Genomic DNA, 56788 nt, shown 5'->3' with positions numbered 1-56788 from the left:
AGGTCACCAGGCCCGGGTTTTCCATCGCACCGAGGTTGTATTCGGGGACGAACGCCTGGTCGTACTTGCCCCATGGGTAGGGGTAGTCGAAGAGGCGGTTGAAGAAGTCCAGGCCTTTGCCCGTGAGCCGGAACAGCTCGTCGGTGTCGAAGGAGGAGGCCATCGACGCCCGGCAGTACAGGGCCAGGGGCACCTGAAGCGCCGTCCCGTCGGAGAGGGTGCCCTGCCAGCTGCTGTCCGCGCGGAAGTAGGGGCCGGCGAGGACGCTGGTGATGTAGGTGGACACCGGCTTGGTGGGGGCGAAGTCCCAGCGGCTGGTGGCCGGGTCGCTGGTGAGCTGGGTGCGGGCGGCCTCGACGCCGTTGGAGGCGACCTGCCAGCCCGACGGCGCCATCACATGGAACGTGAACTCGGCCTTGAGGTCCGGCTGTTCGAAGTTGGCGAAGACCCGGCGGGCGTCGGCCGGCTCGTACTGGGTGTACAGGTAGCACTGGCCGTCGGCGGGGTCGAAGAAACGGTGCATGCCTTCCCCGGAGGTGCTGTACAGCGCCGTGCCGGTGACGGTCACCTGGTTCTCGGCCTGCAGGTTGTCCAGCCGGATCCGGGACCCGTCGACGACGTCGGCCACGGGCAGGCCCTTGCCGTTGAGGAACACGCTGTGCACCTCGGAGCTGATGAAGTCCAGGAAGGTGCTGGACCCGGGTTCGGCAGCGGCGAAGGTGATGACGCTGCGGCTGGGGTAGCCGGCCACCGTGGGGTCCGCGGCCTGCCGGACATCGAGGGACACGTCGTAGCTGTGCGTGGTGATCAGGGCCGAGCGGGCGGCCGCTTCTTCACGGGTCAAATTCTGGTTGGACACGCTGCTATCTAATCACGCAGGCGCCCCGCGCAGCTCAGTGCCCCGGCAGCATCAGGACCGCCGCGCCAAGGCCCAGGGCGGCGATCAGCAGCCACGCCGCGAGGGCCGCCAGCAGAGCCCGGGTGCCGGTGCGCAGCAGTTCGCGGACCCGGACGGCGGAGCCCAGCCCGAACAAAGCCATGCCCAGCAGGATGTCCTGCAACAGGGCGGCCGCCTCCAGCACGCCCGCGGGCAGCACCCCGGTGGAGCGGATGGCGGCCATCGCGACGAACCCAAGCACGAACAAGGGCACCACCGGAGGCATGGTCCCGCCGGAATCGTCGCGGAGTCGGTGGTGCAGCCCGGCGACGGCCACCATCGGGGCCAGCAGAAGCACCCGGGTCAGCTTCACGATCACCGCCACCGCCAGGGCCGCGGCGCCGGCAGTCTGCGCGGTGGCCACCACCTGGCCCACGTCGTGCACCGATGCCCCGACCCAGGCACCGAAGAGCTGCGGGCCCAGCCCCAGCGGGCCGGTGAGCAACGGCAGGACGCCGATCGCGAGGGTGCCGCAGAGCGTCACCAGGGCCACCGGCAACACCGTGTCCTGCTGCCGGATGCGGCGCACCGCGGCCATGGCCCCGATCGCGGAGGCGCCGCAGATCGCGAAGCCGGTGGCGATCAGCAGCGACACGGTCGGGGGCAGCCGGAAGAGCCGGCCGATGCCGTAGGTGCCTGCGAAGGAGACCAGGACGACGCCGGTAATCAGCAGCAGCGCGGGCCAGCCGAGGCCGAGGACGTCCACCACGCTGACCTTGAGGCCCAGGACCACGATGCCGCTGCGCATCAGGTGCTTCCCGGCGAACCCCAGACCCGCCCGGCCCGGGCCTGACGTCCAGGCGGAAATGCCCGGGAGGTTCGCGGCGAGCAGGCCGAGCACAACGGCGACCGTCATAGCGGGCAGCGCGGGCACCAGCGCGTGGACGGCCAGGGCGGCCGCGACGGCGGCGGCGCAGGCCAGCAGCCCGGGAAGCAGCGGCGGCAGGCCGCGCAGGGAAGCGGTGAGGGGGTGAAGGTCTCGGGGCACGGGTCCACTGTGCCGTATCCGGCCCGGAATCCCCATTTCGGCGGAAAAACCCTGCCTGCCATGCCGCCCGATCGGCCGCCGTCACCCGTCCCGGACCCGGCGTGAGCTGTACCACGGCACCGAGTGGGCTGCAACACGCCAAAAGGAGTGCGCCGATATGAAATCGGCACCAAAAAATGGTTGGCTAGTGGGCATGTCTGACCTTTTTCAGGATTACTCCGAGGCCGCCGGCCGCAGCGGGGCGTATGACGAGATGTTCGCGCCCGGCCAGCAGGCCCGCCCTTCCTACGGACAGGTGGCCGGGGCGCTCCGCGAACTCTCCCTCGCCGACGTCACCGCCCGCGCCGATTCGATGGCCCGCACCTTCCTGGACCGCGGCGTCACCTTCGACTTCGCGGGGGAGGAGCGGCCCTTCCCGCTGGACATCGTGCCGCGCGTCATCCCGGCGGACGAGTGGACCGTCCTGGAACGCGGCGTGGCCCAGCGGGTCAAGGCGCTCGAAGCGTTCCTGAACGACGTCTACGACAAGATGGCCGTCGTCTCCGACGGCGTCATCCCGCGGCAGCTCGTCACCACCAGCGCGCACTTCCACCGCCAGGTCCACGGCTTCGAACCCGCCGGGGGCGTCCGCGTCCACATCTCCGGCATCGACGTCATCCGTGACGAGGCCGGAACCTTCCGCGTCCTGGAGGACAACGTCCGCGTCCCCTCCGGCGTCAGCTACGTCCTGGAGAACCGTCGCGCCATGGCCAAGGGCCTGCCCGAGGCCTTCGGCCAGCAGCGCGTTCGCCCGGTCGAGGAATACCCCCGCCGGCTCCTCTCGGCCCTGCGCAAGACCGCGCCCTCCGGCGTCGACGACCCCACCGTCGTCGTCCTGACCCCGGGCGTCTTCAACAGCGCCTACTTCGAACACACCCTGCTGGCCGGCCTGATGGGCGTCGAACTGGTGGAGGGCCGCGACCTGATCTGCCGCGGCAACCGCGTCTACATGCGCACCACCGCCGGTGAACAGCGCGTGGACGTGATCTACAAGCGCATCGACGACGAGTTCCTCGACCCGCTGCAGTTCCGCTCCGACTCCATGCTCGGCTGCCCCGGCCTGGTCAACGCCGCCCGCGCCGGCGGCGTGACCATCGCCAACGCCGTGGGCAACGGCGTCGCCGACGACAAGCTCGTCTACAGCTACGTCCCGGACCTGATCCGCTACTACCTCAACGAGGAACCGGTGATCGCGAATGTGGACACCTTCCGGCTGGAGGAGAAGGAAGCCCGCGAACACGTCCTCGACCGGCTGGATGAGCTGGTGGTCAAGCCCGTGGACGGCTCAGGCGGCAAGGGCCTGGTGATCGGGCCCGACGCCTCCCGCGAGGAGCTGGACGCCCTGCGCAAGCGGATCATCAGCGACCCGCGCGGCTGGATCGCGCAGCCGGTGCTGCAGCTCTCCACCGTCCCCACCCTCAGCGGCGACAAGTTTGGTCCCCGGCACGTGGACCTGCGCCCCTTCGCGGTCAACGACGGCGACGACGTCTGGGTGCTTCCCGGCGGCCTCACCCGGGTGGCGCTGAAGGAGGGCTCACTGATCGTGAACTCCAGCCAGGGCGGCGGCTCGAAGGACACCTGGGTGCTGGCCGATTCGGCGCAGGTTCCCGTGGAAGTCATCCCGAAGCCGGCCATCGCCATCCGCGAGCGGGTCTCGGTCTGGCCGGTGGAAAGCAACTGGCGCGACAGCCAGAAGGAACAGCAACAGCAGCAGATGGCCGAAGCCCAGGAGGTACCCGAGCATGCTTAGCCGGATCGCGGAATCATTGTTCTGGATCGGCCGCTATGTGGAGCGGGCCGACGGCACCGCGCGCATTCTGGACGTCCACCTAGAGCGCCTGAACCACCTGCCGATGGAGGAACAGCGCAGCGTCGCCCGGGAACTGCTGGCCGTCATGGGTGCCCGTCCCCAGTCCGAGGACTTCGGCCTGGACGAGCTGCTGCACGACCTCGCCTACGACAAGCACAGCGCCACCTCCATCGCCGGATCCCTCGGTGCCGCCCGGGAGAACGCCCGCCGCGCGCGGGAAACCGTCTCCTCCGGCCTCTGGGAGAGCCTGAACACCACTTACTACGGGCTGAACCAGCACCGTAAGGACGTGGTGGGCACCTACCGGTTCTGCAACTGGGTGCTCGAGCGCACCGCCATGGTCAGCGGCCTCGCCGACACCACCGTCAGCCACGACGAGAGCTGGCTCTTCCTGGTCCTTGGCCGCTCGCTGGAACGCGCCGACATGACCGCGCGCATGCTCTCCACCCGCGACGTGCTCTCCGCCGGGATGTCCTGGGTGAACATGCTCCGCTGCGCCGGCGCCTACGAATCGTTCCTCCGGACCCGTCGCGCCGCTTTCGGCGACCAGCACGCGGCCGAGTTCCTGCTGCTGGACCGGCTGTTCCCTCGCTCGATCGTGTATGCGCTGCGCGACGCGGACGACTGCCTGGCCAAGCTGGACCCCTCGGCCCAGCGCGTGGGCTTCATCAACGACGCCCGCCGGATTGTGGGCCAGGCCCGCACCTTCCTGGAGTTCCACCGGACCGATGACCTGATGTCCGAGCTGCCCGAGCACATGGAGCGCGTGCAGAAGGCCGTCTCACAGGCCTCGGACGCCATTTCCCGTAAGTACTTCAATCAGGCAGACGAACTGGCCTGGGTGGGAGAAGTTTCATGACCCGGCTGAGCATCACGCACCGGACCGCGTACAAGTACAACAAGCGCGTCACCCTCTCCTACAACGAGGCCCGGATGACGCCGCTGACGGACCCCCAGCAGGTGGTCCTGGAGTCCTCCATGAAGGTCTCACCCTCGCAGGCGGCGCTGAGCAGCTACCGGGACTACTGGGGCACGCGGGTCACGGCGTTCGACATGCAGATGCCGCACGAGCACCTCGAGGTCCTCTCCACCACCACCGTGGAGGTGCACCGGGTGGAGCGGATCCCCTCCGAGGCCGACATCGTGGGCTGGGACGTGATCACCGCACCGGAGACGCTTGACCAGTTCAGCGACTGGATCCCGCAGTCGCAGCTGACCGGTCCCGGCGCCGAGGTTCTGGACATCGTCCCCGGCGTCGTCGCCGGCCGCAACCCGCACGAGGCGGCCATGGCCGTGTTCGAGTGGATGCGCGGGGAGATGACCTACATGAAGGGCTCCACCGGCGTCACCACCAACGCCGAGCAGGCCTGGAACCAGCGCCAGGGCGTCTGCCAGGACCTGGCCCACCTGGCCATCGGCGCGTTGCGCAGCTGCGGCATCCCCGCCCGCTACGTCTCGGGTTACCTGCACCCGCGCTCGACGGCGGCCATCGGCGAGACCGTCGCCGGACAGTCGCACGCATGGCTGGAGTGGTGGGACGGCGAGTGGCGCAGCTGGGACCCGACGAACCACAAGCCGGCCGGCGACTTCCACGTCACCGTGGCCCGCGGCCGGGACTACCGGGACGTGCCCCCACTGAAAGGCATCCTCTCCGGCGGCGGCGGTTCGGCGCTGTCCGTGACGGTGGAGATCACCCGCCTGGCCTGAGCCGGCGTCCGGATGCTGCCCTGCTCTCCTCCGATTCCGGCTACTCCATGCCGGAGCGGGTGGCGTCGTCCAGCGGCGTCCACCAGGTCAGCGGCGGCACGATCTTGAAGCGGCGTCCGGTCACCGAATCCGGGGTGATCCGGACGAAGTGCTCCTTCTTGCCGGCCTGCCACGGGAAGAGCAGCAGGCCCACGGTGTCCAGCACTTCCTCCTGGTTCTTCACCGGAGCGGCCTGGCCCTTGACCACCACGCTCCAGGCGACCCCGGAGTCCGCGTCGACGCCGTCGGCCTCCACCGCCACCGGCGTGTCGCCCGTCGCGGCCTGGAGTTTCGTGCCGTCCGCCGTGCGGAACACCAGGGTGCCGTGGTCCACCTTGTAGTTGATCGGGAAGATGTCGGGGTGGTCATCCACCCAGACCGCCATCCGGCCGACGCTGACGCTGCGCAGCAGCCGCCAGCACTCGTGGTTGTCCAGGTTCTCGACGGCGTGCGGCCCTGAGGCGGCGTCTTTTTGTCCACGGTGTGCCCTGTCTGCTGCGGGTCAGTGCTCATGGCGGCGAGCTTATGCCAGAACGCCCGCCGTTATCTAGGGACCAACGTCCCGACGGAGTAACGATCGCCCTTCGCCTCTGGCCCCAGGCTCCGGAGGGTGGGAGTATTCTGACAGCAAACCATCAGCGCGGATGGTGGCTGTCAGATTTTGGCACAGTTTTGGGGGCACAATGCAGTCTCTCGACAAGGGATCGGACCCTTTAGCGTCCGGAAACGCCAGGGCCGAAGACGTACTCAGGGATCTCGTCACCCGGGGCGGGGAACTCATGCAGTCAAGGGAGCGGATGGCCGGACTGCTGGAGGCGGTCGTGGCACTGGCGGAAGACCTCAGCCTCGATGCCGTGCTGGAGCGGCTGGTGCAGTCTGCCTGCAGCCTGCTGCACGCCCGCTACGGCGCCCTGGGCGTGATGGGCGAGGACAACACGTTGAACCACTTCGTCACCGTCGGCATTGATGCCGCCGCCGCCGCCCGGATCGGCCGGCAACCCACGGGCCACGGTGTCATGGGTCTGCTGGTCAGCGACCCGAAGCCGCTGCGCCTGCACGACCTCGGCAGCCATCCGGAGGCAACGGGCTTCCCGCCGAACCACCCGCCCATGGGCACGTTTCTGGGTGTGCCCATCCGCGTCCGGGACAGGGTCTTCGGCAACCTCTACCTGACCGAGAAGACCGGGGGAGAGGACTTCACTGACGAGGACGAGGCTCTGGCCGTCGCCTTGGCCGCGGCGGCCGCCGTCGCGATCGAGAACGCCAAGCTTTACGACGACGCCCGCCGCAGGGCGCGCTGGCTGGAGGCTTCCATGGACGTCGCTGGGACCATGCTCGCGGGCGACCGTGACTACCTCGACGCCGGGCTGGACCCGATCGCCGAGCGTGCCCGGCTCGAATCCGGCTCCAGGCTGGCGCTGATCGTCGCCGCAACAGATTCCGCCGCCGGCCACGTTGTAGTCGGCGCGGCGGGGGAGCAGGCCGGCGAATTCACCGGCGCCCCGCTGCTGCTCAACCATCCCGAACTGCAGGAGGTCCTCGCCGGCGGGGACCCGGTCCTCTTTCCGTCCGCCTCGACCGTCCTGGAACTGTGCGATGACCACAGCACCGGACCACTGCTGGCCGTAGGCCTCAGCGCCCGCGGCTCGCATCACGGTGTGCTGCTCCTCGCCCGGGAGCCCGATGCCGCCCCGTACGACCGGACCGACCGGGAAATGGGGGCCGTCTTCGGCTCGCACGTGGCGCTGGCCCTGGAACTGGCCCGCGTACACCGGCTCCGGGAGGAACTGCTGGTCTTCACCGACCGCGACCGGATCGCCCGCGACCTGCACGACCTCGTCATCCAACGGCTCTTCGCCGCCGGCCTCAGCGTCCAAAGCCTGGCCAGGTTCACCAAGGATGATCTGGCCACGGAACGGATCCGGAATATCACCGGCGAGCTCGACGAGGCGATCCGCAGCCTCCGGGACACCATCTACTCGCTCCGGCACAGCCAGTCCGACTCCGACCCGCTCAGCGGACGGATCCGCCGGGTGGCCAGGAACTCGGCGAAGTCACTGCCGTTCACGCCGCGGCTGACGCTCACCGGCCCGATCGACACGGTCCCGGCGGAGAAGGCCGACAATGTGGTGGCCGTGGTGTCCGAGGGGCTGAGCAACGCGATCCGGCACTCGGGTGCGGACGCGATCTCCGTCTCGGTGGCGGTGATGAAGGGAAAGGTCACGGTGGTGGTGACGGATAACGGGTCCGGATTCACCAACGCCGCCGCCCGCAATGGCCTGGCCAACCTCGAGGACCGGGCACGGATGCTCGACGGCGAGTGCGTGATCGTCTCCGCCCCGGACGAGGGCACCAGCGTGGAGTGGTCCGTTCCGCTCTAGGCCGGGCACCGGACCAGATGCAGCCCGGCGTCGTGCTCCGGCCTGAGTGCCCGGCGTCGTGTCCCGAGCGGCTCAGGCGCCGCTGGCGTGCTGCGCGGCCGGGCTGGCGATGAAGACAGCGGCCTGGGTCCGCCGCTCGAAGCCGAGCTTGGCCAGCAGCGAGGAGACGTAGTTTTTCACCGTCTTCTCGGCGAGGAACATCTCGGCGGCTATCTGCCGGTTGGTGAGTCCCTCGCCCACGAGCTCCAGCACCCGGCGTTCCTGCGGTGTCAGGGCGGCGGTCCGCGGATCGACTTCCTCGGGCTCCACCAGGCTCTCCATCACGCCCTCGGCCACGCCCTTCCCGTAGAGCGACTCGCCGGCCGCGGCCCGCCGCAGCGCCCCGATCAGGTCGGTCCCGCCGATCTCCTTGAGGATGTAGCCGGACGCGCCGGCGAGGACGGCGCCACGCAGTGCCTGGTCGTCGTCGAAGCTCGTGAGGATGATGCAGTTCAGCGAGGGATCGACGGAGCGGACGTCGCGGCAGACCTCGATCCCGGTTCCGTCCGGCAGCCGGGCGTCCAGTACGCAGACGTCCGGGTGCAGGGCCGGGATGCGTCGGGTGGCCTCCACCGCGGAGCCGGAACTTCCGACGACGTGGAACCCCTCGCCCTCGAGGAGTTCCTGCAATCCGCGGCGGACCAGCTCGTGGTCGTCGAGGATGAAGACCCGGATCACCGCCGCTGTGCCCTCTGGTGCGGTGAGACCGGCATCTGCCCAGGCAATCATGTTCTTCCCATCCGGCCGCCGCCCGAAGCCGTCCGGGAGCCTGACGGACCCCGGCGCCCGGCCGGCGCCCTGTTCACGCGTCCAACCGGCAGCGGACTGCGGCGGACTGACGATCCAACCTTCGTGCATCTGTGGCTCCCCCGAAAACCACGGCGGCGGCGGTGCGCCCGGAACCGTGTCCCCGGGCGGGCTCTGCCGACGGGATCTCCGACGGTAAACCGCTGCCACGGCCATTCTCATACCCGGTGGTTCCCGGCGTAAAGGGCCGTTCGTCCCCCGGCGCTGGGCAGCGGGCAAAGGTGACCTTTGGCCCTAGCCGGGGAACGGCGTCGACGTAGTGTTTGAAGCCATGCCCCACCGGTGCGACGGGTTCGGGCCGGGCTACAAGGCAACGCAGACGGGCAAGCGAAAGGGAACACAGATGAGCGAGGCACAGGGCATCCGCAGCATCCTGGTGGGCGTCGACGGATCGGACGCCTCGGTGGAGGCCCTCCGGCAGGCGCGGGTCCTGGCCAAACCCTTCGACGCCCGTGTCACCGCCCTGGCCTGCTGGGACTTCCCGCCGGTCTACGACGGGTATGTGGCCATGGGCATCAACGACTTCGACGTCCGGGCCGGGGAGATCCTGCAGGAGGCGCTGACCACGGCTTTCGGTGACACGCTCCCGGAGAACGTCGAATCCCGGCTGGTGCAGGGCAACCCGCGGCGGGTTCTCATTGACGAGTCCCGCAACGCGGACCTGATGGTGCTGGGCCGGCGCGGCCACGGCGGCTTCGGCGGACTGCTGCTCGGCTCGGTCAGTTCTGCCCTTGTGGCGCACGCGCACTGCCCGGTCCTCGTGGTGCATACGCCGGAGAAGCGGCATTAGGCTGAAGCGCTAATGGGGCACCCGCGGCGGCGCTGCCGGAACGCGCTACTCGAAGGAGGCGCGCCGCGGGTCCGCCAGCCGGGTCTTCCAGACGTCGGGCTGGGTGACCTTGAACCGGCGGCCGGTCAGCGCCTTGGGTGGCACCCGCACGTAGAAGCTCTTCTCGCCCGGCTGCCAGGGTTCCAGCAGCAGGGCATCCACCGCGTCCTTCTCGGCCTGGTCCTCGACCAGTTCTGCCTCGCCGCGGGCCATGACGCTCCAGGCCGTTTCCTCGTGCGCGTCATACCCGTCGATTTCAAACGCCACCGGCTTCGCGGTGATCGCACCCCAGAGCTTCGTGCCGCCGGCGGTGCGGAAAACTATCGAGCGGCGGTTTAGGACAAAGTTCACCGGGAAGACCTCCGGATGGCCGTCCACGATCAGCGCGACCCGGCCCACCACCTCGCTGTCGAGGAGGGCCCAGCACTGGTCCATGGACAGGTTGAAATCCGGCGGAGGCGTCGTCGTAGTCACAGGTCCACGGTACGGAGACGCCCCCGCGCGGATTAGGGCCATTAGGCCCGTGGCGTCACCAGGGGCTGGGCTTGTAGTCCTTCAGGAACACACCGTACTGGTCCTCGCCCGCCTCGCCCATGACGATCGGGTCGTAGACCCGCGCGGCGCCGTCTACGAGGTCCAGCGGGGCGTGGAAGCCTTCCTCCATCAGCCGGACCTTGGTGTAATGCGGGCGTTCGTCGGTGATCCAGCCGGTGTCGACGGCGGTCATCAGGATCCCGTCGGTCTCCAGCATCTCCTTGGCACTGGTGCGCGTCATCATGTTCAGCGCGGCCTTGGCCATGTTGGTGTGCGGGTGGCCGGGACCTTTGTAGGCCCGGGAGAACTGGCCCTCCATGGCGCTGACGTTCACGATGTACTTGCGCCGGGCGTCCGAGCGACGCATCGCCGGCCGTAGCCGGCTGACCAGCAGGAACGGCGCGGTGACGTTGCAGAGCTGGACCTCGAGCATCTCCAGCGGGTCCACCTCATCCACCACCTGGGTCCAGCTGTTGATGGTGGCCAGGTCCGGCACCAGGCCACCGGCGTCGATCGCGGTGCCCGAGGCGATGCGCTCCAGCGACGCCGAGCCGGTGGAGAGCGCCAGCGAGGTGATGGCGTCCCCGGCCAGCACGGGGTGGTCCAGCACGGAGGAGGCCAGGGCCAGGGGTGCTTGTCGTGGGCGTGGCCGAAGGTGACCAGCTCGGGTCCGCCGTTCGCGGCCTGCAGCTCGGCCGGCAGCGGCTCATCCTCGGCGTCGACCAGGGGCTTGTAGGCGTTGCCGGAGCGGCGCACGGTCTGGGCGGCGTTGTTGATGATGATGTCCAGCGGGCCTGCCGCGTCCAGGGAGTCGGTCAGGGCCATCACCTGGGAGGGGTCGCGCAGGTCGATGCCCACGATCCGCAGCCGGTGCAGCCAGTCGGCGCTGTCCTCCATGGCGGCGAACCGGCGGGCGGCGTCCTTGGGGAACCGGGTGGTGATGGTGGTGTGGGCGCCGTCGCGGAGCAGCCGGAGGGCGATGTACATGCCGATCTTTGCCCGGCCGCCGGTCAGCAGGGCTCGGCGTCCTGTCAGGTCGGTGCGGGCGTCCCGTTTGCTGTGGCTGAAGAGTGCGCACTCCGGGCAGAGCTGGTGGTAGAAGGCGTCCACCTGGGTGTAGTGCTGCTTGCAGATGTAGCAGGGGCGGGACCGGATCAGGTGGCCGGCAACCTCTCCGGTGGCGGAGGTGGCCAGTTTGTTGCCGCGGGTCTCGTCGTCGATCCGGTCCGGGGCGGCGGTGGCGGTCTGGGCGATCACTGCCCGGTCCGCCTCGGCGATCAGGTCCCGTTTGGTGGTCCGCCGGTGCCGTTTGACCGCCTTGAACATCTTGCCGGTGGCGCGGCGGACGGCGACGTAGTCCGGGTGCTCGTCGTCGTAGGCGTGAATGGTGTTCAGCACCTTGAGGCAGGCGGCGATCTCTTCGGGGCTGAGGTCGGCCACCGGCACGGCCTCCGCGGGGGTGTCGCTGGCCGGTTCGGAGGGCAGGTCGGGGGAGCTCATTGTGCCAATTTTACCGGCAGCGCAGGGCTCCTCCCGACGCCCCGTTGGTTACGGGGCCTGGGTGTGCGGGGCGGTGGGGGTTTCGACGCCGACGGCGGCGGCGTGCACCTCGCCCACCTTCTCCATCGACTCCCGGCCGGCCGGCCAGTTCTCGGTGGCCGTCCGGACGGCGTCCGGCACCTGGTAGAGGTTCGCCGCCGAGAGGGCGCGCTCGGCCTCGCCCGGCTCGGGGACCTCCTGGCCCTTGGCGAGGACGGTGATGCCGGAGTCCGTGACCTTGAAGCCGCGGGCACGGTCCAGTTCCGGATCCAGGCCGATCGCCGCGCCGGCGGGGATCCGGACGTTCTTGTCCACGATCGCCCGCTTCACAACGGCACCCGGGCCCACCTGCACCTTGTCCATCAGGACCGAGTCCAGGACCCGGCTGGCGGTGCTGACGTAGACGTCGTTGGAGAGTACGGAGCCCTCCACGATGCCGCCGGAGATGACGACGCCGCTGGCGACGATGGAATCCAGGGCGGTGCCGACGGTCTTGCCCTCGCCGCGGACGAACTTCGCCGGCGGGGAGATGCTCTGCCGGGTGTAGATCGGCCACTCGGAGTTGTAGAGGTTGAACACGGGCACGGGGGAGATCAGGTCCATGTGCGCGTCATAGAACGAGTCGATGGTACCGACGTCACGCCAATAGGTGCGGTCCCGTTCGGTGGAGCCGGGGATGTCGTTGGTGGTGAAGTCGTAGACGCCGGCCTCGCCCTTGTCCACGAAGTAGGGAATGATGTCCCCGCCCATGTCGTGCTTGGTGTCCAGCCGTTCCGCGTCGACGTGCAGGGCCTCCACGAGGGCATCGGCGTCGAAGACGTAGTTGCCCATCGAGGCGAGGAACTGGCTGGGGTCGGCTGCGAGGCCCGGGGTGGAGGAGGGCTTCTCGACGAACGCGGCGATCTTCTGGTGGTCGTTCTGGTCCACCTCGATCACCCCGAACTGGTCCGCCATGTGCAGCGGCTGGCGGACCGCGGCCACGGTGGCCTTGGCGCCGCTGGCGACGTGCTGGGCCACCATCTGGGCGAAGTCCATGCGGTAGACGTGATCGGCGCCGACCACGACGACGATGTCCGGGTTGGCGTCGTGGATCAGGTTCAGGGACTGGTAGATGGCGTTGGCGCTGCCGAGGAACCAGCTCTTACCCACGCGCTGCTGGGCGGGGACGGAAGCGATGTAATTGCCGAGCTGGGTGGACATCCGCCAGGTTTCGGAAATATGACGGTCCAGGCTGTGGGATTTATATTGCGTGAGCACCACAATCTGCAAATAGCGGGAATTCACGAGGTTCGAAAGAGCGAAATCAATGAGCCGGTAACTGCCGGCGAAGGGGACGGCTGGCTTGGCCCTGTCCGCCGTCAACGGCATCAGTCGATTCCCCTCGCCACCTGCAAGGACAATGGCCAAGACTTTTTCTGCTGCGGCATGGTGATCGCTCCTGAACGCCTTCGTAACTCCCCAAAACAGCCCGGTGTGCCCGGACCTCTTCACACTAGAACAGATCAGCCCGAACGACTACCTTGGTGAATGTGCGAATAGACATAGTGACCAAGGAATTCCCGCCCGAAATCTACGGAGGCGCCGGCGTCCATGTGGCCGAACTGAGCCGCGTCCTGGCCAGCCACGTGGACCTGCAGGTGCGGGCCTTCGGCGCCCCCCGCGACCCCGACTACCACGGTGCCACCGTGACCTCCTATCCCGTCCCGGAGGACCTGGCCGGCGCCAACGCCGCCGTACAGACCCTCGGCGTCGACCTCCGGATCGTTCCCGATGTCGCCGGGGCGGACCTTGTGCACTCGCACACCTGGTACGCGAACATGGCCGGCCACATCGCCGCCCTGCTGCACGGCATCCCGCACGTGCTCAGCGCCCACAGCCTGGAACCGCTGCGGCCGTGGAAGGCCGAGCAGCTCGGCGGCGGCTACGCCGTGTCTTCCTGGGTGGAGAAGACCGCCTACGAGTCCGCCGCCGCGATCATCGCCGTGTCCGAGGGCATGCGACAGGACATCCTGCGCAGCTACCCGGAGGTGGACCCGGCCAAGGTCCGGGTGGTGCACAACGGCATTGACGTCAGCCTGTGGAACCGGGACGAGAACGACGACGCCGTCCGCGCCCTCGGCATCGACCCGGCCCGGCCCAGCGTGGTCTTCGTCGGCCGCAACACCCGGCAGAAGGGCGTCCCGTACCTGCTGCGGGCTGCCGCCGAACTCCCGGCCGACGTGCAGCTGGTGCTCTGCCTCGGCGCCGCGGACACCCCGGAACTGGCCGCCGAAACCGCGCGCCTGATCGAGGACCTGCAGGCCCGGCGCAGCGGCGTGGTCCTGATCGAAAGGATGCTGCCGCGGCACGAGCTCATCCAGGTCCTCAGCCACGCCACCGCGTTCGCCTGCCCCTCGATCTACGAGCCGCTCGGCATCGTCAACCTTGAGGCCATGGCCTGCGGCGCCGCCGTGGTGGCAAGTGCCACCGGCGGCATCCCCGAGGTGGTGCAGCACGGCGAGACCGGGCTGCTCGTGGAGCTCGAACAGGTCACCGACGGCACCGGCACCCCGCTGGATCCGGAGAAGTTCGTGCGCGAATTCGCCGCCGCCCTCACCGAGGTCGTGTCCGATCCGGAGCGTGCCCGCGCCATGGGCCAGGCCGGTCGGCGCCGGGCCGAGGAGCACTTCTCCTGGGAGTCGATCACGGAGACCACCCTCGAGGTCTACCGCTCGGTCCTGCCCCAGTAGCCCTCCGGCAGGAGTCTGCCAGGTCTGCACGGCAGATTAACGACGACGGCGGCGCCGTCCCCATCCCTGGGGGCGGCGCCGCCGTCGTTCTATCAGACGCGGGGTGCGGTCTTAGCGCTTGGCCTTGGCCTTACCCGCCGCCTTGGCCGCTTTCTGCTCCCGTGCCTCGCGGGCGAGGAGGGTTTTCTCGTCCACCGGGGCCTGGCCGCTGGCGCGCTGTTGCCGGAAGTACTCGCGCGCCTCGTCCTGCCGGGTCTTCTCGGCGCCGGTGGCGATCGCGGCCCGGAGGTGCTCGGGGCCGAAGCCGAAGGCATCCACCAGGTCCAGGGCGTGCGGGCGGATCTTCACCAGCAGGCGGTTGATGTACTCACCCACGGTGCGGGCACGCTGCATGGAGAGGCGGCCGTTCATCAGGTACCAGGACAGGTGCTTCTCGATCAGGGAGAGACCGAACAGGTCCCGCAGCCAGGTGAGAACGGTCTTGGTGCCGGGGTCGGTGACCCGGTGCAGGGCCTCGGTGAAGGCCTCCCACTGCAGCAGCTCGGCGTGCGCCAGGGCCGCCTCGATGAGTTCGTCCTGGTGGCTGTTGAACAGGGCGGCGGCCTTCTCCTGCGGGAGCTTGTTTGCCCCGCGCAGCGCGGAGCCGACCTCTGCCACCATGGCCTGGACGCGTTCGGTGAGCAGCGCCCGCTGGTTGGCCTCGTCCTTGATGGCGGTGGCGGCCTTCTGGACCGATCCGGTATCCGCCACGAACTGGGCCACGCCGCGCAGGCCGGTGCGGTGGATCGCCGCGCCGCCGGCCTGGCCGACGACGTAGCGGGCCAGCACGCCGAAGTCGGCGCCGCGGAACTCCTTGGCGTAATCGGCCAGCAGGCGCTTGGCCACGAGCTGCAGCAGGACGGTGTTGTCGCCCTCGAAGGTGGCGTAGACGTCGAGGTCCGCGTGCAGCGAGGCGAAGCGGTTCTCGATCAGGAAGCCGGCGCCGCCGCAGGCCTCGCGGCATTCCTGGATGGTGTCCAGGGCGTGCCAGGTGCTCAGCGGCTTCAGGGCCGCGGCCAGGGTTTCCAGGTCCTGGCGGTCCTCGTCCGTGTCGGCGCGGCCGGAGAAAACGTCGTCGAACTTCCCCAGCAGCTGCTCGCTGGCGAAGCCGGCCGCGTAGGTGGTGGCGAGGCGGGTGAACAGGCGGCGCTGGTGCCGCTGGTAGTCCAGCAGCACCTCCTCGTCGGTGTGCGAGGAAGCGTTGAACTGGCGGCGTTCGGTGGCGTACTGGATGGCGGTCTTGAGTGCCAGCTTGGACGCGGTCACGGCGGCGCCGTCCAAGGACACACGGCCCTGCACCAGGGTGCCCAGCATGGTGAAGAAGCGCCGGCCCGGGCTGCCGATCGGCGAGGTGTAGGTGCCGTCGGCGTCGACGTTGCCGTAGCGGTTGAGCAGGTTGGTGCGGGGGACCCGGACCTGGGTGAAGTGCAGCCGGCCGTTGTCGATGCCGTTGAGGCCGCCCTTGACGCCGTCGTCCTCGCCGCCAATGCCGGGCAGGAACTCCTTGGTGTCCGGATCGCGCAGCTCCACGTAGAAGGCGTGCACGCCATGGTTGACGCCCCGGGTCACCAGCTGGGCGAACACCACGGCGGCCAGGCCGTCGTTGGCGGCGTTGCCGATGTAGTCCTTCCAGGCGGCGCGGAACGGCGTGTGGAGGACGAATTCCTCGGTGGCCGGGTCATACGTGGCGGTGGTGGCGATGCTGGCGACGTCGGAGCCGTGGCCGGTCTCGGTCATGGCGAAGCAGCCGGGGATCTCCAAATTCATGATGCCCGGGAGCCACTTCCTGTGGTGTTCCTCGGTGCCGAGGTGGTTGACCGCGGAGCCGAACAGGCCCCACTGGACGCCGGCCTTGATCTGCAGCGATGGGTCGGCCACCACGAGTTCCTGGAAGCCGGCGATGTTCGCGCCGTGTTCGTCGGCGCCGCCGAGTTCCTTGGGGAAGGCCCGGTGCACGGCGCCGTTGTCCACCAGGATGCCGAGCTGACCGAAGACGCGCTTGCGGTGCTCGGTGTGGGTCAGGCCCTCGATCTTGTGCAGTTCCTCGCGGCCGGCCAGTTCGCGGGCCTGACGGCGGACGTCGGCCCATTTGCCCAGCAGCTGCTCGCCGAGCGCGGCCACGTCGACGGCGGGGGCCGCGTCCCGGGACGCGCCCGACGTGGCGGGCCGGCCGGTGGCCCGGGGGGCGGGGCGGGTGGAGCTGGTGGTGTCCGCGGTGCGGTCGGCTAGTTCAGTCATGTCGATTCCTTCGTTGGCACTGACATCGTTCAGGTGGTGCGGTTCCGGCGCGGGGCCGGGGTGGATCGGGGGCTGGCGCTGGTGCTAGTGGTCCGGTTCAGGGGAGGGCAGGTCGGAAAGTTCGGGGGCGATGCCGAAGCAGAGCCAGTCGGTGATCTGCCGCGCCATCGCCTCCTGCCCGGGTTTGGCGGGGGAGGCGGGGCTGGCCAGCCACTGTTCGCCGGCGTTGCGGACCAGGCCGATCGCGGCGTTGGGCCAGTAGCCGATCACGGCCTCCTTGCCCGGGGCCGCGCGCAGCTGCTGGCGCATGGGGGCGGCGATCATCTCGCTGATGGCATCGAAGAAGTGGCCCAGCGCGCCGGCGGCAGCGGGCCCGTTCTGGCTTTCGGGTTCGCCGGGCGCGGACCGGGTCACGAATGTGTAGACGTTGGGGCTGGTCTCGGCCATTTGCAGGTAGGCCGACACCATGGCGTAGAGGCCCTCCCGCGGGGTCTGGGCGGCCTGGGCTGCCTCGCCGATCCGGCGCTGCATCTGGTTCAGGACCACCTCGCCGACGGCCTGCTGCAGGCCGGCCTTGTCCCCGAAGTAGCGGTAGAAGACCGACTTGGAGGTCCCCGCGGCGGCGGCGATGTCCTCCATCGAGGCCTCGCTGCCCAGGGCATGCACGGCGCGACGGGCCGACTTGATCAGTTCGCGGCGGCGTTCCTCGCGGTGCGACTGCCAGCGGGAGGCGCGCCCGTCGACGGCGGCGCCGGGCGTGCCGGAGGACGTGCCGGGCGCGGCTGGGTCAGCTTCCAGGGTGTTCACGATACCCAGCGTATCAGGTACGCTGGGTATCAGTAACCATTCAGATCCCTAGGAGACAGCCCATGCCTGAAAACGGAACGCCCGCACCCGGCCCCCAGGACTCCGCGGCGCGCCCGGCGGCGCCGGCGCAGCAGCTGCGCAAGGCCGTCGTCGTCGGCGGCAACCGCATCCCGTTCGCCCGCACCGGCGGCGCCTACGCAAAGTCCTCCAACCAGGACATGCTGACCGCGGCGCTGGACGGGCTGATCGCCCGCTTCGGTCTGCAGGACGAACGGATCGGCGAGGTGGCCGCCGGCGCCGTCCTGAAGCACTCGCGCGACTTCAACCTCACCCGCGAGGCCGTGCTGGGTTCGGCCCTCTCCGCCGAGACCCCCGCCTACGACCTGCAACAGGCCTGCGCCACCGGACTGGAGACCGTCCTGGGCCTGGCCAACAAGATCAAGCTCGGCCAGATCGACTCCGCCATCGCCGGCGGCGTCGACTCCGCCTCCGACGCACCGATCGCCGTCAGCGAGGGCCTGCGGGAAATCCTGCTGGACCTCAACCGCGCCAAGACCCTGCCGCAGCGGCTCCAGATCCTCAGCCGCATCCGGCCCAAGGACCTGGCCCCCGACGCGCCCAACACGGGCGAGCCGCGCACCGGCCTGTCCATGGGCGAACACCAGGCGCTGACCACCGCGCAGTGGAAGATCACCCGCGAGGCACAGGACGAACTGGCCTACAACAGCCACCGCAACCTCGCCGCGGCCTACGATGACGGGTTCTTCGACGAGCTCATCACCCCGTACCGCGGCCTGAGCAAGGACTCCAACCTGCGCGCGGACACCACCTTGGAGAAGCTCGCCACGCTTAAGCCGGTCTTCGGCAAGAACCTCGGCGCTGAGGCCACCATGACTGCCGGCAACTCCACCCCGCTGACCGACGGTGCCGCCACGGTGCTGCTCGCTTCCGAGGAATGGGCCGACGCCCACGACCTGCCCAAGCTCGCCACCGTCCTCGACGGTGAGGCGGCCGCCGTCGACTTCGTCCACGGCAAGGACGGCCTGCTGATGGCCCCCGTCTTCGCCGTGCCGCGCCTGCTGGCCCGCCACGGACTGACCTTCGACGACATCGACTTCTTCGAAATCCACGAGGCCTTCGCCGGCACCGTCCTCAGCACGCTCGCGGCCTGGGAAGACGAGGAATTCTGCCGGACCCGGCTGGGACTCGACGGCGCGCTGGGCACCGTGGACCGGGCCAAGCTCAACGTCAAGGGCTCCTCGCTGGCGGCCGGCCACCCGTTCGCCGCCACCGGCGGACGGATCGTCGCCTCGCTGGCGACCATGCTGCACCGCAAGGGCACCGTGGACGGCCGCCCCGCCCGCGGCCTGATCTCCGTCTGCGCCGCCGGCGGCCAGGGCGTCGTCGCCATTCTGGAAGCACACTAGGGGGAACCGGATGACTGACAAATACACCCAGTTCGTGAGCCGCGGCCTCGGCCGTGACATCGCGAAGAAACTCGGCCTGCCGCAGCCGGTGGAACTCCGCCGCTATCGGCCCGGCCAGCCGCTGATCGAGGGACCCATCCTGGTCCAGGGCGCCGGTACCGGTGCGGACGAGCTCGCCGCGGCGCTGCTGGCGTGGGACCTCGACGTCCGCCGCCACGCCGTGCCCCGGGAGAAGCTCGGCGCCATGATCCTGGTCCTCGACGAGGCCGCCCGGCCCGAGGACCTGGAACGGCCGGTCCTCACGGCCGCCGCCTCGCTGCGGGACCTCGCCGCCGGCGGCCGCGTCGTCACGATCTCGCGTTCTGCCGCCGAGGCCGCGGATCCGGCCGCCGCAGCGGCCCGGCAGGGAGTCGACGGCCTGCTCCGGTCCCTCGCCAAGGAACTGCGCGCCGGGGCCACCGGCAACGGCATCGTCCTGACCGACGGCGCCCGGACCACCAGCCCCGGTACGCTCGGCGCCCTGCGATTCTTCCTCTCCGGCCGCTCAGCGTTCGTGGACGGCCAGTTCCTCACCGTCACCTCCGACGCCGGCGAACTGCCCGCGGACCCGGAGAAGCCGCTGGCCGGCAAGGTCGCGGCGGTCACCGGCGCGGCGAGGGGTATCGGCGCAGCGATCGCCCGCACCCTGCACCGCGACGGCGCCACCGTGATCGTGATCGACATCCCCGCCGCCGGAGACCACCTCGCGGCCGTCGCCAACGAGGTGCACGGGACCGCCCTGCAGCTGGACATCACCCGCGAGGATGCCGGCCAGCGGATCATCGACCACGCCGTGCAGCGCCACGGCCGGCTCGACATCGTGGTCCACAACGCCGGCATCACCCGCGACAAGCTGCTGGCCAACATGGACCAGTCCCGCTGGAGCTCGGTGATCGGGGTCAACATCGCCGCGCAGTTGCGCATCAACGAGGCCCTGCTCGCCTCCGAGCACTTCCGGACCTCGCCGCGGATCGTCTCGGTGGCTTCCACCAGCGGCATCGCCGGAAACCGCGGCCAGACCAACTACGCCGCTTCGAAGGGCGGCGTGATGGGCATGGTCCGGGCCACCGCACCGCTGCTCGCCGAACACGGCGGGTCGATCAACGCCGTCGCCCCCGGCTTCATTGAAACCGAGATGACGGCCAAGATTCCCTTCGCCACCCGCGAGGTGGCGCGCCGCCTGAACTCCCTGCAGCAGGGCGGCCGGCCCGGCGACGTGGCCGAGGCCATCGCGTTCCTGGCCAGCGACGCCGCCGGCGGGATCTCCGGGGAGGTGCTGCGGGTCTGCGGCCAGAACCTGGTGGGAGCATGAGCCCGGCCCCTGTCCTGCTAACGGAGATGCCCTCGCTGTCCAAGCTGTACGTCAACGCTGCCGCGTCCGCGGCGCGTCGTCGGCTGCTCGGGGCCCACGGCGGCACCGCGCTGCCGGCCGAGAGCCACGAGGTCCGCGGGGTGCTCGCCGGCGTCGACAACCTGACCGCTTATCAGCACCTGATCGGCGAGACGGCCAGCGACATCCTGCCGGCCGGTTTCATCCACGCCCTGGCGTTCCCGCTGGCCATGTCCGTGATGAACCGGGACGACTTCCCGCTGCCGCTGCTGGGCATGATCCACCTCGAGAACACGGTGGAGCAGTCCGCGCCGGTGCTCTTCACCGAGCCGCTGGACATCCGGGCCTGGGCGGAGAACCTGCGCGGCCACCGGGCGGGTACCCAGCTGGACCTGGTGGCCGAGGTCCGCGGGGCGGGCGAGGACGGCAACGCCGCTGACACCGTCCGGTGGCGGGGCGTGTCCACCTACCTCGCCAAGGGTGTGTTCCTGCCCGGCATCGACAAGCCCTCCACGGCCCAGGCGCCGGCTGCGTTCACCGCGCCGGACCCGACGGCGCTGTGGCAGCTGGGCGTGGACACGGGGCGGGCCTACGCCGCGGTTTCGGGTGACTTCAACCCGATCCACCTGAGCGTGCTCAGCGCCAAGGCCCTGGGCATGCGTCGCTCGATCGCGCACGGGATGTACTTGGCGTCCCGTGCGCTGGCCGACGTCGGCGCGGCCAAGGGCGACGCGTTCCGCTGGGACGTCCGCTTCGAGGCCCCGGTATTCCTGCCGGCCCGCGTGGCGCTGGACATCAGCACCACGCAGGCGGAGGAGGGCACCTGGCAGGGCTCGGACTACGTGGCGTGGAGCCCGCGCTCGGGCCGGAAGCACTTCAGCGGTTCCGTCACGCCCCTGGCCTGAGTGGCCTGATGGGCTGGGCCTGAGGGTCCGCCAACGACGACGGCGGCCGTCCCCGAGGTGGGGACGGCCGCCGTCGTTCGTTAATTAATCCCGGTCCGGGCTCTCTGTCCCAAGCCTTCAGTCCCGGGCGGCGGACTTCACAACCCGGAGCATGCGGTGCAGGCTCAGTAGGACGGACTCGACGGCGTTCGGGGCCCCCGGGGTGTGGTCCCCGTCGGAGACCTGTCGCGTCAGCGCTTCGACGGCTCTGTCCGCCTCGGCAATGCGCTCGGCCTGCCGTTCGGTGTCCTCCTCCTCGGTGGACCGGAGGACGTCGCCGACGCGGGCCATGGCGGCGGCGAGCGGCACTTCCTGGCCGGACGGGATCACGAACGGGTGGTCGGTTGCCCAGATGACGTCGGAGAGGACCTGGGTGACGTCCTGGATGTGGAAGGTCAGCCGTTCGAGGTCGCGCAGGTCCCGGTAGTCCGCATCCACGTCGCGGGGGTGCAAACGCCGTCGCGGGTTTGCCCGCCGGCTCGCGTCCGCCTTCTGCACCGCGGCACGGACGGAGCGGGTGTGGGCGGCGAGCGCGTCGGAGCGTCGGGACCAGTCCTCGTGTTCGGGCGGCCAGTTCTCCTCCAGGGCCGTCGCCATGTCCCACAGCTGCCGGGCCAGGGCCAGCCGCAGTTCGGCGAGGCTGAGGGCGGCGGCCTTGAAGTGCAGGGGCGGGAAAACCAGCAGGTTCACCACGATCCCCACGGTCACGCCGACCCCCATCTGGAACAGGTAGCCGAAGGAGAAGCTGTCCGGGTTGTGGCCGCCCACCAGCAGCACCAGCAGCGCCGCCGTCGGAATCCAGTCGCTGCCGGACCCGATCTTGGGCAGGCCGGCCAGAATCACGCCCAGGCCCATCACCAGGGCCACGGTGAACGGGCTTGGCTGGCCGAGGCTGAAAAGCATGAAGGCCAGGCCAATGCCGATCGCCAGGCCCACGAGGGTCTGTACCCCCTGGCGCATCGAACCTGACACGTTCTCATACATGGCCACGAGGGCGCCCAGCGGAGCGTAATACGGGTAGTCAGCGGCGGAGCCGGGCATGAACGGTGCGATAGCGAAGGCGATGCCCGCGGCCAGCGCAGCCTTGATGGCGAGCTGAAGCCGCGGCCACAGCAGGGCCGCGGACACGCTGGCCCGCACCGCGCGAAGCGCCTTGTCGAACCGGGAGGGGTGGCTTGCGCCGTCAGAATTCTCGTCACTAGCCATCCGGCCCACCCTAGGGTCCGGGGCGGCCTGCGACAACTGGACTAACCTCCGGGCGCGGCCGGGCCCGCCTGCCTTCGCGGTACGTCCCAGCTGTGTAACTCAGCCTGCGCCTCAGCCGTCGGCGGCGGCGCAGGCTTGCCGGACGGCCGTGGACAACCGCTGCGCCCGGCCGTTGGTGCGGCCCTCCTCGGGGCGGTGCGGAACATAGCCGAAGCCGATCCCGTAGGCCGGGTCCGCGTAGCCGAGAGCGGCGTTGGCACCCTCGTGCCCGAAGGCGAGGGCACTGCCGAAGTCGCGGTCCGGCTGCGGTTTCATGAAGACGACGGCGAACGCGTTGCTTTGCGCCGAGCAGCGGTCCAGTCCCCACACCTGTTCCTCTGCCATGACGCCGACCGTGGCGGAAGTCAGGAAGGCCGGACCGCCGTCGACGCCGGTGAGCGCCGCGGCGTAGAGGCGGGCCAGCCCGTCCGCCGAGCCCACGCCGCCGGCGCTGCTCATGCCGCCGGCGCGGATGGTGCGGTGGTTGGGAAGCTCCATGATGGTGCTCACCGGCGCGTTGCTGGTGATCCCGTCCAGGCTGAACGGGTCCGCCGGCGGCTCATCGTCATAGGGGACGTCCACGTAGCGGGGCTCCTGGTCCCCGGGAAGGCCCAGGAAGAAGTCCACGCCGTGGGGCCGCCGGATCCGTTTGTCGAAGAGTTCCTGCAGGCTGGTCCCCGTCACGCGGCGGCAGATTTCTTCCATCAGGATCCCGATGGTGAGGGCGTGGTACCCGAAGGCCGTGCCAGGACGCCAGAGCGGCACCTCGGCGGCGAGCCGGCGCCCGCCCTCCGCCGTCGGGAAGTCAGCCAGCGGCAGGCCGCCGCGGATTCCCGGCACCCCGGCCTGGTGCGAGAGGCACTGCCGGACGGTGAGGGTGTCTTTGCCGTGCGCCCCGAATTCCGGACAGTAGCTGACCATCGGTGCGTCCAGGTCCAGCACGCCGTCCTGGACCAGCAGCGCGATCACCAGGGCGCCCGCACCCTTGGAGCACGAGTACGTGCCGGTGATGCTGTCCGTGGCCAGTCCCGGCCCGCCGCTCAGCCCGAGGACCAGGGTTCCGTGCCGGTAGACGGCCAGTTGGGCGCTATAGGCGGGGTCTTCGGCCAGGAACGTGTCGAAGAGCTCCCGGACGGCCGCGAACTCCGGTGCGGCGTGGCCGGTGGAAGCGGAGGAGCCGGGTGAAGGGAAACCGGGGTGTTGTTCCGCCACGGTCAAGCCGCGCCGTGGCCCGGGGCGACCTCTTCGCCGGCCTTGACGGGTCCCGGCGGCGTGCCGTTGCCGAAGGGGCGGCCGCCCAGTGCCTCCCGGCCGTGCGGAGTCCGCCAGACGGAGGTGTCGGGTCCCTTCGGCACGATCCCGGTGGGGTTAATGTCCTCGTGGACGATGTAGTAGTGCTGCTTGATCTGGACGAAGTCCGTGGTGTCGCCGAACCCGGGGGTCTGGAAGAGGTCGCGGGCGTAGCCCCACAGGGCCGGCATCTCGCTGAGCTTCTGCCGGTTGCACTTGAAGTGGCCGTGGTAGACGGCGTCGAAACGGGCCAACGTGGTGAAGAGCCGGACGTCCGCCTCGGTGATGGTGTCTCCCACCAGGTAGCGCTGGCCCGTGAGGCGTTCCTCCAGCCAGTCCAGCGCCGTCCAGAGCCGGTCGTAGGCGGCATCGTAGGCCTCCTGCGAGCCGGCGAACCCGCAGCGGTAGACGCCGTTATTGACCTCGGTGAAGACGCGCTTGTTCACGGCGTCGATCTCCTCCCGAAGGGCTTCCGGGTAGAGGTCCGGAGCTCCTTCGCGGTGGAACTCGGTCCACTCGGTGGAGAAGTCCAGGGTGATCTGCGGGAAGTTGTTCGTCACCACTCCGCCGCTCGGAATATCCACGATCGCGGGGACGGTGATACCCCGCGGGTAGTCCGGGAAGCGGCGGAAGTAGGCGTCCTGGATCCGCTCGATGCCGAGCACCGGGTCCTTGCCGTCCGGGTCCAGGTCGAAGGTCCAGGAGCGGGAGTCGTGGGTGGGTCCGGGCTGGCCCAGGGAGATGACGTCCTCAAGCCCCAGGAGGCGGCGGACGATGACCGTGCGGTTGGCCCAGGGGCACGCCCGGGCGGCGATCAGCCGGTAGCGGCCCGCCTCCACCGGCCAGCCCGGTTCGCCGTTGGCGCCGGGGGCACCGTCACGGGTAATCCGGTCCTCGATGTAGTTGGTGTCCCGGGTGAACTCTGCCCCTCCGGTGACATAGGCGCCCTTCGTGCTGAAGGCCTGGTCCGTCGTCGTCTCTTCGCTCATGCCCCCAGCCTAAGCCCGGGTGGACCGCGTTCCGGCAGCCTAGCCGGGCAGCGCCGCCAGCACCGGACCCATGGGCTGCCAGGCGGCCCACCACGCCGCCGCAACGACCACCGCGAACAGCACCAGCCACACGGGCGCAGGAATGCGGGTGGCCCGCGCCAGCAGGTAAGCGTCCGACGTTGAAAGCCGGCTGCGGTGCCGGGTATGGACGGCGGCAAGCTTGCCGAGGTCGCGGACGGCGGCGACCAGGAGGGCCAGCCCCAGCCCGATCATCACGTGGCCAATGAAGGCCGGGGGTACGAAGAGCACCAGCAGCACCGCGGCCAGGACGGCCACCGCGGTGATCAGGATGCCGATCCCGTTGCGGAGGAAGAGGAAGGAGGCGATCAGGATCAGGGTCCCCACCGACATCGCGGCCGGCCCCCAGCCGGTGAACCCGCAGCACACCATGGCGGCGCCCACCACGGCGGGGACGGGGTAGCCCCAGAACGTGGACCACACGGCGGCGAGCGGACGGCGGCTGTAGCTGGTGGTGGTGCCGGAGTGATCCAGGCTTAGCCGGATGCCGCCGAGCCGCTGCCCGGTCATCAGCGCGGCGAACGCGTGGCCGAGTTCGTGGGTGACGGTCGCCAGCAGGCCGAAGTAACGCCAGCTGGCCCGGGGGATGGACACGGCGACGGCGACGCCGATCACCAGCCACAGTTCGGTGGCGGTCACGACGGGGAGGGGGCGTGGCCGAACCCGGCGATGATGCGGTCCCACCAGGTCCCGGCGGCGTCGGCTGCCGTGAGGTTCAGCAAGGGGGCGGCAGCGGCGGCTGTCGGATGCATGAAGGGGCTAGGCCTTTCCGGAGGAATGGGTGATGCAGTACGGAGTCCACGGCCGGGCCTCGAGCCGGCCCTCGGCGATGGGTCCGCCGCAGACGTCGCAGATGCCGTAGCGGCCCTCGTCCATCCGCAGCAGCGCCGCCTCGATCTGGGCGAGGCTGTCGCGGCTCTGCGCCATGAGGGCCGAGGCCTGGGAGAGTTCGAAGGCGATGGTCGAGCCCTCGGGGTCGTGCTCGTCGTCGACGTTGGCGTCCTGCCGCGCCGCATTCACGGAGCTGATGTCCCGGCGCAGCGCGGGGAGCAAGGCCAGTTTCCGGTCCCGCTCCTCGGTCAGGAGGCGCCGGAAGTGTTCGAGGTCAACCATAGGCAGTAACGCTAGCGCGGCGGCCCGGGAACAACCCAAACACGGGCCCAACGGTCCTGTCCTCCGCGCGGGCCCCGGACCTACAGTGGGCGCACCGTCCCGGAACGTCCTACGGGAGAGGGAGATGCCATGACCACCGACGACGACGCGGCCCTCGCCGCCGTCACTGCCCACCACGCCGGGATGCACCGGCGCCTGGAGAAGCTCACGGAGACCCTCATCCATGCGGTGGCTGCGGGGGACACGGTAGGGGAGCACGAGGCGCATGCCGTCCTGGTCGAATGGTGTGAGGACGAGCTCGTCCCGCATGCGCTCGCAGAGGAGGACGCACTCTACGCAGGGGCGGGTGCGCTGCCGGAGGGCAAGCTGCTGGTCGACGGGATGCTCGCGGAGCATCGCGTGATCGTCGGCCTGCTGGAGGAGTTGAGGGCCGCCCACGGCGTGGCGGCCGCCGTCGTCGCCGGTGCCCTGCAGCGCGTCTTCACGCTGCACCTGGACAAGGAAAACCGGCTCCTGCTGCCGCTGATCGCGGCCGCTCCGGGCCTCAGCCTGGCCCACAGCGTGGCGGGCCTCCACGAGCTGCTGGGCGAGGCTCACGGGTCTACCTGAACCGCCCGCCGGAGGGTCCGCCAGCGTGTCGTTGCGCACGGTGCCACCGGGGTGATAATTTCTCTTGCCGCCGCAATTCTGCACACAAAAAACGGCCTTCGACACCACCCTCCCCGTCGCTTCACCGCGCACGAGAAAGGCCGCAATGGCGCTGCTCATCCCCGACACTCTGCCGAGCCTGGAAACAGTCACCGGCAGGTTCGTCCTTGCACCGTTTACTGCGCTGGACATCGAGCCCCTGGCACGGCTCCTCGGCCAGGAGGTGATCTGGTCCCAGGGCTTCAGCGACAGCGAGGCCCGGCCTGTGGGGGAGGTCGAACTGACCGCCTTCGTGGAACGCCGGTTCTCCGGATTGCAGATCTTCTCGGTGTACCAGAAGCTGCCCGAAGGCCAGTCCCGGTTCGTCGGCACCACGGGTATCACCTCCTACGACGGCGGCACCGAGTGCGTGAAGATCGGCCGCACCGTGCTGGACCCTCAGCTATGGGGCGCCAAGGTCAACCACGAGGTCAAGATCACGCTGCTGGACTGGCTGTTCTCCTGCGGTGCGGGGCGGATCGAGTGCGACGTCGATGCCCGCAACCAGCGTTCCCTCTCCTCCCTGGTCCGCTTCGGCTTCACGGCAGAGGGCACCCGGCGCCGGTCCTCCCGCAACCTTCAGGGGTTGTGGCGCGACTTCGTCATCCTGTCGCTGCTGACCGAGGAGTGGCCCGGCCTTCGGCCCCGCGTGCTGGCTGCGCTGTCCGGGCAGGACGCGGCGGGGCTGCTGGGGGTCTAGGGGTCGTGGGCGGGACGCCGGAGCTGGCAGGACGTCGAGACGCTCTCGGACCGGCCCTGCGTAGTGGTAGTCCCGCACCGGCCAGGACTCCAGCGATGAGAAGTCGGAAGCCTTCGCCAGGTCGTGCTTGATGGCGCCGGCGCCGGCGAACTGGCCGCGGATCTTCTCGGACACCTCGGGCGTTTGTCTTTAGTCTGTGCTCGAGGACGGTTCGGGCCATTTCCAGCGGCCGTCGGGTTCGATGCTGTAGGTCATCTGGCCGAAGAGCATGTCGCTGGTGCCGGCCGTGTTTCCGCCGTGCTCCGCGTACAGTGCCCTGACTTTCGCGCCGCGGCGCTTCAGGTACCGCACGCTCAGCCACAGCGCCGCGATCAGGCACAGAAAGGGGATCCCGATGAGTGCCCACTGGCGGACGCCGGCCCAGTAGAGGATCAGGAACGGGACCACCGCTCCGGCGGACGTCTGGATAATCAGTCCGATGATCATGGAGAACCGGAGGTCCCAGTCGGCCGGACGGTTGTGGATGTCGTAGAGCTTGTCCTCAGGTGAAGTCACGGTGTCTTTCCTATCAGGAAGTGGCGTCACCTGCCCGCCGCGGGTCATACCGCGGTAGCCCAGGACCGGAATATCCGGCGCTGGAAGAGTTCGTCGGGAACCCACTTCCAGAGGTCGTTCCCGGGTTCCTGGCCGGCCAGGATGGAGGCCACGACGCCGGAGGGATTGGACAGGTGGTAGGCAGCGGACCACGACGGTCCGGCGCTGATCAGATGCCATGACCCGTCGGCAGAGAGACCGCCCTCGATGACGAAGCCCGGAGGCTGGTGCCAGACCGTGGAGTTAGCAGTTCGTTCTTCCACGCCGTCATGTGTGCGGAGGCCGCCAAGAGGCTCACCGCCGCACAGCGCCCTACTTGGCCGGGATGGGGTCGGACTCGGTGTAGGTGTCCGGGAGGGTGGTGGTCGCTCCGGGGAAGCGGAGCGGCTCCGGGACGCCGCGGGTCTTGCGGTTCCGGTGGGCGCGGTATTCCTTCTGGAGCGACCAGAGGCAGTAGGGGAGGAAAAGACCGAAGATGGCCACACCCCACAATCCGCGCCACCAGGGCTCACCGCCGTTGACGGTGGGCTCTGCGATGCCGTAGATGAAGAAGGCAACCCAGAACAGGAAGAACAGAGAGGCCGGGAGCGTGGTCCACCAGTGGCGGCTGCCGTTGGGCGGGCCGCCGATCTCGTCCTTGGCGTAGCTATGCAGCATGCCCCTGTCGGTCCGGTAGAGGATACGGGCCTCGCCGCGGGCAAGGGCCCTCTCGTGTTCGGCGCGGACCGCCTCGTCGTATGCACTCACATCAGCTGTCATTATCGGTTCCCCCAGGTTGGTGATCTTTATTCGGTGAAAAGCGGAATGCCCGGCGCCCTGTGGGTGCCGGGCATTCCGGGTTGTCTAGCCTTCGAGCTCGTCGTAGATGCGGATGGACTCGGCGACGGGGCCTTCGTCGACGTCGGCGTGTTAGGTGCTGCTGGCCATGGTGTCCCCCCGTGGATCGGTGCCTTGTAGGTCGCTCCTGCTAAACCTAATGTGTGCGGAGGGATACGGGCTGCTCTCCGCCGCGTGGGCGAAGCCCGAGTTCGCGTAGGTGGATGCAGAAAAAACCCCTGGAATCCTTGGATTCCAGGGGTTTTCCCTTGTGTGCGCGGAGGGGGACTTGAACCCCCACCCCCTTTCGAGGACTAGCACCTCAAGCTAGCGCGTCTGCCATTCCGCCACCCGCGCAGGTGGTATTTCCGGGAAGATTTCCGCCTCTCAGCGTTTTGCTTTTCTCGGAAGCAGCGAGAAAGACTCTAGCACGCAGATTCGGAAAACAAATAATCGGGGCTTGTGGGTAGGCTGAACGGAGCACTGAGCCACTGCCACGAGGAGCGAGATGACGAACATTCGGCCCGAAGATGAAGTCGTCCGGATCTGCCAGGAGCTGATCCGGATCGACACCTCGAACTATGGTGACGGATCCGGTCCGGGGGAGCGGGCCGCGGCCGAGTACACCGCCGGCCTCATCTCCGGGGTAGGGCTGGAACCCGAGATCTTCGAGTCCGCCCCGGGCCGGGCCAATGTCGTCACCCGCATGGCCGGCGAGGATCCCTCCGCGTCCGCCCTTGTGGTGCACGGCCATCTCGACGTCGTGCCGGCCCTGCGCGAGCAGTGGTCCGTGGACCCGTTCGGTGCCGAGCTCAAGGACGGCCTGATCTGGGGCCGCGGCGCCGTGGACATGAAGGACATGGACGCCATGATCCTCTCGGTCCTGCGTGACTTCGCCCGCACCGGCCGCAAACCCAAGCGCGACATCATCTTCGCGTTCTTCGCCGACGAGGAGGCCGGCGGCGCGTACGGCGCCCGCTACGCCGTCGACAACCGCCCCGAACTCTTCGAGGGCGCCACCGAGGCCATCTCGGAGGTGGGCGGCTTCTCCGCTACCATCGGCGGGCAGCGCACCTACCTGCTGCAGACCGCCGAGAAGGGCATCTCCTGGCTGCGCCTCGTGGCCCACGGCCGCGCGGGCCACGGCTCGCAGATCAACACGGACAACGCCGTGACCCGGCTGGCCGCCGCCGTCACCCGGATCGGCGAATACCGCTGGCCGATTGAGCTGACGCCCACCACCCGCCAGTTCCTCGACGGCGTCACCGAGCTCACCGGCGTCGAATTCGATCCCGATGATCCGGACAAGATCCTCAAGGAACTCGGGACCGTGGCCCGCTTCGTCGGCGCGACCCTGCAGAACACCACCAATCCCACCCTGCTCAAGGGCGGTTACAAGCACAACGTCATCCCCGAGTCCGCGGAGGCCCTGGTGGACTGCCGCACCCTGCCCGGCCAGCAGGATCAGGTCCTCGAGATCGTCCGCGAGCTCGCCGGCACCGGCGTCGATGTCAGCTACGTCCACAACGACGTCTCCCTGGAGGTCCCGTTCGCCGGGAACCTGGTTGACTCCATGATCGACGCCCTGCACTCCGAGGACCCGGGCGCGAAGGTGCTGCCGTACACGCTCTCCGGCGGCACGGACAACAAGTCGCTGAGCCGGCTGGGGATCACCGGCTACGGCTTCGCACCGCTGATGCTGCCGGACGAGCTGGACTTCACCGGCATGTTCCACGGCGTCGACGAACGAGTGCCGGCCGATTCGCTGAAGTTCGGCGCGCGGGTGCTGAACACCCTGCTGACCAACTACTAGACGCCACCGCCGCCCCCGACAGAAGGCCCCTGCACGCCATGACACCCGAAGAAATCCTCCCCGACGCGCTGCTGGAAAAGATCCGCGCCCGGGCGGCCGGCTACGACCGCGACAACGCCTTCTTCACCGAAGACCTGCAGGACCTGGCCGACGCCGGGTACCTGAAGATCTTCGTGCCGGCGTCCGACGGCGGGCTGGGACTCGGGCTGTCGGGTGCGGCGCAACTGCAGCGGCGGCTCGCGACGGCGGCGCCCGCCACCGCGCTGGCGATCAATATGCACCTGGTGTGGACCGGCGTCGCCCACGTCCTGGCCGCCCGCGGGGATTCCTCCCTGGACTTCATCCTGAAGGAGGCGGCGCAGGGGGAGATTTTCGCGTTCGGGAACTCGGAGGCCGGCAACGACTCCGTGCTCTTCGACTCCCGCACCGAGGCCGCCCCGCAGCCCGGCGGCGGTTACGCCTTCACCGGGCGGAAGATCTTCACCAGCCTCTCACCGGCCTGGACCCGGCTGGGCATCTTCGGCAAGAACGCCTCGGCCCGGGACGGCGAGGGCGAACTGGTGCACGGTTTCATCCACCGCGATACCCCCGGCTACCGGATCCTCTCTGACTGGGACACGCTGGGAATGCGCGCTAGCCAGTCCAACACCACGCTGCTCGAGGGTGCCGTGGTGCCGCCGGAGCGGATCTTCCGGAAACTGCCGGTCGGACCCAACGCGGACCCGCTCATCTTCGCCATTTTCGCCTGCTTTGAGACGCTCCTAGCGGCCGTGTACACCGGCCTGGGGGAGCGCGCGCTGCAGCTGGGCGTGGAGGCGGTCAAGCGGCGCACCTCCTACAAGAACGGCGGCCGCAGCTACGCCCAGGACCCGGACATCCGTTGGAAGGTCGCGGAGGCGGCGATGGCCATGGACGCCCTCTACCCCTACCTCGCCACGGTGGCGGCCGACGTCGACGCCCTCGCCGACCACGGCGGACAGTGGTTCCCCAAGCTGGTGGGCGTCAAGGTGCGCGCCACGGAGACCGCCCGCACAGTGGTGGACTTGGCGATCCGCGTTTCGGGCGGGTCCAGTTACTTCCGCGGCTCGGAGCTGGAACGGCTCTACCGGGACGTACTGGCGGGGATGTTCCACCCGTCCGACGACGAGTCGGCGCACAACACGGTGGCCAACTCGTGGCTGGGGCCGGTGGAGGGGTAGCGGGTTCTTTGGGGCCGCTTAGAGGTCTTTGGGGGTCTTAGACGGTCCGCTGGACCTGGATGACCTTGCGGCGGAGCCAGAAGCGCCGGCTCCCGCCGACGTAGAGGACGCTGCGTTCCAATTCCCACTTGCCGTATTCGGAGTGGGCGGCCAGCAGGCGGCGCGCCTCGGGCAGGGAATCCTCAGGGCTGACCGTCAGTACGAGGTATTCGTACTGCCGTGCGTAGTCCCGTTCCCGACGGACCGAGCTGTTCAGAAAATGTTCCCTCATCGCTCTCCATTTTCGTCTTTTTCGGGCTAACGTGAAGTCATGAGCATCGATCCGCGTGTCGCGCTTCAGTCACTCACTTCCGCTTTGGAGGAGCATCTGGCCGCCGCAGCGTCGAAGCGTGGCGACGGTGATCCGGCGGTGGAGGCGGCTTTCTTTGCCGTTGCCGATGCCTTTGAAGTCTACGACGACTCCCTGTACGAAGCGTACGGCGAAGTCACGCCGTTGGAGGTCCTCGACGAGGACGATGACGAAGATGACGACGACGAGCGTGAGTCCGTCGACGACGAGGAAGACCTCGAACTCCTCCAGGACTAGGGGAGACCCCTAACTCCACGGCTGGGTTTCCCGCCCAGCCCGCCGCGTCAGCGGTCAATAATGTCAGACCCCCTTGGCATCGTTAATGCATGGGAACTCCCTTCGCGGTTTCGCTTTTTCCGGCTTACCGGCCGGTCAATGACGGGCGCGGCGGTATTGCGTTGGGGGATATCGCCGCCTCGCTGCGGGACGTTTGTGCGTCCGCTGTTGACGACGCCGGGCTCCTGGGTTTCGCCGAGGCGGCGGCTTTCGCCGGGGACGTGGAGGAGCTCGCCCGGTCGGTGGAGTTCCTGCAGGTCGTGGCGGCGGGCGCGGTCGACCGAACGCGCACCCAAGCCGCGGCAGCAGACTCAGCCGATGCTTCTGAGCGGTCAAAGTCGGGGCCGGAGGGGGACGGGTGCCGGCGGACCACGGACTTCCTGCGGGACCGTTTACGGATCAGCACCGCCGAAGCCCACCGCCGCCTGTGCCTTGCCGGGGAACTCCTGCCCAGGGTTGGGCTGACCGGCCAGCGAATTCCAGCCGTTCATGAGGAACTGGCCGCGGCGTTCGCGGGAGGTGAGGTCCCGTCCCGGTCTGCGACCATCATCACGCAAGCACTCGACCGGGTCCGGCTCCTCGCCGACCCCGCCACCGTGACCCGTATGGAAGAAACCCTCACCACTGTCGCTGCGGTTCACGACCCGGACTTCCTGACCCGGGTCGCCCGCCGCTGGGTCGAGGGCCTCGACCAGGACGGCGCCGAACCCTCCGAGGAACTCCTCCGCCAGTTACAGGGGGCGTTCATCCGCCGTCCCCGGCACGGTCTTCAGCACCTGGAAATCTTCGCGACCACCGACCAGTTCGAACATCTCCTCACCGTCATGAACACCGCCACCAACCCCCGCACCGGAACCAATCGCGGTACGGGGACGCCGGCCGGAGGCGGGGACGCTTTCGCCGCCGAACCCGGTGTGCCCGACGAGCGGCTCGATCTCCGGACCCGGCCGCAGCGGCTCCTTGATGGTTTGGTTGGCGCCTGCAAGGCCGCCCTCGCCACCGGTGGACTCCCCGCCACGGGCGGCCTCCGCCCGCAGGTCATGGTCACCATCGACTACCGCGACCTCCTCACCCGCCCTACGGCGAGTTCTGGACCTGCCTCTAAGAGCGTGACAGCGTCCGGGCCCCTCGGGCTGGCCGGGACCGGGTCGCTGGCCTTCACCGGACCCGTCACCGCTGCCACCATCCGCAAGATCGCGTGCGACGCGGACATCATTCCCGTGCTCCTCGGCAGCGAGGGCCGGATCCTGGACATCGGCCGGACCAGCAGAATTTTCCCGCCCCACATCCGCAAAGCCATCGCCGCCCGCGACAAGGGCTGCACCTTCCCCGGCTGCACCATCCCAGCGCCCTGGTGCGAAGCCCACCACATCGACTATTGGTCCCGCGGCGGCCCAACGAGCACCGACAACGGCGTCCTGTTGTGCTCGCACCACCATCACCTGATCCACAAAGAACAATGGACCATCCAATCCCGCAACGGGACTCCCTGGTACATCCCGCCACCCCACCTCGACCCCCACCAAAAACCCCGACAAAACCACTACTTCAGACAATGAAGGCAGGGATCGGAAGGTATGAAAGCGCCGCCCCACGTGGAGAAAACGGGAAGTGCGGGCTGAGAGTTGCCTACAAATCGTGCAAGACGAAAAGGCACGTGCCCAGGGCCGGCACATGACGGATGATCAGTAGCGGGCCAGCATCGTGAGAGGTCGCTTGCCCTCGGCCATAGGACGGGCCAGGGTTGGTAGCCAAAGAGCGGTGGCGATCCAAGATCGACTGTCTGCGGTGCCCGCCGCAGTGGATCAGCGACGGACGGAGAGGAGCCTGGCCTGGCACTACGCCGGGCTGGAGACGTCCTCGAGTGCTACCGCGATCTCCGGCGGCAGGGGTGCGAGCGGGGCGTCGAGGATTTCCTTCAGCTGCACCGGGGTGCGCGCTCCCACCACCGCTGTCGCCACGCCGTGCTGGGACAACAGCCAGCTCAGGGAGACGTCCAGGATGCTGCGGCCCAGGCCCTTCGCCGCCATGGCAACCGCCTCGACCACGCTGGAGGCGCTTCCCTCGAGGTACGGCTCCACATAGGCGGCCAGCTTCGACTGGGCGGCGCGGGAGTCGGCCGGGATGTGGCCGCGGTACTTGCCCGTCAGCACGCCGCGTCCCAAGGGAGCCCACGCCATCAGGCCCAGGCCGGCGTCCTCCACCGCGGGAATCAGCTCCCCCTCGGCCTTGCGCTGCAGCAGCGAATACTCGGCCTGGCTGGCCACCAGCGGGAACCCGGCCACCGCCGCAGCCTTGGCCGTCTGCCAGCCGGAGTAGTTGGAGACGCCCGCGTAGCGCACCCGGCCGGAGCGGACCGCGTACTCCAAGGCCGCCAGAGTCTCATCCAGCGGCACGTTGGGATCCCAGGCCTGGGCGAACCAGAGGTCCACATAATCGGTGCCCAGCCGGGCCAGCGAGGCGTCCAGGCTGGAGAGGAGTGCGTTGCGTGAGGTGTCCACGCTGTGGCGGGCACCCGACGTCGTCAGTCCCGCCTTGGTGGAGATGACCACCTCGCTGCGCGCCACGACGTCGTTGAGCATGCTGCCGAGCATTGCCTCGGCCCGGCCGCCGGCGTAGGAGGCCGCGGTGTCGATCAGGGTGCCGCCGCCGTCGACAAAGGTATGGAGCAGGGCAGCGGCATCCTGCTCATCGGTCTCACCGGCCCAGGACATGGTGCCAAGGGACAGGGACGAGACACGCAACCCACTGTTGCCGACATAACGCTGCTGCATGCCTGCAAGCTTACGGTGCTTCGGCCGGCCGTACCGGTAGGGTCTATAAACGTGAACTGGATAGAAGCGGCCTTTCTGGGCCTTGTGCAGGGACTGACTGAGTTCCTCCCGATTTCCTCAAGCGCCCACCTTCGAATCGTCGGGGAGTTCCTCCCGGACGCCTCGGACCCCGGAGCCGCCTTTACCGCCATCACCCAACTGGGCACCGAGACCGCCGTGATTGTCTACTTCTGGCGCGACATCGTCCGGATCGTGAAGGCGTGGTTCGGCTCGCTCACCGGCAAGGTCTCCCGCCAGGACCCCGACGCACGGATGGGCTGGCTGGTCATCCTCGGCAGCCTCCCCATCATCGTCCTCGGCCTGCTCTTCCAGGACCAGATCGAATCCGTGCTGCGCAGCCTCTGGATCGTCGCCACCATGCTGATCGTCTTCGGCATGATCCTTGCCGTGGCCGACGCCACGGGCCGGCAGGAGCGCGACCTCAGCCAGCTCACCTACAAGCACGGCATCCTCTACGGCTTAGCCCAGGCCCTCGCGCTCATCCCGGGCGTGTCCCGCTCCGGCGGCACCATCACCGCGGGCCTTTTCATGGACTACACCCGTGAGGCCGCCGCCCGCTACTCCTTCCTCCTGGCCATCCCCGCCGTCTTCGGCAGCGGCCTCTACCAGCTCTACAAGGTGCTCACCAAGGAAGGCCTCAGCGGCCCCTACGGCCTCCCCGAAACCGGCCTGGCCACTCTGATCGCGTTCGTGGTGGGCTACGTCATCATCGGCTGGTTCCTCAAGTACGTTTCCACCCGCAGCTACCGGCTCTTCGTCTGGTACCGCATCTTCCTGGGCCTGGCGCTGTACCTACTGCTCGGTTTCAATGTCATCAGCGCCTAGCACTAGGCTTGGTCTGTGAAATCCTGGACCTCCCGCCCCGTTCCCCAACTGCCGGGCGCCATGCCCGCCGTGCGTCTCTTCGATACCGCCCAGGGCGGCCCCGTAACCCTCGACGCAGCGGGGGAGCAGTCCATGTACGTCTGCGGCATCACGCCCTACGACGCCACCCACATGGGGCACGCTGCCAGCTACGTCGCCTTTGACCTGCTCAACCGGGCATGGCGCGACGGCGGCCAGAAGGTCGCCTACGTCCAGAACGTCACCGACGTCGACGACCCCCTGCTGGAGCGCGCGACGGCGACCGGCGTCGACTGGCGCGACCTCGCCGCCAGCCAGATCGAGCTCTTCCAGACGGACATGGAGGCGCTCAACGTCCTCGCCCCGGACTACTACATCGGCGCGGTCGAGGCCATCCCGATGATCGTCCCCGCCATCGAATCCCTGCTTGAGCGCGGCCTGGCCTACCGGGTTGTCGGCACGGACGGCGAGCCCGACGGCGACGTGTACTACGACGTCGAAGCCGCCGGCAAGCACTCGGCCGAGGACACCGATGCCTGGACCCTTGGCTGCGTGTCGCACCTCTCCGACGCCGAGATGCTCGAACTCTTCGCCGAGCGCGGCGGCGACCCGGGCCGCGACGGCAAGCGGCAGGCCCTGGACCCGCTGCTCTGGCGCGTGGCCCGCGACGGCGAGCCCCGCTGGGCCGGCGGCGAGCTGGGGGAGGGCCGCCCCGGCTGGCACATCGAGTGCACCGTCATCGCGCAGAAGTACCTGCCCGCACCGTTCACCGTCCAGGGCGGCGGCTCGGACCTGGTCTTCCCGCACCACGAAATGGGTGCCGGCCACGCCTACTCCCTGACCGGGACGCCGCTGGCGAAGCACTTCGCACACGCCGGAATGGTGGGCCTGGACGGCGAGAAGATGAGCAAGTCCAAGGGCAACCTGGTGCTCGTCTCCAAGCTCCGTGCGGCAGGCGAGGAACCGGCCGCCATCCGCCTCGCCATACTGGCCCACCACTACCGCAGCGACTGGTCCTGGACGGCCGAAGGCTTCGAGGAAGCCAAGCGCCGCCTCGACTCGTGGCGCAAGGCGCTCCAGTTCGCGCCCTCCGGATCCGCCAAGGCCCTGATCGAACAGATGCGCGCCGCACTCTCGGACGACCTCAACGCCCCCGAGGCACTGGCCGCCGTCGACGCCTGGGCCGGTGCCGCCCTGGCCGCCGGAAACACCCCGGCCTCGGCCACCGACGCCGCCCTGGTGTCCGACGCCGTCAACGCCCTGCTCGGCATCGAGCTCTAGGCGACCGCCAACGCAAAAGCGCCGGCGAGCCTGTGACAGGGTCGCCGGCGCTTTGAAGTCTAAGCAGGGCCTACGGCTTGTCCTTGCCCCGGCGCTTCAGGTACCGCTCGAACTCCCGGGCGATGGATTCGCCGCTGGCCTCCGGCAGGTCGGCCGTGTCCTTGGCCTCCTCCAGCTGCCGGACGTAGGCCGCGATCTCGGGATCCTCGGTGGCCAGCTCGTCCACGCCGCGTTCCCACGCGTCCGCGTCCTCCACCAGCTCCTGCGTGTCCAGCGGAAGCTGCAGCAGCTCCTCGATCCGGTGCAGCAGCGCCAGCTGGGCCTTCGGCGAGGGCGCCTGCGCCACGTAGTGCGGCACGGCGGCCCAGAGCGAGATGGTCGGCAGCCCGGCCAGCAGCGCGACCTCGGACAGGACGCCGACAATCCCCACCGGGCCCTCGTACTGCGAGGCCTCCAGGTCCATCCGTTCGCGCAGGGCGGCGTCGTCGGTCGAGGCGCTGACCGGGATGGGGCGGCTGTGCGGCACATCCGCCAGGAGCGCCCCCACCAGGATGACGTAGTCGACGTTCAGCGCCTCGGCGTGGACCAGGAGTTCGGCGGTGTAGGCGCGCCACTTATAGGACGGCTCGGTTCCCTGGACGAAGATGACGTCCACGTTTGAGCCCGGCACGCTGGCCTTGAAGATCCGGGTGGAGGGCCACTTGATCTTGCGGTCGCCGGAGGCGGTCCGGCGGATGACCGGGCGGGTGAACTGGAAATCGTAGTACTCGTCCGCGTCGATGGTGCCGACCTTTTTGCCACCCCAGAGCTTGTTCAGGTAGCGCAGGGCGTCGCTCGCGGCCTCGCCGGCGTCGTTCCAGCCCTCGAACGCGGCCAGCATCACCGTGATCCGCTGGCCCTCCGGAACGGGCTGCAGCAACCGTTCCGGCTCAGGCAGGGCGTCCGTTTCCGGGGTGTCCGAGTCGAAGCTATTCATGAGTTCACCCTACGTCCAAGTTCCGGACGAATGCAGTCAGGCCGGCCTTCTGAGTCCGGCGTCTTCGCCCTCGGCGTAGCGGCCCGCGCCAGGGAGCGGCCGGCACACCGGCACTGAATCGGCCCCTGACACTGCACCGTAGACTGGAAGGCATGCGATCGCCAGCCTCCACACCCCTGCTCAAAGCCGCTCTCTGGGACATGGACGGCACCATCGTGGACACCGAGCAGTACTGGATCGCCGCCGAGCACGCGCTGGTCGAGGAACACGGCGGCCAGTGGTCACACGAAAAGGCGATGCAACTGGTGGGCCAGTCCCTGGTGTTCTCCGCCGGCCTCCTCCAGGAAGCGGGCGTGCGCCTCGAAATCCGCGAGATCATCGACACGCTCACCGGCCATGTGGGCAGCCTGGTCCGCGAGGAAGTTCCGTGGCGCCCCGGAGCCCGGGAACTGCTCGACGAACTGCACACCGCCGGCATCCGCTGCGCCCTCGTGACCATGTCCGAGGCGCCGCTCGCCCGTGAAATCGTGGCCAGCCTGCCCAAGCCCTACTTCGAGTTCCTTGTCACCGGAGACACCGTCACCCAGGGCAAGCCCCACCCGGAGGCCTACCTCAAGGCCGTGGAACTGCTGCAGGAGGCCGACCCGGAGCTGGGACTGCACCACTGCGTAGCTCTCGAGGACTCCGCCCCGGGCGTCGCCGCCGCAGTCGCCTCCGGCGTCACCACGGTGGCCATCCCGCACATCGTTCCGCTGCCGGAGGATCCCCGCCGCGCCACCTGGGACACCCTGGCCGGCCGCACCGTCGCGGACCTCCAGGAACTCGTAACCCTGCGCCACGAAACCACCCCCGCCCCCGCCCCGGCCTTCAGCGGCGGTGGCCGCAATGACTGAACCGTCCGGACCCCCGGCAGGCAGGCAGCGCACCGATAAGCCGGCCGAGGACAAGCCGTTCTCCCTGCGCGGCGGCATTCCGCTTGGCCGGATCGCGGGCATCCCCGTCATTCTGGCCTACTCGTGGTTCGCGATCGCCGCGTTTACCGTGATCGCCTACGGCCCGGTGCTGGCGCACAACAACCCCCGGCTGGGCGCAACCGCCTACCTCGTGGCGTTCGCCTACGCCGTGCTGCTGCTGATCTCGGTGCTGATCCATGAGCTGGCGCACGCCCTGACCGCCCGGATGTACCGCTGGCCCACCAGCAAGATCGTTCTCAACCTCTGGGGCGGCCACACCCAGTTCGAGGAGTTCACCGCCTCGCCCGGGAAGTCCGTGCTGGTGGCCATGGCCGGCCCCGTCGCGAACCTGGTCCTGGCCGGCGCCGGCTGGCTGGTGGTCTCCGGCGGCCAGCTGACCGGCGTCGCGGATACCCTGGCGAACATCTTCGTCTGGGCCAACCTGCTGATCGGCATCTTCAACGTGCTACCGGGCCTCCCGCTCGACGGGGGCCGCCTGGTGGAATCCGCCGTGTGGAAGGCCACCGGCAGCCACGAGAAGGGCACCATCGCCGCCGGCTGGGCGGGCCGGATCATCGTGGCGGCCCTGGTGATCTGGTTCGTGGCGCTGCCCCTGCTCAGCGGCAACCGGCCGGACACCTCCCTGCTGTTGATCACGCTCCTCGTGGGCAGCTTCCTCTGGCTCGGCGCCACCGCCTCGATCCAGCAGGCCCGGTACCGCAGCCGGCTCCCGTTGGTGGCCGCCGCCGCGCTGGCCGAACCGGCCATCGGCCTGCCCGCCGCGGCCAGCGTCGCCGAGGTGCTGCGCTTCTCGCCCGCGGGCAGCCCCGCCGTCGTCCTCTACGGCCCCGACGGGCGTCCCTCCGCCGTCGTCGACCCCGCTTCCGCCGCGCAGGTGCCCGCAGGGCTCGCCGACACGACGCCGGCGACGGCGGTCGCCTACCCGCTCACGGCCGGCGCCTACGTTAAGGGAACGGACCGGGGCGCGGAACTCCTGACGTACCTCGCGCAGCTGGAGGGCTCGGACTACGCGGTGATCGACGACGCCGGGCGCGTCACCGGCCTGTTGCGCCAGCTGACCGTCCTGAACACGCTCACCGGCAAACAGCGCGGCTGACCGTCACCGGCCCACCCGAAACCCCCACCCGCGCCGGAAACCGGTAGAGTTACCTGCCGGCCGTGAATATCCGGCCAACCCACGGGCCGCCGCCGAATCCGCGGCCACCCAGCGTCACAGGAGCGAGGAACATCCCATGAGCAGCGACACCGCCGCCAACGCCACCCCTCACGGGGACGTCCCCCAGCTGACCCCGGCCGGCGCCAACCGCCGCCGCGGCCCGTTCCGGGTGGGCGAGCGGGTGCAGCTGACGGACGAACGCGGCCGGATGAACACCATCAGCCTCGAGACCGGCGGCGCGTTCCACACCCACCGCGGCTTCCTCAACCACGACGAGATCATCGGCAAGCCGGACGGCTCCGTGGTGGTCAACAACGTCGGCCAGCAGTACCAGACCCTCCGGCCGCTCCTCTCTGACTTCGTCCTCTCCATGCCGCGCGGCGCGGCGGTCGTCTACCCCAAGGACGCCGCCCAGATCGTCACCATGGCGGACATCTTCCCCGGCGCCCGCGTGGTCGAGGCCGGCGTCGGCTCCGGTGCCCTGTCCATCTCGCTGCTCCGCGCGGTGGGCGACAACGGCTACCTGCACTCCTTTGAACGGCGCGAAGAGTTCGCCGACATCGCCCGCGGCAACGTCGAAACGATCTTCGGCGGCCCGCACCCGGCCTGGCAGATCACCCTGGGCGACTTCCAGGAACAGGTCGTCCGTAACGAGGAACCCGGCTCCGTTGACCGCGTCGTACTGGACATGCTGGCGCCCTGGGAGTGCCTCGACGCCGTCGCGACCGTCCTGGCGCCGGGCGGCGTCTGGATCAACTATGTCGCCACCGTGACGCAGCTGTCCCGCACCGCCGAGGCCATCCGCGCCGACGGCCGCTTCACCGAACCCGACGCCTGGGAATCCATGGTCCGCGGCTGGCACCTCGAGGGCCTGGCCGTCCGCCCGGACCACCGGATGGTGGCCCACACCGGCTTCCTGCTGGTCACCCGCCGCCTCGCCGACGGCGTCACCGGCATCTCCGTCAAGCGCCGCCCGTCCAAGACCGAGTTCGACGCCGAAGACGTCAACGCCTGGACCCCCGGCGCGGTGGGGGAGCGGGCCGTGTCGGACAAGAAGCTGCGGCGCGCGGCCCGCGACGCGATCGCCGGCACCAACGTGGTGGACGGCCCCGAGGTCACGAACTAGTCCGTATTTCGGAAGTCTTCCCCGGCGTCGGCCCTCTTCGCGTTATGGTCTTAATAGCTGTACTGAAGGGGCTGATGCACGATGGAGACTCCGAACACCGACCAGGGCCGCACGCCCGATGAGCAGTTCCCCGCCGCCGCAGGGCAGCAGGGGAACACCGGGGACGCGGCACGCACCGCCGCCGAGGCCACCGTTGCCGAGCGGCAAATCAACATCCTCCGCGACAAGCTGCGCCACATCGATCGGCAGCTCGCCGCCGCCACGCAGAACAACGCCAAGCTCGTGGGGATGCTGGAGACCGCCAAGGCCGAGATCCTTCGGCTGAAGAACGCCCTCGACCAGGAGGGCCAGCCGCCCTACAGCTTCGGCACCATTCTGCAGCTGAACCCGAAACGGCACGTACCCAACGGCGGCGGCCAGGCCACCACCGAGGAATCGGTGGACATCTTCAATGCCGGCCGCAAGATGCGCGTGGGCATCAGCCCGCTGGTAAACATCAGCCAGCTGGCGGTCGGCCAGGAGGTGCTCCTGAACGAGGCGCTCCTGGTGGTGGCCGGCCTCGGCTACGAACGCGCCGGCGAGTTGGTCACCCTGAAAGAACTCCTCGGCTCCGATCGCGCCCTGGTGGTGGGCCGCGCCGACGAGGAACGCGTCGTCCGGCTCTCCGGCTCGCTGCTGACCCAGAAACTCCGCGTGGGCGACGCGCTCTCGGTCGACACCCGCACCGGCTACGCCCTGGAGAAGGTCCCGCGGTCCGAGGTGGAGAACCTGGTCCTCGAGGAAGTCCCGGACATCACCTACCAGGACATCGGCGGCCTGGGCCCGCAGATCGAGCAGATCCGCGACGCCGTCGAGCTGCCGTTCCTGCACCCGGACCTGTACCGCGAGCACGGGCTCAAGGCTCCCAAGGGCATCCTGCTCTACGGCCCTCCCGGCTGCGGCAAGACCCTGATCGCCAAGGCCGTGGCCAACTCCCTGGCCGCCCGCGCCGCGGAACGCGCCGGCAAGAGCGACATGAAGAGCTACTTCCTCAATATCAAGGGCCCGGAGCTGCTGGACAAGTACGTGGGCGAGACCGAACGGCACATCCGGCTGATCTTCGCCCGCGCCCGGGAGAAGGCGTCCGACGGCAGCCCCGTCGTCGTCTTCTTCGATGAGATGGACTCGCTTTTCCGCACCCGCGGCACCGGCATCTCCTCCGACGTCGAAACCACAATCGTGCCCCAGCTCCTGAGCGAGATCGACGGCGTGGAGCGGCTCGACAACGTGATCGTGATCGGCGCGTCGAACCGCGAGGACATGATCGACCCTGCCATCCTGCGCCCCGGCCGGCTGGACGTGAAGGTCAAGATCCAGCGGCCCGACGCCGAGGCCGCCGCGGACATCTTCAACAAGTACATCACCACGGACCTGCCGTTCCACGAGTCCGACATCGCCGAGCACCACGGCGACGTCCAGGCCACCGTGGACGCCATGATCCAGCGCACCGTCGAGGCGATGTACTCCACCGAGAAGTCCAACGAATACCTCGAGGTGACCTACGCTAACGGCGACACCGAGATGCTCTACTTCAAGGACTTCAACTCCGGCGCCGTCGTCCAGAACGTGGTGGACCGGGCCAAGAAGTCCGCCATCAAGGACCTGCTCACCACCGGTCAGAAAGGCCTGCGGATCGACCACCTGCTGCACGCCGTGGTGGACGAGTTCCGCGAGCACGAGGACATGCCCAACACGACCAACCCGGATGACTGGGCCCGGATCTCCGGCAAGAAGGGTGAACGCATCACGTACATCCGCACCATCGTCCAGGGCAAGGCCGGCCAGGAGCCCGGCAAGACAATCGAGACGATGCCCACCACAGGCCAGTACCTGTGACGGCTGGCCCCGCCACCGGAACCGGCGCCCTGCCCGCCGGCGGTGTGATGCGGGTGATGGGATCGGAAACCGAATACGGCATCCACGCCCCGTCCGCGCCCGGCGCCAACGCCACCATGATGTCCGCCCGGGTGATTCAGGCCTACGCCCAGGTCACCCGCCAGCGGGCCGCCGGCGGCGCGGAGACCCGCTGGGACTACACCGACGAGGAGCCGCTGCACGACGCCCGCGGCTGGACGGTGGAGCGGGCCGCAGCGGACCCCGAGCAGCTGACCGACCGGGCGCCGGTGCTGGACGCCGAGTCCGTGGCGCTGGCCTACGGCCGCGGCGAGCTGGAGCGCGACGGCGAGGACGAGTCCGGCTCGCTGCTGATGAACATGGTCCTGGGCAACGGGGCCAGGCTCTACGTCGACCATGCCCACCCGGAGTATTCCAGCCCCGAGGTCACCAACCCGCACGACGCCGTCGTCTGGGACGCCGCCGGGGACCTGGTGGCCCTCGCCGCCGTGCGCCGGCTGGCGGCCGACCCGGAACTGCCGCCGATCAACCTCTACAAGAACAACACGGACAACAAGTCCGTCTCCTACGGTTCGCACGAGAACTACCTGATGCCGCGCTCCGTGCCGTTCGGCGACATCGTCCGCGGGCTGACGCCGTTCTTCATCACGCGCCAGGTCATCTGCGGGGCGGGGCGTGTGGGGCTCGGCCAGGACAGCTCCCGCGCCGGCTACCAGATCAGCCAGCGCGCGGACTTCTTCGAGACCGAGGTGGGGCTGGAGACAACCATCCGCCGGCCGATCATCAACACCCGCGACGAACCGCACGCCACGGCGGACAAGTACCGCCGGCTGCACGTCATCATCGGCGACGCCAACCTCAGCGAGACCGCCAACTACCTCAAGTTCGGCACCACCGCGGCGGTCCTCAGCCTGATCGAGGCGGGGCTCGCCCCCGGATCGAGGTCCACGACCCGGTGGCGGCGTTGCAGTCCGTCAGCCACGACACGGCCCTGACCGGCACGCTGCGGCTCAAGGACGGCCGGCGCGTCACCGCCCTGGACATCCAGTGGATGTACCACGAGGCCGCGTCCAAGCTCGCCCAGGAGACCGGGGTGGGCGACGCCGTCGACGGCGACGGGCACACCCGCAAGCTGCTGGACCGGTGGGCGGCGACGCTGACCGCGCTCGACGGCGACCGGGCGGCGGCCGCGTCCTCCGTGGAATGGCTGGCCAAGCTGTCCCTGCTGGAGGGCTACCGGCAGCGGGACGGGCTGGACTGGTCCGATGCCCGGCTGGGCCTGGTGGACCTGCAGTGGGCGGACATCCGCCCCGAGAAGGGCCTCTACCACCGGCTCCTGGCCCGCGGCCGGATGCAACGGGTCGCCACGGAGGCGGAGATCCAGCGGGCCGTCGGCGAGCCGCCGTCGGACACCCGGGCCTTTTTCCGCGGCCGCTGCGTCAGCCGCTTCGGGCACGACCTGGTCGGTGCCAGCTGGGACTCGGTGATCTTCGACCTCCCCGGCCGGGGCAAACTGCAGCGCGTCCCCACCCGCGAACCGCTGCGCGGAACCGAGGCCCTGACCGGCGGGCTGTTCGACCGGCACCAGGACGCCGGGACCTTCCTGGCCGAGCTGCTGGGCCAGGCGCCGGCCTCCTGACGCCAAAGCCCCCGCAGGGTCCGGCAGCGTGGCAATATGGCTTACAGGAAGTCCCGCGCCGAGCGGGACGGACAGCGAAGGAGAAGATCATGGCAGGCCAGGAGCAGATGCAGCCGCAGTCCCGCGACACCGAGGTCGAGGAGGACGTCGCCCCGCCGCCCGCCGCGCCCGAGGCCCAGGCCTCAGAGTCGACCCAGGGCGTGGATGACCTGCTCGACGAAATCGACGGCGTCCTGGAATCCAACGCCGAGGAGTTCGTCCGCGCATTTGTGCAAAAGGGCGGCCAGTAGCCAGCCCCGGGCCGCGGACGGGCCGCGGCGGCCATTGATTCACTACGTGGAGGGAGTGCACCAATGCTGGACAATTCAGCCGACCAGGTGATGACGGGGGCGTCGTCCTCGTTCGCCGAGCACCTGCAACGCTCGCGGCCCGAACTGCTGCCCTACAACGCACTCTCCGCGGGGTCCGGCTCCCCATCGGGACTGTCCGCCGGCCACCTACCGGGAACCGGTTCGTCCCTGCCCGCCGTGCCGCACGCCACCACAATCGTGGCCCTGACCTACGCCGGGGGAGTCCTGATGGCGGGGGACCGGCGCGCCACCATGGGCAACATGATCGCCAGCCGGCACATCGAAAAGGTCTTCCCCGCCGACCGCTACTCGGTGCTGGGCATCGCCGGGACCGCCGGCATCGCCATCGACATCACCCGGCTCTTCCAGGTCGAGCTCGAACACTACGAGAAAATCGAGGGCACCCAGCTGAGCCTGGACGGCAAGGCCAACCGCCTCGGCGCCATGGTCCGCGGCAACCTCCCCATGGCCATGCAGGGCCTGGCCGTCGTCCCGCTCTTCGCCGGCTTCGACCGCACGGCGGGCATCGGCCGGCTGTTCTCCTACGACGTGACCGGCGGCCGCTACGAGGAACAGGAACACCACGCCGTCGGCTCCGGCTCCGTCTTCGCCCGCGGCGCGCTGAAGAAACTCTGGCGGCCCGGCCTCAACGGCGCCGACGCCGTCCAGGTGGCCGTCGAGGCCCTTTACGACGCCGCCGACGACGACTCCGCCACCGGCGGACCCGACCCCGTACGGCAGCTCTGGCCCGTGGTCTACACCGTCGACCGGGCCGGCGCGGCCAGAGTCCCCGAAGCGCAGCTGGCCGCCGTGGCCGGCGGCATCATCGACGCCCGCTCCGCGGCTCAGAGGGAGGCCTGAGATGACCCAGCAGTTCTACGTCTCCCCGGAACAACTCATGAAGGACCGGGCCGACTTCGCCCGGAAAGGCATCGCCCGCGGCCGCTCCGTGGTGGTGGTCAGCTGCCGCGACGGCATCGCCCTGGTGGCGGAGAACCCCTCGCCCTCGCTGCACAAGATCGGCGAGATCTACGACAAAATCGCCTTCGCCGCCGTCGGCAAGTACAACGAATTCGAAAGCCTTCGCCAGGCAGGGGTGCGCTACGCCGACGTCCGCGGCTACTCCTACGACCGCGAGGACGTCACCGCCCGCGGGCTGGCCAGCGTCTACGCCCAGAGCCTGGGCGCCGTGTTCACCGCGGAGCAGAAGCCCTTCGAGGTGGAACTGGCCGTCGCAGAGGTGGGGCCGGCCCAGGAAACGGACCACCTCTACCGACTCACCTTCGACGGCTCGATCGCCGACGAACAGGGCTTGATCGTGATGGGCGGACAAGCCGACAAGGTCTCCGAGGCCGTGGCCGCCGGCTGGCGCGGGGACCTCGACTTCGGCGGGGCCATCCGGCTCGCAATGGCCGGCCTCGTGGCGGACCGGGACGCGGCCGCTCTGCCGGTCTCCGCCGTCGAGGTGGCCGTCCTGGACCGCGGCTCGGAAACCGCGCGCGGCACCCGGCGGGCCTTCCGCCGGCTCGATGACGCCGAACTTGCCGCGCTGCTGGCGGAGGGAAACTGACATGGACAAGAGAATTTTCGGAATCGAAACCGAATTCGGGATCTCCTATTCGAGCCCGGAGTCCCGGCCGCTCGCCCCGGAGGAAGTGGCCCGTTACCTGTTCCGCAAGGTGGTCAGCTGGGGGCGGTCCTCCAACGTGTTCCTCACAAACGGCTCGCGCCTGTACCTGGACGTGGGATCACACCCGGAGTACGCCACCGCCGAGTGCGATGACCTGGTGCAGCTGATCGCCCACGACCGCGCCGGCGAGCTGATCCTGGACGACCTCGTGGCCGAGGCCCAGGAACGCCTCGCCGCCGAGGGTTTCAACGGCACCGTCTACCTGTTCAAGAACAACACCGACTCGGCCGGCAACTCCTACGGCAGCCACGAGAACTACCTCATCCCGCGCCGCGGTGAGTTCTCCCGGCTGGCCGAGATCCTGATCCCGTTCCTGGTCACCCGCCAGCTGATCGCGGGCGCCGGCAAAATCCTGAAGACCCCGCACGGCGCCACCTACGCGTTCTCCCAGCGCGCGGACCACATCTGGGAGGGCGTCTCCTCGGCCACCACCAGGTCCCGGCCGATCATCAACACCCGGGACGAGCCGCACGCCGACGCCGAGTTCTACCGCCGGCTGCACGTGATCGTGGGCGACTCGAACATGTCCGAGACCACCACGCTGCTCAAGGTCGGCACGGTGGACCTGATCCTGCGGATGATCGAGGCCGGGGTGATCATGCGTGACATGCGGATGGAGAACCCGATCCGAAGCATCCGTGAGATCTCGCACGACCTCACCGGCCGGGCCCTGGTCCGCCTGGCCAACGGCCGGCAGCTGACCGCCCTGGAGATCCAGCGCGAATACCTGAACAAGGTCACCGAGTTCGTGGCGGACAAGGGCGCGCACAACGCCCACGTCCCGCTCATCCTGGACCTCTGGGAGCGGACGCTGGACGCGATCGAGAGCGGGGACACCAGCGCCATCGACACCGAGGTGGACTGGGCCATCAAGAAGAAGCTGATGGACAGCTACCGGTCCCGGCACGGGCTGGAACTGGACGCCCCGCGGATCGCGCAGCTGGACCTGACGTACCACGACATCTCGCGCAGCCGCGGGCTGTTCTACCTGCTCCAGTCCCGCGGCGCGGCCCGTCGGCTGGTGGACGACACGGCGGTCAAGGACGCCGTCGACGCCCCGCCGCAGACCACCCGCGCCAAGCTCCGCGGCGACTTCGTCCGGCGGGCCCAGGAACTGGGCCGGGACTACACCGTCGATTGGGTCCACCTCAAGCTCAATGACCGTGCCCACCAGACCATCCTCTGCAAGGATCCGTTCCGCAGCGTGGACGATCGGGTGGATGCGCTGCTGGACTCTATGGGCTGATACCCAGCTTTCCGCGTTACTCTGGAGAAGGTGCCGTTTCCCGGCAACCGCTTGCCTTGCCGCTGGCTTGAGCCCGGCACGGCGTCCATCCTGCCCCGACGAAAGTTCTTACGTGCGCCGACTATTAGCAATTCTTCTTCCCGGACTGCTGCTGCTCACCGCCTGTGGTGGCGGCGACCAGGCGGCCCCGGAGCCCACCAGCCAGTCCGCCGGCGAGACCGCGAAGCTCGACTCGCTGAAACTGACCGACAACGGCGACAAGAAGGCCCCCGGCGTCGACTTCGCCAAGCCGCTGGAGGTCAAGGACCCCACCATCAAGGTGGTCACCGAAGGCACCGGCGACAAGGTCAAGGCGAACCAGGTCGCGGACATCTCGATCGTCGCGTTCAACGGCAAGGACGGTTCCACCGTTGAGGACACCTTCCCGAAGGACCCGGAGAAGCTCGAGCTCAACGACGACCTGAAGTCCGGCAGCGCCGTCATCTACAACGCGTTCGTGGGCGCCAAGGTCGGCTCCCAGCTGGCCCTCGCCGTTCCCGGCCAGGCCGGCGCCGAGGGTGCCCCCGCGCAGCCCTCGCAGCTGATCGTCATCAAGATCCTCGCCGCCAAGGACGCCCCGAAGGTCCTCGACAAGCCCGAGGGCGATGCCGTAACGCCGCCGGCCGGCCTGCCGACCGTGAAGGATAACGACAAGGGCGTTCCGGTCATCTCTGTCAACGGCGTCGCCGCCCCGACTGCGCTCGTCTCCCAGGACCTGATCAAGGGCAAGGGACAGGCCATCAAGGACACCGACACCATCACGGTGAACTACGTCGGAGCGACTCTCGCCGACGGCAAGGTCTTCGATTCCAGCTTCGACAGCGGCAAGAAGGCCTCCTTCCCGCTCAACGGCGTGATCAAGGGCTGGACCCAGGGCCTGGCCGGCAAGACCGTCGGCTCCCGCGTCCTCCTGGTCGTTCCCAAGGCCCTCGCCTACCCCGACGCCACTGCCGCCAGCGGCCAGCCTGTCGGCGACCTCGTGTTCGTCGTCGACATCCTCGGCGTCAAGTAACCCTTCCGCACCATCACCCAAGCACCCCCGAAGGAGCACACATGTCATTTGGACAGCGCAACCTCGACCGCCAGAAGCCCGAGATCGACTTCCCGGAAGGCGATGTCCCCACCGAGCTGGTCATCAAGGACCTGATCGAGGGCGACGGCGCCGAGGCCAAGGCCGGCGACACCGTCTCCACCCACTACGTGGGCGTGGCCTGGTCCACCGGTGAAGAATTCGACGCCTCCTGGGGCCGCGGCGCACCGCTGGACTTCCGGGTCGGCGTCGGCCAGGTCATCCAGGGCTGGGACCAGGGCCTCCTGGGCATGAAGGTCGGCGGCCGCCGCCGGCTCGAGATCCCCTCCGAACTGGCCTACGGCTCCCGTGGCGCCGGCGGAGCGATCGGCCCCAACGAGGCCCTGATCTTCGTGGTCGACCTCGTGGCCGTCCGCTAAAGGCGTACCACCCCGCCGGAGCCCTGAGCCCGGCACCTTCCGCGGCGGCGCGGCACCCAGGAGGAAACAACTTCCCCCGGTGCCGCGCTTCCGCCGTTTAACGCCGCGGAACTTTAGTAGCCTTGCGGGGTGTCCGCCTCACGTACCGAACGTCTCCTGAACCTGCTGATCGCGCTGCTGAACACCACCTACGGGTTGCGCCGCGGTGAGCTGCGCCGCAAGGTCTACCACGACACCACCAGCTCCGAGGCCGCCTTCGGGCGGATGTTCGAACGGGACAAGGACGAACTCCGCCGCTTCGGCTTCGAGGTGGAGACGGTCATGGACAAGGGCTGGGGCTCTGACGACCCGGCCACCACCCGATACCGGATCGGCAAGGAATCCAACCGGCTGCCGGACGTGAGCCTCACCCCGGAGGAATCCGCGGTCCTGATGCTGGCGGCCCAGCTGTGGGAGCAGGCCGCCTTGGGCTCCGCCGCTCGCAACGCAGTCCGCAAGCTCCAGGCCGCCGGCGGCCTGGCCGACGCCGAGCTCCCCGCCGGCGTCCAGCCCCGGATCCGACCCGCCGGGCAGGGCTTCGAGGACCTGGTCACCGCCGTCCACGCCCAGCACCCGGTGGCCTTCGACTACCGCGCGGGCAGCACCGGCCGTGAGGAACGGCGGACCGTGGAGCCCTGGGGTCTGGGCAGCCGCTTCGGCCAGTGGTACCTGATCGGCTACGACCGGGGCCGCAAGGACAAGCGCTTCTTCCGGCTCTCCCGGTTCACCTCCGCCGTCACGGTCCTGGAGCAGGAAACCTTCACGCCGCCGCCGGCCTTCAACGTCCGCGACCAGCTCGCGGCCCTCCCCGAACTGCCCGTCCGGCACGCCGCCGTCGCCGTCGCCGGTGGCTCCCTGCCGGGGCTGCGGCGGCACGCAGCGGGCGCCGGCGCAGTGGACGCCGCTGGGGGATCGAACGGGGGAGTGGACGACGGCGGAGCTGCCCAGCGCGAGGGCTACGACGGGCTGCTGCTGCCGTACCGGGACGAGGAGACCTTTGCCGCCGAGCTCGCCGCGTACGGGGCGAAGGCCGTCGTCGCCGGCCCCGCCCCGCTGCGGGACGCGGTGCTGCGCCGGCTGGACGCCGCGGCGCAGTTCGCGGCCGCTCCGGTGCCCGCCGTCGACTTCGCCCCCGCCGGACCGCAGGCAGCGAAGCGCACCCGCAAACGCACCTCAGAGGACCAGCTCAAGCGCATGCTCCAGCTGATCCCGTTCCTGGTGCACAACCAGGGACTGCACATCAGCGAGGTGGCCGACCGCTTCGGCGTCACCCGCAAGGTGCTCGAAGAGGACCTGCAGATCCTGATCTGCTCCGGCCTCCCGGAGGGCTACCCGGATGACCTGCTGGACATCCGCTGGGACGACGACCACGTCTTCATCATCCAGGACCTGGACCTCACCCGGCCCGTCCGCTTCACCGTCGACGAGGCCTGTGCGCTGCTCACCGGCCTGGAGGCGCTCAACGGCCTGCCCGGCGTCGCGGAGGGCGGGGCCCTGGAGTCCGTGACCCTCAAGCTCATGGCCGCCGCCGGCGAGGAGGGCCTCAAGGCCGCCGCCCTCTCCGGTCCCGAGGTCACGCCGCAGGACTCGGCGGCGCTGGAGACGGCACGGGAGGCCATCCGCTCCGGTTCGCAGCTGCACCTGCAGTACCTCGCCCCGCAACGCGACGCCGTCTCCGAACGCGACATCGACCCGCTGCGCCTCTACTCCCTGGACAGCACTTGGTACCTCGAGGCGTACTGCCACTCAGCACAGGCTGTGAGGAACTTCCGGCTCGACCGGATCCAGGACCTGCGCCCCAACGGCAGGCCGGTGAGCGCCGCCGGAGCGCCCGCCGACGGTTTCCCGGTGAAGCTCTTCACCCCGAACGACGACGACGCCGTCGTGGTCCTGGAACTGACCCCGCGCGGCGCGGGCCTGGCCGACGAGTACTACGCCGAACGCACCGCACCCCTGCCGGGGGGCAACCTCCTGGCCGAGGTGCGCTTCGGCAGCACCGACTGGGTGCCGATGCTGATGGCCCGCAACGGTGGCGACGCCCGCGTGGTCGCCCCCGCGGGACTCGCCGCCGACGTCGCCCGCTGGCTGGCCGCCGCGCTGGAATCGTACGGCGCGGCCGGACACCCGCCGGCTCCGGCGCAGCAGCGGCGGCAGCGCGGCTAGACTGAACAGCATGCCTTGGTGGTCCTGGATCCTGCTCTGGACGGCGCTGATTGCGTTGTCGCTGCTCTTCATCGGCGTGCTCGGCGTGCGGTTGTTCCGGCAGTTTATGGCCACCCTCAAGGACCTCGGTGAGGCGGGGGACAGGCTAGCGGCCTTCGGGGCGGCGCCGTCCACTCCCGGTTCAGCCGTTGTTCATGTGGACGGCCTAGGCTCGGACGGCGGAACGGCAGACAGCGATGCTCCGGGTCCTGTGACGGCTCCGGGCGCGGCGGTTTTTGCCGCTCCCGCGCTGATGCGTCAGAATTACCATGCATCCAAAGCGGCACGGCAGGAAGCCCGGCGCATTCGCCGGATCCGGCGAAAAACGGAACGTGGCCAGCCGCAGGCACTGCGGGACCTCGATATCCGTTAGTCATTAGGATGTACCTAAACGAAAGGACCACCCAGCATGAGGCTTGAAGGCTGGCATCTCATCATCATCATCGTCCTGGCACTGGTGCTGTTCGCGGCCCCGAAGCTGCCGGGAATGGCCCGCAGCCTGGGTCAGTCGATGCGGATTTTCAAGTCCGAGGTCCGCGAAATGAAAAAGGACGGCAAGCCCGAGGCCGAGGTTGACCCGGACGCCGTCGAGGGCCGCGTGGTCAACCACCCCCGGACCGCAGGCCCCGAAGGCCACCCCGGCGGAGGAACCGACGTTCCCCCGTCCACGCGCGCCTAGAACCACATGGCAGTGACCATGAACCGTCGGTCGAACCCCGAGGGCCGGATGGCCCTGATCGATCACTTCAAAGAGCTGCGCAACCGGCTCTTTAAGTCGGCGATTGCCGTCGTGCTGGGCACGGTCGTCGGCTTCCTGGTCTACCAGCCCATCCTCGCGGCCCTGATCAAACCGATCCGGGACCTCAACGAGCACGAGGGCCGGCAGGCGTCGCTGAACTTCGACGGCGTCGCCAGCTCCTTCGACCTGATGATCCAGGTCTCCGTGTTCCTCGGCCTGCTGGTGGCCAGCCCGGTCTGGATCTACCAGCTCTGGGCCTTCATCGTGCCCGGGCTGCACAAGAAGGAACGCCGCCTGGCACTCTCCTTCGTGGCCGCGGCCGTCCCGCTCTTCGTCGGCGGCGTGCTGCTGGCCTGGCTGGTGCTTCCGAACGCGGTCCGGGTGCTCACCGAGTTCACCCCTCCGGCGGCTCCAACTTCATCAGCGCCCAGGTCTACCTGTCCTTCGTGCTGCGCCTGCTGCTCGCCTTCGGCATCGCGTTCCTGCTGCCGGTGGTCCTGTTCGGCCTCAACCTGGCCGGACTGGTCAAGGGCCGGCAGCTGCTCAAGAGCTGGCGGATCACGGTCTTCCTGGTCTGCCTGTTCGCAGCGATGGCCGCCCCCGGCGCGGACGCGACCAGCATGTTCTACCTGGCCGTGCCCATGCTGGTGCTGTTCTTCACCGCGATCGGGTTGTGCCTGCTCAACGACCGGCGCCGCGAGAAGAAGGCGGCGAAGATCGACGCCGAGACCGAGGCGACGGCTGACCTCGCCACCCCCAGCTCGGAACTGGAGAATCTCTAGGCCGGAGCGCATTAGGCTGGAAGCATGTCGTTGAACCCTGAGCCCGAGTCGCCCTCCGAGCGCTACAGGGCCAGCGTCGAACGGGCCGCCGAGGCCAGGACCTATCTGGGTGGTTTCACCCGTTCGCTCGCCTTTGACCTTGACCCGTTCCAGCGCGAGGCCTGCCTGTCCCTGCAGGCCGGCCGCGGGGTGCTCGTGGCCGCGCCCACCGGCGCCGGCAAGACCATCGTCGGCGAATTCGCCATTTACCTGGCCCTGCAGCGCGGCCTCAAGGCGTTCTACACCACGCCCATCAAGGCCCTCAGCAACCAGAAGTACACCGAGCTGGCCGGCAAGTACGGCGCCGACAACGTGGGCCTGCTGACCGGTGACACCAGCATCAACGGCGAGGCCCCCGTGGTGGTCATGACCACCGAGGTGCTGCGCAACATGCTCTACGCCGGCTCCGAGACCCTGGACGACCTGGGCTTCGTGGTGATGGACGAGGTGCACTACCTCGCAGACCGGTTCCGCGGCGCGGTCTGGGAGGAGGTCATCATCCACCTCCCGAGCGAGGTCCAGGTGGCCTCCCTCAGCGCCACCGTCTCCAACGCCGAAGAATTCGGCGCCTGGCTGGACACCGTCCGGGGCCAGACCGACGTCATCGTCTCCGAACACCGTCCCATCCCGCTCTGGCAGCACGTCATGGTGGGCCGTAAGATCGTGGACCTCTTCGCCGGGGACACCACCTTCGACGAGGTCGCCGCCGCCGGCCCGGCGGATGCTGACGATATCGCCGGGGGGAACGGGGTCTCCATTGCCGGCACTCTCGAGAGTGGCACGACGGACGACGGCGGCAGCCGCCCGGCGGCCCCCGCCAAGCGCCGGGCCATCACCGAAAAGGCCGGTTTCGAGGTCAACCCGGAACTGCTTTCCATGGCCAAGGCCGAGAGCCAGATGAACTTCCGCGGACGCTTCGGCCACGGCGGCCGCAGCCAGCGCCGGCACCGGAACCAGCGCGACGAGGCTCCCCAGTCCGCGCAGCGCAGCCCGGTCCGAAAAGCCAGCCGCCCGCAGGTGATCGCGAGCCTGGACCGGATGGATCTGCTCCCCGCCATCACCTTTATCTTCTCCCGGGCAGGCTGCGACGCCGCGGTGGCCCAGTGCGTCTCGGCCGGGCTCTGGCTGACCACGGAGAAGGAACAGGCCATCATCGCCAGCCGTGTGGACGAGGCTGCCCAGGACATTCCCTCCGACGACCTGGACGTCCTGGGCTTCTGGAGCTGGCGGGACGGGCTGCTTCGCGGCCTGGCCGCCCACCACGCCGGCATGCTGCCCACCTTCAAGGAGGTGGTGGAGAAGCTCTTCGTCGACGGTCTGGTCAAGGCCGTGTTCGCCACCGAGACCCTGGCCCTGGGAGTGAACATGCCCGCCCGCTGCGTCGTGCTGGAGAAGCTCGACAAGTTCAACGGCGAGGCGCACGTGAACATCACGGCGGGGGAGTACACCCAGCTCACCGGCCGTGCCGGACGCCGCGGCATCGACGTCGAGGGCCACGCGGTCGTGCTCTGGCAGCCCGGCACCGACCCGGCCGCCGTCGCCGGCCTCGCCTCCCGGCGCACCTACCCGCTCAACTCGAGCTTCCGGCCCACCTACAACATGTCGATCAACCTCGTGGCCCAGTTCGGGAGGGCCCGGGCACGCGAGATCCTCGAATCCTCGTTCGCGCAGTTCCAGGCCGACCGGTCCGTGGTGGGCCTGGCCAAGCAGGTCCGCAGCCGGGAGGAGTCGCTGGCCGGCTTCCACAAGGCCATGACCTGCCACCTGGGCGACTTCACCGAATACACCCGGATCCGCCGCGCCCTCTCCGAGGCGGAAAAGTCCGCGTCGCAGAACTCCTCTCGGGCCCGGAAGTCCGTCACCGAGGACTCCCTGAGCCGGCTGCTGCCCGGCGACGTCGTCGACGTGCCCTCCGGCCGCACGCCCGGCCTCGCCGTCGTCCTCAGCTCCGACCACCAGTCGCGCGAACCGCGGCCGGCCGTCATGACGATGGAGCACCAGCTGCGCCGGATCGGCCTGCACGACCTCGAAGGCCCCATCAGCCCACTGACCCGGGTGCGGATCCCGAAGTCGTTCAACGCCAAGGTGCCCAAGTCCCGCCGGGACCTGGCCTCCTCCGTGCACAACGCGCTGCGGGAGAACAGGCCGCCGGCGCCGCCGAACCGCAACGAGGACTTCGGCCGCGCAGCGGCGGCCCCCAACCTGGAGCGGAAGATCACCGAGCTGCGCCGGGAACTGCGCGCCCACCCCTGCCACGGCTGCAGCGAACGCGAGGACCACGCCCGCTGGTCCGAGCGCTGGTGGAAGCTGCGGCAGGAGACCGACGGCCTGGTCCGCCAGATCCAGGGCCGGACCAACACCATCGCCAAGACCTTCGACCGGGTCTGCGGCGTCCTCTCGTCATACGGCTACCTGGAAACAGGGGAGTCCGGAACGGTCTCGATCAGCCCGGACGGACAGCGGCTGCGCCGGATCTACGGCGAAAAGGACCTGCTGATTTCCCAGTCGCTGCGCCTCGGCGCGTTCAGCGACCTGGACGCCGCCGAGATCGCTGCCCTCGCCAGCGTGCTGGTCTACCAGGCCAAACGCGAGGACCGCGGCCTGCGGCCGAAGATGCCGAGCGTTTCCCTGGAGTCCGCCGTCGACATTGTGGTCCGGGAATGGTCCGCCTTGGAGGACGTCGAGGAAGCCAACAAGCTGCCCCTGACCGGGGAACCGGAGCTGGGGCTGGTCTGGCCGGTGTTCAAGTGGGCCAAGGGCCGGCACCTTCAGGAGGTGCTCAGCGGCACCGACCTGGCCGCCGGCGACTTCGTCCGCTGGGTCAAGCAGATCATCGACCTGCTGGACCAGCTGGCCAAGATCCCCGGGCTGGAGCCCCGGGTCTCGCGGCTCTGCTCCGACGCGATCACCCTGGTCAAGCGTGGCGTCGTCGCCTACTCGGCCGTCGCCTGACCCCGTCCAGCCCCCTGGCCCCACCAGATTTACGGCGGTTCCGGCCGCCCACCGCAGTCACGCCGCCGGAGTGCCCGGCGGCCCGCAGTAAGGAGTTCGTTGTCCATGACCGCTTCACCCTCCGAGTCCCGGCCCGCCACCCCCGAGCGTAAGGTCACGCTGTACCGCAACGGCTCGGTCTACACCGC

At 69.2% G+C, this 56788-nt stretch carries 51 protein-coding genes, 1 tRNA gene and 3 pseudogenes (2 of these 55 only partly in view); 34 read left to right on the top strand and 21 right to left on the bottom strand.

Annotation, left to right across the window (positions count from 1 at the left end):
* Together pepN and ACRQ5B_RS14445 are read right to left on the bottom strand one after the other, a co-directional pair.
* A protein-coding gene (gene pepN / locus ACRQ5B_RS14450) for an aminopeptidase N (RefSeq protein WP_432395018.1) crosses the window boundary here: on the bottom strand, window positions 1-859 show its 5' end (the start). The gene continues 1745 nt to the left of window position 1, outside the view; only the first 859 of its 2604 coding nucleotides appear in the window; the start codon lies at window positions 857-859; the stop codon falls past the left edge of the window.
* A gap of 34 nt (window positions 860-893) precedes the next feature.
* On the bottom strand, window positions 894-1925 hold the full coding sequence (locus ACRQ5B_RS14445; protein ID WP_432395015.1) for a YeiH family protein: 1032 nt from the start codon (window positions 1923-1925) through the stop codon (window positions 894-896).
* A gap of 193 nt (window positions 1926-2118) precedes the next feature.
* On the opposite strand from ACRQ5B_RS14445, the gene ACRQ5B_RS14440 reads away from it, so the two are divergent.
* Genes ACRQ5B_RS14440 through ACRQ5B_RS14430 form a run of 3 tightly spaced genes read left to right on the top strand, consistent with a single transcriptional unit; the run spans window position 2119 to window position 5481 of the window.
* Window positions 2119-3714, top strand: coding sequence for a circularly permuted type 2 ATP-grasp protein (locus ACRQ5B_RS14440; protein ID WP_432395012.1), 1596 nt, complete (start codon window positions 2119-2121; stop codon window positions 3712-3714).
* Entirely contained in the window at window positions 3707-4633 is a 927-nt protein-coding gene (locus ACRQ5B_RS14435) for an alpha-E domain-containing protein (protein WP_290258886.1), read from the top strand. Before ACRQ5B_RS14440 ends, ACRQ5B_RS14435 begins: the two co-directional genes overlap by 8 nt.
* Window positions 4630-5481, top strand: coding sequence for a transglutaminase family protein (locus ACRQ5B_RS14430; protein ID WP_432395009.1), 852 nt, complete (start codon window positions 4630-4632; stop codon window positions 5479-5481). The genes ACRQ5B_RS14435 and ACRQ5B_RS14430 overlap by 4 nt, the downstream gene beginning before the upstream one ends.
* A 40-nt stretch (window positions 5482-5521) precedes the next feature.
* Here the strand turns inward: ACRQ5B_RS14430 and ACRQ5B_RS14425 are convergent, their stop codons facing one another.
* Window positions 5522-5956 carry a pyridoxamine 5'-phosphate oxidase family protein gene (locus ACRQ5B_RS14425; protein ID WP_432398773.1) on the bottom strand — a complete coding sequence of 145 codons (435 nt, stop codon included), beginning with the start codon at window positions 5954-5956 and terminating at the stop codon, window positions 5522-5524.
* A gap of 361 nt (window positions 5957-6317) precedes the next feature.
* Between ACRQ5B_RS14425 and ACRQ5B_RS14420 the strand changes: the two genes are divergently transcribed.
* A complete protein-coding gene (locus ACRQ5B_RS14420; protein ID WP_432395006.1) occupies window positions 6318-7901 on the top strand; it encodes a GAF domain-containing protein in 1584 nt (527 codons plus the stop codon).
* A gap of 72 nt (window positions 7902-7973) precedes the next feature.
* Here ACRQ5B_RS14420 and ACRQ5B_RS14415 read toward each other — a convergent pair whose 3' ends face one another.
* Window positions 7974-8669, bottom strand: coding sequence for a response regulator (locus tag ACRQ5B_RS14415; protein WP_432395003.1), 696 nt, complete (start codon window positions 8667-8669; stop codon window positions 7974-7976).
* A gap of 421 nt (window positions 8670-9090) precedes the next feature.
* Between ACRQ5B_RS14415 and ACRQ5B_RS14410 the strand changes: the two genes are divergently transcribed.
* Window positions 9091-9537 carry a universal stress protein gene (locus tag ACRQ5B_RS14410; protein ID WP_432395001.1) on the top strand — a complete coding sequence of 149 codons (447 nt, stop codon included), beginning with the start codon at window positions 9091-9093 and terminating at the stop codon, window positions 9535-9537.
* Between the two features lie 45 nt (window positions 9538-9582).
* Here ACRQ5B_RS14410 and ACRQ5B_RS14405 read toward each other — a convergent pair whose 3' ends face one another.
* The 3 genes and pseudogenes from ACRQ5B_RS14405 to glgC form a co-directional block, all read right to left on the bottom strand.
* Complete coding sequence (locus ACRQ5B_RS14405) at window positions 9583-10011, bottom strand: pyridoxamine 5'-phosphate oxidase family protein (RefSeq protein WP_432398772.1); 429 nt, start codon at window positions 10009-10011, stop codon at window positions 9583-9585.
* 94 nt (window positions 10012-10105) lie between these two features.
* Window positions 10106-11610 (bottom strand): annotated as a pseudogene (locus ACRQ5B_RS14400) (SDR family NAD(P)-dependent oxidoreductase).
* Window positions 11611-11658: 48 nt separating this feature from the next.
* Entirely contained in the window at window positions 11659-13116 is a 1458-nt protein-coding gene (gene glgC / locus ACRQ5B_RS14395; RefSeq protein WP_432398771.1) for a glucose-1-phosphate adenylyltransferase, read from the bottom strand.
* Window positions 13117-13178: 62 nt separating this feature from the next.
* Between glgC and glgA the strand changes: the two genes are divergently transcribed.
* Window positions 13179-14378 carry a glycogen synthase gene (gene glgA / locus ACRQ5B_RS14390; RefSeq protein ID WP_432394998.1) on the top strand — a complete coding sequence of 400 codons (1200 nt, stop codon included), beginning with the start codon at window positions 13179-13181 and terminating at the stop codon, window positions 14376-14378.
* A gap of 111 nt (window positions 14379-14489) precedes the next feature.
* Here glgA and ACRQ5B_RS14385 read toward each other — a convergent pair whose 3' ends face one another.
* Window positions 14490-16655: an acyl-CoA dehydrogenase gene (locus tag ACRQ5B_RS14385; protein ID WP_432394996.1), complete on the bottom strand. Its 2166-nt coding sequence runs from the start codon at window positions 16653-16655 to the stop codon at window positions 14490-14492.
* 84 nt (window positions 16656-16739) lie between these two features.
* Window positions 16740-17453, bottom strand: a complete 714-nt coding sequence (locus ACRQ5B_RS14380) for a TetR/AcrR family transcriptional regulator (protein WP_432398770.1) — start codon at window positions 17451-17453, stop codon at window positions 16740-16742.
* A gap of 71 nt (window positions 17454-17524) precedes the next feature.
* Here ACRQ5B_RS14380 and ACRQ5B_RS14375 point away from each other — a divergent pair, with 71 nt between their 5' ends.
* From ACRQ5B_RS14375 to ACRQ5B_RS14365, 3 genes are read left to right on the top strand one after another with little or no spacing between them, the layout of a single operon-like run.
* Entirely contained in the window at window positions 17525-18889 is a 1365-nt protein-coding gene (locus tag ACRQ5B_RS14375; protein ID WP_432394993.1) for an acetyl-CoA C-acetyltransferase, read from the top strand.
* Window positions 18890-18899: 10 nt separating this feature from the next.
* Window positions 18900-20240, top strand: coding sequence for a 3-oxoacyl-ACP reductase (locus tag ACRQ5B_RS14370; RefSeq protein WP_432394990.1), 1341 nt, complete (start codon window positions 18900-18902; stop codon window positions 20238-20240).
* On the top strand, window positions 20237-21163 hold the full coding sequence (locus ACRQ5B_RS14365) for a MaoC family dehydratase (RefSeq protein WP_432394988.1): 927 nt from the start codon (window positions 20237-20239) through the stop codon (window positions 21161-21163). The genes ACRQ5B_RS14370 and ACRQ5B_RS14365 overlap by 4 nt, the downstream gene beginning before the upstream one ends.
* 117 nt (window positions 21164-21280) lie before the next feature.
* Here the strand turns inward: ACRQ5B_RS14365 and ACRQ5B_RS14360 are convergent, their stop codons facing one another.
* The 5 genes from ACRQ5B_RS14360 to ACRQ5B_RS14340 form a co-directional block, all read right to left on the bottom strand.
* Complete coding sequence (locus ACRQ5B_RS14360) at window positions 21281-22408, bottom strand: FUSC family protein (RefSeq protein ID WP_432394985.1); 1128 nt, start codon at window positions 22406-22408, stop codon at window positions 21281-21283.
* 111 nt (window positions 22409-22519) lie between these two features.
* Window positions 22520-23659 carry a serine hydrolase domain-containing protein gene (locus tag ACRQ5B_RS14355; protein ID WP_432394982.1) on the bottom strand — a complete coding sequence of 380 codons (1140 nt, stop codon included), beginning with the start codon at window positions 23657-23659 and terminating at the stop codon, window positions 22520-22522.
* A gap of 2 nt (window positions 23660-23661) precedes the next feature.
* Window positions 23662-24726 (bottom strand): glutathione S-transferase family protein, encoded by a 1065-nt coding sequence (locus ACRQ5B_RS14350; RefSeq protein WP_432394979.1) that lies wholly within the window; start codon window positions 24724-24726, stop codon window positions 23662-23664.
* 39 nt (window positions 24727-24765) lie between these two features.
* Window positions 24766-25443 (bottom strand): M50 family metallopeptidase, encoded by a 678-nt coding sequence (locus ACRQ5B_RS14345; RefSeq protein ID WP_432394976.1) that lies wholly within the window; start codon window positions 25441-25443, stop codon window positions 24766-24768.
* A gap of 120 nt (window positions 25444-25563) precedes the next feature.
* The gene (locus tag ACRQ5B_RS14340) at window positions 25564-25917 is read right to left on the bottom strand and encodes a TraR/DksA family transcriptional regulator (RefSeq protein WP_432394973.1); all 354 of its coding nucleotides are present in this window, start codon (window positions 25915-25917) and stop codon (window positions 25564-25566) included.
* A 129-nt stretch (window positions 25918-26046) separates the two neighbouring features.
* Between ACRQ5B_RS14340 and ACRQ5B_RS14335 the strand changes: the two genes are divergently transcribed.
* Both ACRQ5B_RS14335 and ACRQ5B_RS14330 read left to right on the top strand, forming a co-directional pair.
* Window positions 26047-26526, top strand: a complete 480-nt coding sequence (locus tag ACRQ5B_RS14335) for a hemerythrin domain-containing protein (protein ID WP_432394970.1) — start codon at window positions 26047-26049, stop codon at window positions 26524-26526.
* Window positions 26527-26671: 145 nt separating this feature from the next.
* Window positions 26672-27304 (top strand): GNAT family N-acetyltransferase, encoded by a 633-nt coding sequence (locus ACRQ5B_RS14330; protein ID WP_432394967.1) that lies wholly within the window; start codon window positions 26672-26674, stop codon window positions 27302-27304.
* A 189-nt stretch (window positions 27305-27493) separates the two neighbouring features.
* On the opposite strand, the gene ACRQ5B_RS14325 is transcribed toward ACRQ5B_RS14330, so the two are convergent.
* The 4 genes from ACRQ5B_RS14325 to ACRQ5B_RS14310 all read right to left on the bottom strand — a co-directional run bounded on the left by ACRQ5B_RS14325 (window position 27494) and on the right by ACRQ5B_RS14310 (window position 29071).
* A complete protein-coding gene (locus tag ACRQ5B_RS14325) occupies window positions 27494-27859 on the bottom strand; it encodes a hypothetical protein (protein WP_432394965.1) in 366 nt (121 codons plus the stop codon).
* 44 nt (window positions 27860-27903) lie between these two features.
* Window positions 27904-28161, bottom strand: a complete 258-nt coding sequence (locus ACRQ5B_RS14320; RefSeq protein WP_432394962.1) for a hypothetical protein — start codon at window positions 28159-28161, stop codon at window positions 27904-27906.
* A gap of 49 nt (window positions 28162-28210) precedes the next feature.
* Complete coding sequence (locus ACRQ5B_RS14315) at window positions 28211-28645, bottom strand: hypothetical protein (protein ID WP_432394959.1); 435 nt, start codon at window positions 28643-28645, stop codon at window positions 28211-28213.
* 343 nt (window positions 28646-28988) lie between these two features.
* Window positions 28989-29071, bottom strand: a tRNA-Leu gene (locus ACRQ5B_RS14310).
* A gap of 151 nt (window positions 29072-29222) precedes the next feature.
* On the opposite strand from ACRQ5B_RS14310, the gene ACRQ5B_RS14305 reads away from it, so the two are divergent.
* A complete protein-coding gene (locus tag ACRQ5B_RS14305; RefSeq protein WP_432394956.1) occupies window positions 29223-30527 on the top strand; it encodes a M20/M25/M40 family metallo-hydrolase in 1305 nt (434 codons plus the stop codon).
* A 38-nt stretch (window positions 30528-30565) separates the two neighbouring features.
* On the top strand, window positions 30566-31726 hold the full coding sequence (locus ACRQ5B_RS14300; RefSeq protein ID WP_432394953.1) for an acyl-CoA dehydrogenase family protein: 1161 nt from the start codon (window positions 30566-30568) through the stop codon (window positions 31724-31726).
* Between the two features lie 37 nt (window positions 31727-31763).
* Here the strand turns inward: ACRQ5B_RS14300 and ACRQ5B_RS14295 are convergent, their stop codons facing one another.
* Window positions 31764-31997 (bottom strand): DUF5703 family protein, encoded by a 234-nt coding sequence (locus ACRQ5B_RS14295; RefSeq protein ID WP_290257854.1) that lies wholly within the window; start codon window positions 31995-31997, stop codon window positions 31764-31766.
* Between the two features lie 39 nt (window positions 31998-32036).
* Between ACRQ5B_RS14295 and ACRQ5B_RS14290 the strand changes: the two genes are divergently transcribed.
* Together ACRQ5B_RS14290 and ACRQ5B_RS14285 are read left to right on the top strand one after the other, a co-directional pair.
* Window positions 32037-32312 (top strand): hypothetical protein, encoded by a 276-nt coding sequence (locus tag ACRQ5B_RS14290; RefSeq protein ID WP_432394950.1) that lies wholly within the window; start codon window positions 32037-32039, stop codon window positions 32310-32312.
* A 161-nt stretch (window positions 32313-32473) separates the two neighbouring features.
* The gene (locus ACRQ5B_RS14285; protein ID WP_432394947.1) at window positions 32474-33910 is read left to right on the top strand and encodes a DUF222 domain-containing protein; all 1437 of its coding nucleotides are present in this window, start codon (window positions 32474-32476) and stop codon (window positions 33908-33910) included.
* 279 nt (window positions 33911-34189) lie between these two features.
* Here ACRQ5B_RS14285 and ACRQ5B_RS14280 read toward each other — a convergent pair whose 3' ends face one another.
* Complete coding sequence (locus ACRQ5B_RS14280) at window positions 34190-35125, bottom strand: aldo/keto reductase (protein ID WP_432394944.1); 936 nt, start codon at window positions 35123-35125, stop codon at window positions 34190-34192.
* A gap of 51 nt (window positions 35126-35176) precedes the next feature.
* On the opposite strand from ACRQ5B_RS14280, the gene ACRQ5B_RS14275 reads away from it, so the two are divergent.
* Complete coding sequence (locus tag ACRQ5B_RS14275) at window positions 35177-36010, top strand: undecaprenyl-diphosphate phosphatase (RefSeq protein WP_432394941.1); 834 nt, start codon at window positions 35177-35179, stop codon at window positions 36008-36010.
* Window positions 36011-36025: 15 nt separating this feature from the next.
* Window positions 36026-37309: a cysteine--1-D-myo-inosityl 2-amino-2-deoxy-alpha-D-glucopyranoside ligase gene (gene mshC / locus ACRQ5B_RS14270; protein WP_432394938.1), complete on the top strand. Its 1284-nt coding sequence runs from the start codon at window positions 36026-36028 to the stop codon at window positions 37307-37309.
* 70 nt (window positions 37310-37379) lie between these two features.
* Here the strand turns inward: mshC and ACRQ5B_RS14265 are convergent, their stop codons facing one another.
* A complete protein-coding gene (locus tag ACRQ5B_RS14265; RefSeq protein WP_412882966.1) occupies window positions 37380-38285 on the bottom strand; it encodes a PAC2 family protein in 906 nt (301 codons plus the stop codon).
* 152 nt (window positions 38286-38437) lie between these two features.
* Between ACRQ5B_RS14265 and ACRQ5B_RS14260 the strand changes: the two genes are divergently transcribed.
* From ACRQ5B_RS14260 to ACRQ5B_RS14180, 17 genes and pseudogenes are all read left to right on the top strand, one after another.
* Complete coding sequence (locus ACRQ5B_RS14260; protein ID WP_432394935.1) at window positions 38438-39178, top strand: HAD family hydrolase; 741 nt, start codon at window positions 38438-38440, stop codon at window positions 39176-39178.
* Entirely contained in the window at window positions 39171-40355 is a 1185-nt protein-coding gene (locus tag ACRQ5B_RS14255; RefSeq protein ID WP_432394932.1) for a site-2 protease family protein, read from the top strand. Before ACRQ5B_RS14260 ends, ACRQ5B_RS14255 begins: the two co-directional genes overlap by 8 nt.
* 136 nt (window positions 40356-40491) lie before the next feature.
* Window positions 40492-41541, top strand: coding sequence for a tRNA (adenine-N1)-methyltransferase (locus tag ACRQ5B_RS14250; protein WP_432394929.1), 1050 nt, complete (start codon window positions 40492-40494; stop codon window positions 41539-41541).
* Window positions 41542-41622: 81 nt separating this feature from the next.
* Window positions 41623-43416 carry a proteasome ATPase gene (gene arc, locus ACRQ5B_RS14245; protein WP_412882969.1) on the top strand — a complete coding sequence of 598 codons (1794 nt, stop codon included), beginning with the start codon at window positions 41623-41625 and terminating at the stop codon, window positions 43414-43416.
* A gap of 47 nt (window positions 43417-43463) precedes the next feature.
* Window positions 43464-45073, top strand: a pseudogene (gene dop / locus ACRQ5B_RS14240) (depupylase/deamidase Dop).
* 89 nt (window positions 45074-45162) lie between these two features.
* Window positions 45163-45363, top strand: a complete 201-nt coding sequence (locus ACRQ5B_RS14235; protein WP_432394927.1) for a ubiquitin-like protein Pup — start codon at window positions 45163-45165, stop codon at window positions 45361-45363.
* A 63-nt stretch (window positions 45364-45426) separates the two neighbouring features.
* Window positions 45427-46284, top strand: a complete 858-nt coding sequence (prcB, locus tag ACRQ5B_RS14230) for a proteasome subunit beta (RefSeq protein ID WP_432394924.1) — start codon at window positions 45427-45429, stop codon at window positions 46282-46284.
* Window position 46285: 1 nt separating this feature from the next.
* Window positions 46286-46993, top strand: a complete 708-nt coding sequence (gene prcA / locus ACRQ5B_RS14225) for a proteasome subunit alpha (RefSeq protein WP_432394921.1) — start codon at window positions 46286-46288, stop codon at window positions 46991-46993.
* A 1-nt stretch (window position 46994) separates the two neighbouring features.
* Window positions 46995-48359, top strand: coding sequence for a Pup--protein ligase (gene pafA / locus ACRQ5B_RS14220; RefSeq protein ID WP_432394919.1), 1365 nt, complete (start codon window positions 46995-46997; stop codon window positions 48357-48359).
* Window positions 48360-48471: 112 nt separating this feature from the next.
* Entirely contained in the window at window positions 48472-49410 is a 939-nt protein-coding gene (locus ACRQ5B_RS14215) for an FKBP-type peptidyl-prolyl cis-trans isomerase (protein WP_432394916.1), read from the top strand.
* A gap of 41 nt (window positions 49411-49451) precedes the next feature.
* Entirely contained in the window at window positions 49452-49847 is a 396-nt protein-coding gene (locus ACRQ5B_RS14210; RefSeq protein WP_290257838.1) for an FKBP-type peptidyl-prolyl cis-trans isomerase, read from the top strand.
* Between the two features lie 129 nt (window positions 49848-49976).
* Window positions 49977-52049: a helix-turn-helix transcriptional regulator gene (locus tag ACRQ5B_RS14205; RefSeq protein ID WP_432394913.1), complete on the top strand. Its 2073-nt coding sequence runs from the start codon at window positions 49977-49979 to the stop codon at window positions 52047-52049.
* Window positions 52050-52059: 10 nt separating this feature from the next.
* Entirely contained in the window at window positions 52060-52461 is a 402-nt protein-coding gene (locus tag ACRQ5B_RS14200) for a hypothetical protein (protein WP_432394911.1), read from the top strand.
* Between the two features lie 36 nt (window positions 52462-52497).
* Window positions 52498-52767 carry a Sec-independent protein translocase subunit TatA gene (gene tatA / locus ACRQ5B_RS14195; protein ID WP_290257835.1) on the top strand — a complete coding sequence of 90 codons (270 nt, stop codon included), beginning with the start codon at window positions 52498-52500 and terminating at the stop codon, window positions 52765-52767.
* Between the two features lie 48 nt (window positions 52768-52815).
* A pseudogene (gene tatC, locus ACRQ5B_RS14190) lies at window positions 52816-53609 on the top strand (twin-arginine translocase subunit TatC).
* Window positions 53610-53633: 24 nt separating this feature from the next.
* Complete coding sequence (locus tag ACRQ5B_RS14185) at window positions 53634-56600, top strand: DEAD/DEAH box helicase (protein WP_432394908.1); 2967 nt, start codon at window positions 53634-53636, stop codon at window positions 56598-56600.
* Between the two features lie 105 nt (window positions 56601-56705).
* Window positions 56706-56788, top strand: the 5' end (the start) of a protein-coding gene (locus tag ACRQ5B_RS14180; protein WP_432394905.1) for an amidohydrolase. 1615 nt of this gene lie beyond the right edge of the window; only the first 83 of its 1698 coding nucleotides appear in the window; the start codon lies at window positions 56706-56708; the stop codon falls past the right edge of the window.

Source organism: Pseudarthrobacter sp. L19 (genome assembly GCF_050859435.1).
Lineage (GTDB): Bacteria > Actinomycetota > Actinomycetes > Actinomycetales > Micrococcaceae > Arthrobacter.
Note: the sequence above shows the minus strand (reverse complement) of the source record. Positions and strands in the feature narration are given on the sequence as shown.

Coding starts and splice junctions, on each gene's coding strand:
- ACRQ5B_RS14440 (WP_432395012.1), top strand. CDS start 2,119: ATGTCTGACCTTTTTCAGGATTACTCCGAGGCCGCCGGCCGCAGCGGG.
- ACRQ5B_RS14435 (WP_290258886.1), top strand. CDS start 3,707: ATGCTTAGCCGGATCGCGGAATCATTGTTCTGGATCGGCCGCTATGTG.
- ACRQ5B_RS14430 (WP_432395009.1), top strand. CDS start 4,630: ATGACCCGGCTGAGCATCACGCACCGGACCGCGTACAAGTACAACAAG.
- ACRQ5B_RS14420 (WP_432395006.1), top strand. CDS start 6,318: ATGGCCGGACTGCTGGAGGCGGTCGTGGCACTGGCGGAAGACCTCAGC.
- ACRQ5B_RS14415 (WP_432395003.1), bottom strand. CDS start 8,669: ATGATTGCCTGGGCAGATGCCGGTCTCACCGCACCAGAGGGCACAGCG.
- ACRQ5B_RS14410 (WP_432395001.1), top strand. CDS start 9,091: ATGAGCGAGGCACAGGGCATCCGCAGCATCCTGGTGGGCGTCGACGGA.
- ACRQ5B_RS14405 (WP_432398772.1), bottom strand. CDS start 10,011: ATGGACCAGTGCTGGGCCCTCCTCGACAGCGAGGTGGTGGGCCGGGTC.
- ACRQ5B_RS14385 (WP_432394996.1), bottom strand. CDS start 16,655: ATGACTGAACTAGCCGACCGCACCGCGGACACCACCAGCTCCACCCGC.
- ACRQ5B_RS14375 (WP_432394993.1), top strand. CDS start 17,525: ATGCCTGAAAACGGAACGCCCGCACCCGGCCCCCAGGACTCCGCGGCG.
- ACRQ5B_RS14370 (WP_432394990.1), top strand. CDS start 18,900: ATGACTGACAAATACACCCAGTTCGTGAGCCGCGGCCTCGGCCGTGAC.
- ACRQ5B_RS14365 (WP_432394988.1), top strand. CDS start 20,237: ATGAGCCCGGCCCCTGTCCTGCTAACGGAGATGCCCTCGCTGTCCAAG.
- ACRQ5B_RS14360 (WP_432394985.1), bottom strand. CDS start 22,408: ATGGCTAGTGACGAGAATTCTGACGGCGCAAGCCACCCCTCCCGGTTC.
- ACRQ5B_RS14350 (WP_432394979.1), bottom strand. CDS start 24,726: ATGAGCGAAGAGACGACGACGGACCAGGCCTTCAGCACGAAGGGCGCC.
- ACRQ5B_RS14340 (WP_432394973.1), bottom strand. CDS start 25,917: ATGGTTGACCTCGAACACTTCCGGCGCCTCCTGACCGAGGAGCGGGAC.
- ACRQ5B_RS14335 (WP_432394970.1), top strand. CDS start 26,047: ATGACCACCGACGACGACGCGGCCCTCGCCGCCGTCACTGCCCACCAC.
- ACRQ5B_RS14330 (WP_432394967.1), top strand. CDS start 26,672: ATGGCGCTGCTCATCCCCGACACTCTGCCGAGCCTGGAAACAGTCACC.
- ACRQ5B_RS14305 (WP_432394956.1), top strand. CDS start 29,223: ATGACGAACATTCGGCCCGAAGATGAAGTCGTCCGGATCTGCCAGGAG.
- ACRQ5B_RS14300 (WP_432394953.1), top strand. CDS start 30,566: ATGACACCCGAAGAAATCCTCCCCGACGCGCTGCTGGAAAAGATCCGC.
- ACRQ5B_RS14295 (WP_290257854.1), bottom strand. CDS start 31,997: ATGAGGGAACATTTTCTGAACAGCTCGGTCCGTCGGGAACGGGACTAC.
- ACRQ5B_RS14290 (WP_432394950.1), top strand. CDS start 32,037: ATGAGCATCGATCCGCGTGTCGCGCTTCAGTCACTCACTTCCGCTTTG.
- ACRQ5B_RS14280 (WP_432394944.1), bottom strand. CDS start 35,125: ATGCAGCAGCGTTATGTCGGCAACAGTGGGTTGCGTGTCTCGTCCCTG.
- ACRQ5B_RS14265 (WP_412882966.1), bottom strand. CDS start 38,285: ATGAATAGCTTCGACTCGGACACCCCGGAAACGGACGCCCTGCCTGAG.
- ACRQ5B_RS14260 (WP_432394935.1), top strand. CDS start 38,438: ATGCGATCGCCAGCCTCCACACCCCTGCTCAAAGCCGCTCTCTGGGAC.
- ACRQ5B_RS14255 (WP_432394932.1), top strand. CDS start 39,171: ATGACTGAACCGTCCGGACCCCCGGCAGGCAGGCAGCGCACCGATAAG.
- ACRQ5B_RS14250 (WP_432394929.1), top strand. CDS start 40,492: ATGAGCAGCGACACCGCCGCCAACGCCACCCCTCACGGGGACGTCCCC.
- arc (WP_412882969.1), top strand. CDS start 41,623: ATGGAGACTCCGAACACCGACCAGGGCCGCACGCCCGATGAGCAGTTC.
- ACRQ5B_RS14235 (WP_432394927.1), top strand. CDS start 45,163: ATGGCAGGCCAGGAGCAGATGCAGCCGCAGTCCCGCGACACCGAGGTC.
- prcB (WP_432394924.1), top strand. CDS start 45,427: ATGCTGGACAATTCAGCCGACCAGGTGATGACGGGGGCGTCGTCCTCG.
- prcA (WP_432394921.1), top strand. CDS start 46,286: ATGACCCAGCAGTTCTACGTCTCCCCGGAACAACTCATGAAGGACCGG.
- pafA (WP_432394919.1), top strand. CDS start 46,995: ATGGACAAGAGAATTTTCGGAATCGAAACCGAATTCGGGATCTCCTAT.
- ACRQ5B_RS14210 (WP_290257838.1), top strand. CDS start 49,452: ATGTCATTTGGACAGCGCAACCTCGACCGCCAGAAGCCCGAGATCGAC.
- ACRQ5B_RS14200 (WP_432394911.1), top strand. CDS start 52,060: ATGCCTTGGTGGTCCTGGATCCTGCTCTGGACGGCGCTGATTGCGTTG.
- tatA (WP_290257835.1), top strand. CDS start 52,498: ATGAGGCTTGAAGGCTGGCATCTCATCATCATCATCGTCCTGGCACTG.
- ACRQ5B_RS14185 (WP_432394908.1), top strand. CDS start 53,634: ATGTCGTTGAACCCTGAGCCCGAGTCGCCCTCCGAGCGCTACAGGGCC.